This is a genomic window from Rhizobium sp. SG741 (genome assembly GCF_012275435.1).
Taxonomy (GTDB): domain Bacteria; phylum Pseudomonadota; class Alphaproteobacteria; order Rhizobiales; family Rhizobiaceae; genus Rhizobium; species Rhizobium lusitanum.
Genome location: NZ_JAAZQP010000009.1, coordinates 1 through 57,368 on the forward strand (window position 1 = coordinate 1; position 57,368 = coordinate 57,368).

The 57,368-nt window shown below is 58.8% G+C and carries 50 protein-coding genes and 4 pseudogenes (1 of these 54 running past the window's edge); 34 read left to right on the forward strand and 20 right to left on the reverse strand.

Annotation, left to right across the window (positions count from 1 at the left end):
- Positions 1-265 precede the first annotated feature (265 nt).
- From FHT29_RS21790 to FHT29_RS21820, 7 genes are all read left to right on the forward strand, one after another.
- Entirely contained in the window at positions 266-784 is a 519-nt protein-coding gene (locus FHT29_RS21790; RefSeq protein ID WP_246703088.1) for a hypothetical protein, read from the forward strand.
- Positions 785-1,202: 418 nt separating this feature from the next.
- Positions 1,203-1,817 carry a glutathione S-transferase gene (locus FHT29_RS21795; protein WP_037199415.1) on the forward strand — a complete coding sequence of 205 codons (615 nt, stop codon included), beginning with the start codon at positions 1,203-1,205 and terminating at the stop codon, positions 1,815-1,817.
- A 59-nt stretch (positions 1,818-1,876) separates the two neighbouring features.
- Positions 1,877-3,943, forward strand: coding sequence for a pyridoxamine 5'-phosphate oxidase family protein (locus FHT29_RS21800; RefSeq protein WP_168600124.1), 2,067 nt, complete (start codon positions 1,877-1,879; stop codon positions 3,941-3,943).
- A gap of 127 nt (positions 3,944-4,070) precedes the next feature.
- Positions 4,071-4,619 (forward strand): peroxidase-related enzyme, encoded by a 549-nt coding sequence (locus FHT29_RS21805; protein WP_047640739.1) that lies wholly within the window; start codon positions 4,071-4,073, stop codon positions 4,617-4,619.
- Between the two features lie 68 nt (positions 4,620-4,687).
- Positions 4,688-5,152, forward strand: coding sequence for a DUF1348 family protein (locus tag FHT29_RS21810; RefSeq protein WP_037199410.1), 465 nt, complete (start codon positions 4,688-4,690; stop codon positions 5,150-5,152).
- Positions 5,153-5,182: 30 nt separating this feature from the next.
- Entirely contained in the window at positions 5,183-5,500 is a 318-nt protein-coding gene (locus FHT29_RS21815; RefSeq protein WP_234903985.1) for a hypothetical protein, read from the forward strand.
- A 137-nt stretch (positions 5,501-5,637) separates the two neighbouring features.
- Positions 5,638-6,528: a LysR family transcriptional regulator gene (locus tag FHT29_RS21820; protein ID WP_037199408.1), complete on the forward strand. Its 891-nt coding sequence runs from the start codon at positions 5,638-5,640 to the stop codon at positions 6,526-6,528.
- A 15-nt stretch (positions 6,529-6,543) separates the two neighbouring features.
- Here FHT29_RS21820 and FHT29_RS21825 read toward each other — a convergent pair whose 3' ends face one another.
- Complete coding sequence (locus FHT29_RS21825) at positions 6,544-7,530, reverse strand: NADPH:quinone reductase (RefSeq protein ID WP_047640737.1); 987 nt, start codon at positions 7,528-7,530, stop codon at positions 6,544-6,546.
- A gap of 113 nt (positions 7,531-7,643) precedes the next feature.
- On the opposite strand from FHT29_RS21825, the gene FHT29_RS21830 reads away from it, so the two are divergent.
- The 3 genes and pseudogenes from FHT29_RS21830 to FHT29_RS21845 all read left to right on the forward strand — a co-directional run.
- Entirely contained in the window at positions 7,644-7,982 is a 339-nt protein-coding gene (locus FHT29_RS21830; RefSeq protein WP_047640736.1) for a helix-turn-helix domain-containing protein, read from the forward strand.
- Between the two features lie 144 nt (positions 7,983-8,126).
- Positions 8,127-9,104 (forward strand): alpha/beta hydrolase, encoded by a 978-nt coding sequence (locus FHT29_RS21835; protein WP_168600125.1) that lies wholly within the window; start codon positions 8,127-8,129, stop codon positions 9,102-9,104.
- 329 nt (positions 9,105-9,433) lie between these two features.
- A pseudogene (locus FHT29_RS21845) lies at positions 9,434-9,562 on the forward strand (FAD-dependent monooxygenase); the annotation flags it as partial.
- Positions 9,563-9,816: 254 nt separating this feature from the next.
- On the opposite strand, the gene FHT29_RS21850 reads toward FHT29_RS21845, so the two are convergent.
- Complete coding sequence (locus FHT29_RS21850) at positions 9,817-10,023, reverse strand: hypothetical protein (protein ID WP_081999673.1); 207 nt, start codon at positions 10,021-10,023, stop codon at positions 9,817-9,819.
- 394 nt (positions 10,024-10,417) lie between these two features.
- On the opposite strand from FHT29_RS21850, the gene FHT29_RS21855 reads away from it, so the two are divergent.
- The 4 genes and pseudogenes from FHT29_RS21855 (at position 10,418) to FHT29_RS21865 (ending at position 13,339) form a co-directional block, all read left to right on the forward strand.
- Positions 10,418-10,732: an HD domain-containing phosphohydrolase gene (locus tag FHT29_RS21855; RefSeq protein ID WP_052224408.1), complete on the forward strand. Its 315-nt coding sequence runs from the start codon at positions 10,418-10,420 to the stop codon at positions 10,730-10,732.
- 192 nt (positions 10,733-10,924) lie between these two features.
- Positions 10,925-12,718, forward strand: coding sequence for a PAS domain-containing methyl-accepting chemotaxis protein (locus FHT29_RS21860; RefSeq protein WP_037199392.1), 1,794 nt, complete (start codon positions 10,925-10,927; stop codon positions 12,716-12,718).
- Positions 12,719-12,835: 117 nt separating this feature from the next.
- Positions 12,836-12,922 (forward strand): annotated as a pseudogene (locus tag FHT29_RS34540) (IS6 family transposase); the annotation flags it as partial.
- 180 nt (positions 12,923-13,102) lie between these two features.
- Entirely contained in the window at positions 13,103-13,339 is a 237-nt protein-coding gene (locus FHT29_RS21865) for a hypothetical protein (RefSeq protein ID WP_037199530.1), read from the forward strand.
- A gap of 118 nt (positions 13,340-13,457) precedes the next feature.
- On the opposite strand, the gene FHT29_RS21870 is transcribed toward FHT29_RS21865, so the two are convergent.
- Positions 13,458-16,334, reverse strand: coding sequence for a winged helix-turn-helix domain-containing protein (locus FHT29_RS21870; RefSeq protein WP_168600126.1), 2,877 nt, complete (start codon positions 16,332-16,334; stop codon positions 13,458-13,460).
- 370 nt (positions 16,335-16,704) lie between these two features.
- Here FHT29_RS21870 and FHT29_RS21875 point away from each other — a divergent pair, with 370 nt between their 5' ends.
- From FHT29_RS21875 to FHT29_RS21915, 9 genes are all read left to right on the forward strand, one after another.
- Positions 16,705-17,982 (forward strand): epoxide hydrolase family protein, encoded by a 1,278-nt coding sequence (locus FHT29_RS21875; RefSeq protein WP_168600182.1) that lies wholly within the window; start codon positions 16,705-16,707, stop codon positions 17,980-17,982.
- A gap of 71 nt (positions 17,983-18,053) precedes the next feature.
- Positions 18,054-18,581 (forward strand): hypothetical protein, encoded by a 528-nt coding sequence (locus FHT29_RS21880; RefSeq protein WP_037199391.1) that lies wholly within the window; start codon positions 18,054-18,056, stop codon positions 18,579-18,581.
- A gap of 39 nt (positions 18,582-18,620) precedes the next feature.
- On the forward strand, positions 18,621-19,271 hold the full coding sequence (locus FHT29_RS21885) for an isochorismatase family cysteine hydrolase (protein ID WP_168600127.1): 651 nt from the start codon (positions 18,621-18,623) through the stop codon (positions 19,269-19,271).
- 124 nt (positions 19,272-19,395) lie between these two features.
- Positions 19,396-20,454 carry an alpha/beta hydrolase gene (locus FHT29_RS21890; RefSeq protein ID WP_246703072.1) on the forward strand — a complete coding sequence of 353 codons (1,059 nt, stop codon included), beginning with the start codon at positions 19,396-19,398 and terminating at the stop codon, positions 20,452-20,454.
- A 75-nt stretch (positions 20,455-20,529) separates the two neighbouring features.
- Positions 20,530-20,952, forward strand: coding sequence for an organic hydroperoxide resistance protein (locus tag FHT29_RS21895; protein WP_037199389.1), 423 nt, complete (start codon positions 20,530-20,532; stop codon positions 20,950-20,952).
- A 68-nt stretch (positions 20,953-21,020) separates the two neighbouring features.
- Positions 21,021-21,368, forward strand: a complete 348-nt coding sequence (locus tag FHT29_RS21900) for a hypothetical protein (RefSeq protein WP_113102521.1) — start codon at positions 21,021-21,023, stop codon at positions 21,366-21,368.
- A 57-nt stretch (positions 21,369-21,425) separates the two neighbouring features.
- Positions 21,426-21,749 carry an SDR family NAD(P)-dependent oxidoreductase gene (locus FHT29_RS21905; RefSeq protein WP_168600128.1) on the forward strand — a complete coding sequence of 108 codons (324 nt, stop codon included), beginning with the start codon at positions 21,426-21,428 and terminating at the stop codon, positions 21,747-21,749.
- Positions 21,750-21,814: 65 nt separating this feature from the next.
- Positions 21,815-23,461 carry an acetolactate synthase large subunit gene (locus tag FHT29_RS21910; RefSeq protein WP_037199386.1) on the forward strand — a complete coding sequence of 549 codons (1,647 nt, stop codon included), beginning with the start codon at positions 21,815-21,817 and terminating at the stop codon, positions 23,459-23,461.
- 1 nt (position 23,462) lies between these two features.
- A complete protein-coding gene (locus FHT29_RS21915) occupies positions 23,463-24,854 on the forward strand; it encodes an aldehyde dehydrogenase family protein (RefSeq protein WP_047560446.1) in 1,392 nt (463 codons plus the stop codon).
- A 207-nt stretch (positions 24,855-25,061) separates the two neighbouring features.
- Here FHT29_RS21915 and FHT29_RS21920 read toward each other — a convergent pair whose 3' ends face one another.
- Complete coding sequence (locus tag FHT29_RS21920) at positions 25,062-26,072, reverse strand: LacI family DNA-binding transcriptional regulator (RefSeq protein ID WP_047560449.1); 1,011 nt, start codon at positions 26,070-26,072, stop codon at positions 25,062-25,064.
- Positions 26,073-26,253: 181 nt separating this feature from the next.
- Between FHT29_RS21920 and FHT29_RS21925 the strand changes: the two genes are divergently transcribed.
- From FHT29_RS21925 to ugpC, 5 genes are all read left to right on the forward strand, one after another.
- Positions 26,254-27,501: a sugar ABC transporter substrate-binding protein gene (locus tag FHT29_RS21925; protein WP_047560454.1), complete on the forward strand. Its 1,248-nt coding sequence runs from the start codon at positions 26,254-26,256 to the stop codon at positions 27,499-27,501.
- 102 nt (positions 27,502-27,603) lie between these two features.
- Positions 27,604-28,515, forward strand: a complete 912-nt coding sequence (locus FHT29_RS21930) for a sugar ABC transporter permease (RefSeq protein WP_113108986.1) — start codon at positions 27,604-27,606, stop codon at positions 28,513-28,515.
- Complete coding sequence (locus tag FHT29_RS21935) at positions 28,515-29,384, forward strand: carbohydrate ABC transporter permease (protein ID WP_037199377.1); 870 nt, start codon at positions 28,515-28,517, stop codon at positions 29,382-29,384. The genes FHT29_RS21930 and FHT29_RS21935 overlap by 1 nt, the downstream gene beginning before the upstream one ends.
- Positions 29,385-29,412: 28 nt before the next feature.
- Positions 29,413-31,356, forward strand: coding sequence for a beta-L-arabinofuranosidase domain-containing protein (locus FHT29_RS21940; protein ID WP_047560459.1), 1,944 nt, complete (start codon positions 29,413-29,415; stop codon positions 31,354-31,356).
- Positions 31,357-31,365: 9 nt separating this feature from the next.
- Positions 31,366-32,466 carry a sn-glycerol-3-phosphate ABC transporter ATP-binding protein UgpC gene (ugpC, locus tag FHT29_RS21945; protein WP_047560461.1) on the forward strand — a complete coding sequence of 367 codons (1,101 nt, stop codon included), beginning with the start codon at positions 31,366-31,368 and terminating at the stop codon, positions 32,464-32,466.
- A gap of 237 nt (positions 32,467-32,703) precedes the next feature.
- On the opposite strand, the pseudogene rpsU reads toward ugpC, so the two are convergent.
- A pseudogene (gene rpsU / locus FHT29_RS21950) lies at positions 32,704-32,940 on the reverse strand (30S ribosomal protein S21); the annotation flags it as partial.
- A gap of 247 nt (positions 32,941-33,187) precedes the next feature.
- Between rpsU and FHT29_RS21955 the strand changes: the two are divergent.
- Positions 33,188-34,282 carry a GSU2403 family nucleotidyltransferase fold protein gene (locus FHT29_RS21955; RefSeq protein WP_047560535.1) on the forward strand — a complete coding sequence of 365 codons (1,095 nt, stop codon included), beginning with the start codon at positions 33,188-33,190 and terminating at the stop codon, positions 34,280-34,282.
- Between the two features lie 225 nt (positions 34,283-34,507).
- On the opposite strand, the gene FHT29_RS21960 is transcribed toward FHT29_RS21955, so the two are convergent.
- Positions 34,508-34,891 (reverse strand): VOC family protein, encoded by a 384-nt coding sequence (locus FHT29_RS21960; RefSeq protein ID WP_047560464.1) that lies wholly within the window; start codon positions 34,889-34,891, stop codon positions 34,508-34,510.
- Positions 34,892-35,325: 434 nt separating this feature from the next.
- On the opposite strand from FHT29_RS21960, the gene FHT29_RS21965 reads away from it, so the two are divergent.
- On the forward strand, positions 35,326-37,491 hold the full coding sequence (locus FHT29_RS21965) for an acyltransferase family protein (protein WP_168600129.1): 2,166 nt from the start codon (positions 35,326-35,328) through the stop codon (positions 37,489-37,491).
- A gap of 195 nt (positions 37,492-37,686) precedes the next feature.
- Here the strand turns inward: FHT29_RS21965 and FHT29_RS21970 are convergent, their stop codons facing one another.
- The 8 genes from FHT29_RS21970 to FHT29_RS22005 all read right to left on the reverse strand — a co-directional run bounded on the left by FHT29_RS21970 (position 37,687) and on the right by FHT29_RS22005 (position 48,443).
- Positions 37,687-38,469, reverse strand: coding sequence for an ABC transporter permease (locus FHT29_RS21970; RefSeq protein ID WP_037201338.1), 783 nt, complete (start codon positions 38,467-38,469; stop codon positions 37,687-37,689).
- Positions 38,469-39,326 carry an ABC transporter permease gene (locus FHT29_RS21975; protein ID WP_047560467.1) on the reverse strand — a complete coding sequence of 286 codons (858 nt, stop codon included), beginning with the start codon at positions 39,324-39,326 and terminating at the stop codon, positions 38,469-38,471. Before FHT29_RS21975 ends, FHT29_RS21970 begins: the two co-directional genes overlap by 1 nt.
- Positions 39,323-40,387, reverse strand: coding sequence for an ABC transporter ATP-binding protein (locus tag FHT29_RS21980; protein ID WP_047560470.1), 1,065 nt, complete (start codon positions 40,385-40,387; stop codon positions 39,323-39,325). The genes FHT29_RS21975 and FHT29_RS21980 overlap by 4 nt, the downstream gene beginning before the upstream one ends.
- 114 nt (positions 40,388-40,501) lie before the next feature.
- Positions 40,502-41,437 carry an ABC transporter substrate-binding protein gene (locus tag FHT29_RS21985; protein ID WP_348644875.1) on the reverse strand — a complete coding sequence of 312 codons (936 nt, stop codon included), beginning with the start codon at positions 41,435-41,437 and terminating at the stop codon, positions 40,502-40,504.
- A 169-nt stretch (positions 41,438-41,606) separates the two neighbouring features.
- A complete protein-coding gene (locus tag FHT29_RS21990) occupies positions 41,607-42,572 on the reverse strand; it encodes a 2-oxoglutarate and iron-dependent oxygenase domain-containing protein (protein WP_047560544.1) in 966 nt (321 codons plus the stop codon).
- A 76-nt stretch (positions 42,573-42,648) separates the two neighbouring features.
- Complete coding sequence (locus FHT29_RS21995) at positions 42,649-43,470, reverse strand: enoyl-CoA hydratase/isomerase family protein (protein WP_047560473.1); 822 nt, start codon at positions 43,468-43,470, stop codon at positions 42,649-42,651.
- On the reverse strand, positions 43,467-46,985 hold the full coding sequence (locus tag FHT29_RS22000; RefSeq protein WP_047560477.1) for an indolepyruvate ferredoxin oxidoreductase family protein: 3,519 nt from the start codon (positions 46,983-46,985) through the stop codon (positions 43,467-43,469). The genes FHT29_RS21995 and FHT29_RS22000 overlap by 4 nt, the downstream gene beginning before the upstream one ends.
- Positions 46,986-48,443, reverse strand: coding sequence for an FAD-binding oxidoreductase (locus tag FHT29_RS22005; protein ID WP_047560480.1), 1,458 nt, complete (start codon positions 48,441-48,443; stop codon positions 46,986-46,988).
- A gap of 132 nt (positions 48,444-48,575) precedes the next feature.
- On the opposite strand from FHT29_RS22005, the gene FHT29_RS22010 reads away from it, so the two are divergent.
- Both FHT29_RS22010 and FHT29_RS22015 read left to right on the forward strand, forming a co-directional pair.
- Entirely contained in the window at positions 48,576-49,331 is a 756-nt protein-coding gene (locus tag FHT29_RS22010; RefSeq protein WP_113102530.1) for a FadR/GntR family transcriptional regulator, read from the forward strand.
- Positions 49,332-49,379: 48 nt separating this feature from the next.
- Entirely contained in the window at positions 49,380-50,372 is a 993-nt protein-coding gene (locus FHT29_RS22015) for an MDR family oxidoreductase (protein WP_047560487.1), read from the forward strand.
- A 178-nt stretch (positions 50,373-50,550) separates the two neighbouring features.
- Here FHT29_RS22015 and FHT29_RS35075 read toward each other — a convergent pair.
- A pseudogene (locus FHT29_RS35075) lies at positions 50,551-50,697 on the reverse strand (IS3 family transposase); the annotation flags it as partial.
- A gap of 155 nt (positions 50,698-50,852) precedes the next feature.
- Positions 50,853-52,001, reverse strand: coding sequence for a GGDEF domain-containing protein (locus FHT29_RS22020; protein WP_244655217.1), 1,149 nt, complete (start codon positions 51,999-52,001; stop codon positions 50,853-50,855).
- A gap of 415 nt (positions 52,002-52,416) precedes the next feature.
- Between FHT29_RS22020 and FHT29_RS22025 the strand changes: the two genes are divergently transcribed.
- Complete coding sequence (locus FHT29_RS22025) at positions 52,417-52,923, forward strand: Hsp20/alpha crystallin family protein (protein ID WP_168600130.1); 507 nt, start codon at positions 52,417-52,419, stop codon at positions 52,921-52,923.
- 98 nt (positions 52,924-53,021) lie between these two features.
- On the opposite strand, the gene FHT29_RS22030 is transcribed toward FHT29_RS22025, so the two are convergent.
- From FHT29_RS22030 to FHT29_RS22045, 4 genes are all read right to left on the reverse strand, one after another.
- A complete protein-coding gene (locus FHT29_RS22030) occupies positions 53,022-53,669 on the reverse strand; it encodes a BON domain-containing protein (RefSeq protein ID WP_168600131.1) in 648 nt (215 codons plus the stop codon).
- A gap of 478 nt (positions 53,670-54,147) precedes the next feature.
- Positions 54,148-54,585 carry a DUF3775 domain-containing protein gene (locus FHT29_RS22035; RefSeq protein WP_037200580.1) on the reverse strand — a complete coding sequence of 146 codons (438 nt, stop codon included), beginning with the start codon at positions 54,583-54,585 and terminating at the stop codon, positions 54,148-54,150.
- Positions 54,586-54,661: 76 nt separating this feature from the next.
- The gene (locus FHT29_RS22040; protein WP_047557548.1) at positions 54,662-55,312 is read right to left on the reverse strand and encodes a BON domain-containing protein; all 651 of its coding nucleotides are present in this window, start codon (positions 55,310-55,312) and stop codon (positions 54,662-54,664) included.
- Positions 55,313-55,412: 100 nt separating this feature from the next.
- Positions 55,413-56,225: a 3'(2'),5'-bisphosphate nucleotidase CysQ gene (locus FHT29_RS22045; RefSeq protein WP_047557545.1), complete on the reverse strand. Its 813-nt coding sequence runs from the start codon at positions 56,223-56,225 to the stop codon at positions 55,413-55,415.
- Positions 56,226-56,365: 140 nt separating this feature from the next.
- Here FHT29_RS22045 and FHT29_RS22050 point away from each other — a divergent pair, with 140 nt between their 5' ends.
- Positions 56,366-57,368: the 5' portion of a bifunctional aminoglycoside phosphotransferase/ATP-binding protein gene (locus FHT29_RS22050; protein ID WP_047557542.1), read on the forward strand. It continues 554 nt past the right edge of the window; 1,003 of the gene's 1,557 nt are visible here — the first part of the coding sequence; the start codon lies at positions 56,366-56,368; the stop codon falls past the right edge of the window.

Below are 57,368 nucleotides of genomic sequence, written 5' to 3' on the forward strand. Positions count from 1 at the left end.
AGTCGGCGCTCTGCTACCCCGCTTCACTCCGGCGGAATGCGCAAACTACTTCAGGGCCGCTGGATATGACCCGGAATGAACAAGATCTGCTCTAGAGGCATTGGTTTAGCAGAGGACTGCCGACTCAAAGGATTAGTTACTTCAAAGGATTAGTCACTCGCAGGCGGTGCCGAAGGTTCTAATCCCACCAACTGCGCTGGATGCCGAGTGACGCCTCCCAGTCGCGCTTTCATCGATGGGTGCGGACAGGACCAGCGGACTCGGGATGATCACGGCCTTGTCGCTTCTGGAGCAGGGCTTTCGCAACTTGACGTCTCCGGTCACCTTTGTGCGCGCTGGCGGATTCTTCGAAAACTTCCTTTATGGCTTGCACGTCGCCCAGGGCGGAACGCTACCGGTGTACTACAATCCGACAGACCGGAAATCGACCATGGTCGCGACGACCGACATCGGCGCGGAGGTCGCAACGCTTTTGACCGTGCCAGCCTGGTCAGGACAGCGCGTCATCGAGCTTGGTTCGATGGTCAGCGCGGATGAAGTCGCAGAGCAATTGGGTGAAGTCCTGAAACTCGACGTGAAAGCCTTTGCAATTCCGCGTGCTGGGTGGGCGGAAGCGTTCGAGCAATTGGGTATCCCGAAGGGCCGCACCGGACCCGCCGAAGAAATGTTTGAGGCCGTGAATGCAGGATGGATGGACCTCGGAGCCGAGGGGATAGAGCACGTAGCGGGTACGACGTCCGCGCGCGAAGTCTTCGAGGCTGCACAGAACGCCACCAAGGCGTAAGTCCGGGACGGATCAGGCATGAGCGGGAGACAGCCCGGCGCAGGTCTTCCCTCAGGAACCCGCCGCCATTGCCGCACGGAATGGAGACGCGGCGGCATCCATTCGTTTCGTCGTCGCGCAGATCCGTGATCTTCTGCTGACCGCGCCAGTCTTCGTGCTTCAGCATGACGATGCTCGGATGGGCAGTGGAGATAGGGCGGTTGCCGCCCATTTTGGATGCGGACCTGGTGCTGCTTACCACCGACCCGACGGCTCCCGTCGACTCTGCGCGAATGACAGCCGCGCAGTCGCCGGTGATTATTGCGTCAGCCGTAATTATGAACTGCGAAACGCGGCCGTTCTCATCGGCAACCGGTTGAGGCACCTTCGAGATGCGGATTGGGAGTGAACCCGTCCAACAATTTCGCAGGAGCGCATCATGAAACTTTATCACCATCCCTTGTCGGGACATTCGCACCGGGCTTGCCTCTTCGTCTCGCTGCTTGGATTGCCGCACGAACTCGTCGAGGTCGATCTGAAGGCCGGCGCGCACAAGAAGCCGGAATTCCTGAAGCTGAACCCGTTCGGCCAGGTGCCGGTGCTCGTAGACGGCGATGTTGTCATCTCGGACAGCAATGCCATTCTGGTCTATCTCGCCAAAAAGGCATCCCGCACCGATTGGCTTCCAGAGGACGCGCAGGGCTCTGCCGCCGTCCAGCGTTGGCTGTCGGTTTCCGCCGGCGAAGTCGCTTACGGTCCGGCAGCCGCACGGCTGATCACCGTCTTTGGCGCCAAGTTCAATCCTGAAGAAGTGATCGGTCGTGCCCACACGCTGCTCGGCAGGCTCGAAGGCCATCTGGCCGATCGCCAATGGCTGGTTGGTGCCGGTCCGACGATCGCGGATGTGGCGATCTACAGCTATGTGGCCAGGGCGCCTGAAGGCAATGTCGATCTTTCAGCCTATCCGGCGGTCGACGCTTATCTGCGCCGTGTCGAAGCCCTGCCGGGCTTCGTCCCCTTCGTTCAAACGCCGGTTGGCCTTGCGGCTGCTTGAAGGCGAGATCCGGGCGTGCAACGGCGCGCGCCCGGTGCTTCTTTTTTGGGAGACGGAACATGGGCGATATGTTGAAGACACTGCCGGTCTGGCACGAAGGTGAGACCTTCATTCAGGAGAAGGTTGGCGTCGCTGAGCGTATGGCCGCCGTCGGTCAGCGCGTTATCCGTGATTTCATGCCGGAACAACACCGCGACTTCTATGCTCAGCTGCCCTTTATCGTATTGGGCAGCGTCGATGGAAGCGGCGATGCGTGGGCAACTTTCCTCGAAGGGCGCCCCGGCTTTATGTCATCTCCTTCATCAACCATTCTGGAGATCGCGGCCCGAAGCGATGCCAGCGATCCTGCAAGCGAAGGCGTTTCGGACGGACAGCCGATCGGCTTGCTCGGCATGGAAATGCACACACGGCGTCGCAACCGCATGAACGGGATCGTCTACCGCTCACCGGAGGGCGTCTGTGTCGATGTCGACCAGAGTTTTGGAAACTGCCCACGCTATATCCAGCTGCGTGAATTCGAATTCGTGCGTGAGCCAGGCCAGCCATACGCAGGCTCGGTCGAGCACCTGCCGGCACTGGATGCTGAAGCGCGGTCGATGGTTACAGCGGCAGATGCGTTTTTCGTGGCGTCCTATGTCGATCGCGAAGATCGCCGTCAGGTCGATGTGTCCCACCGGGGTGGCAAGGCTGGCTTCGTTCGCATTGCCGCGGATGGGACACTGACAATTCCGGATTTCGATGGCAATCTCTTTTTTTCTACGCTCGGCAACATCCTGCTAAATGGCAAGGCCGGGCTTCTCTTCGTCGATTATGCAAATGGCGACATGCTGCAGATGTCGGGCGACGCCGAAGTAATCCTCGACTCGCCGGAGATCGCCGCCTTCCAGGGCGCTGAACGACTATGGACCTTCAAGGCCCGCCGGATCGTTCGCCGGCGCAACGCACTCGCGCTGCGCTGGACCTTCAGGGAAAATGGATGGTCGGCCAATTCGCTGATGACCGGCGACTGGGCGCAGGCCGCCGACCGGCTGCGTGCGGCGGAGCTTGCCACCCAGTGGCGTATCCTGACCGTAACGAAGATCGTCGACGAAAGCGCCTCGATCCGCTCGTTTCATCTGCAGCCGGGCGACGGGGCGGGGCTATTGCCGCACGTGGCTGGCCAGCATCTGCCGATCCGTCTTGGAATTCCAGGCGCCGACAAGCCGGTTATCCGAACCTATACCCTGTCTGCGGCTCCATCCGATGGCATCTACCGCATCAGCGTCAAGCGCGAGGGACTGGTGTCCCAGTATCTGCACGACATCATCCGCGTCGGCGATACGATCGAAGCGCGGGCGCCGGCCGGCGATTTCACCATCGATGCCCGCGCGACCCGCCCGGCCGTACTGCTCGCCGGTGGCGTCGGGATCACACCCATGCTCGCCATGCTGCGCCACGTCGTTTACGAGGGGTTGCGCAAGCAGCGCATCAGGCCTGTCATTCTTTTTCATGCGGCCCGGTCTAGGCGGGAGCGCCCGTTCGACCGGGAACTCGCCGAGCTTGTCAATGCGGCGCAGGGTGCCGTCAAGCTGATCCGGGTCTTGAGCGACGCAAACGGTGCTGAAGAATTCGCTGACTACGATGCGATCGGGCACATCGACATGGTGCTCCTGTCCCGCCACTTGCCGTTCAACGATTATGATTTCTACGTCTGCGGGCCACCACAGTTCACCCAGGCGCTCTATGACGGGCTGCGAGGCTACAATATCGCCGATGGCCGGATTCACGCAGAGGCGTTCGGCCCGTCCTCCTTGAAACGAACCCTCGACGCCGGAGTGGCTGTTCCCGCGCGCCGGCCACCATCTACCAGGCCAGTGCCCGTCGCCTTCATGGGATCGATGAAGGAAGCGCGCTGGACGCCTGAAGCCGGCACGCTGCTGGAGCTGGCGGAATCCCGCGGCCTGAACCCGGAATTCAGCTGCCGGGAGGGCACGTGCGGAACATGCCGCACAAGGCTCACCAAGGGCGCGGTGACCTACGTCAAGGAACCGACGGCAGCGATTAGCGAAGGCGAAGTGCTGCTGTGCTGCGCCGTTCCGGCACAGCAGGAGACTGATGAAGAAAACCGCATCCAGCTCGAACTCTGACACGCCGCATTGATGCGCTTGACGCAAGAGTATCTTCCGCCTTTTCGACGTTCACCACAAGGCAATACCAGAGCATCCTCATTATGAGGAAGGGACAGCCTTTCGCAACCAAATCAAGGAGATAGAAATGTCACATATTCCCACACCCGCCACGATCAATGATGCACCGGAAGCGTCCCGTCCTATACTTGAAACCATCCAGAAGCAGATCGGCTCCGTGCCGAATATCTTCCGTCTGGTCTCAAACAGCACGGCCGCTTTGAACGGCCTGACGGGCCTTCAGAGCGCATTGGCGAAGGGCAAGCTTGCCCCAGCCACCCGCGAGCGGATTGCGCTCACCATGGCCGAGGCCAATGGCTGCGATTACTGCCTGTCCGCACACACCTACACCGCCACAAAATTCGCCAAGCTCGATGAAAACGAGATTGACGCGAACCGCCGTGGCACCTCGAATGACCCGAAGGCTGCTGCCGCCGTCGAATTCGCCCGCGCGGTGGTTGATGCCCGTGGCTCCGTGGCTCCGGTCGAAGTCGAAAAAGTCCGCGCTGCCGGCTACAGCGATGCGGAAATCCTGGAAATTATCGCGCACGTCGCGCTGAACACTTTCACCAACTATGTCAACGAAGCGCTCGGTACCGAGATCGATTTTCCACGTATTGACCGCCTGGCGGCATGACCCGCGTACGGGGGGTCGCCCGCCTGCGACCACCCTGCCATCGTTACCCACGAACAAGGAGTTCAATCATGTCTCGTCCACCACTTCCTCCATTCAATGAACAGACTGCCATCGAGAAGGTTCGCCTTGCCGAAGACGGCTGGAACAGCCGCGATCCCGCCAAGGTGGCGCAGGCCTACACCGTCGATACGCGCTGGCGCAATCGCGCCGAGTTCGTTACCAGCCGCGCCGAGGCTGAAGCCTTCCTGACGCGCAAGTGGAACCGGGAGCTCGACTATCGTCTGATCAAGGAGATTTGGGCCTTCCAAGGCAACCGTATCGCCGTTCGCTATGCTTACGAGTACCGTGACGACAGTGGCCAGTGGTTTCGGGCCTACGGCAACGAGAACTGGGAGTTCGCAGAGGACGGGCTGATGCGCGCGCGCCATGCAAGCATCAATGAGCATCCAATTGCGGAAGCCGAGCGCAAGTTCCGCTGGCCGCTCGGTCGCCGGCCGGACGATCACCCGGGCCTCAGCGACTTCGGCTTCTAACGCCGGGTCCAGATCAAGGAGGCCGCCACCATGGCAGGGTTCAAGCTTGATGTGCGGGCACGGCTGTCGATCGAGCTCGCGCTTACCGCCGGACGCGGCGATCCCATTTTTGTCCAACAGCAGGAAAAAGACGCCAAGGCGCTCGGCATGACTGGGGCTGAAATCGATATGGCCCGCAAGGGCTCGAGCTTCGATTTTCAGCTCTCCAGAGCGATAGCCGTGGCGCTCGAACCAACCGCCAAGCACCGCGAGCGGGCCTCGAAAGCCGGTATCGACGCCCAAACCTACGCCGACATCGAAAAACTGGTGGTGTCGTATAGGGGCCGATCTCTGTTGCGATCCGCATAGCAACCGCCAAGCTTTCGTGACATTTCCAGTCATGTCATTGGTATCAATCTCGAAATGGTCTTGCTCGATCTGTTTCGGGATTGATACATTTCCGGCCGACGGTCGCGTGAGAGCAACGAGCAATCTTTGAGGGGCGAATGGATCGATGGCAGGCAATGCGGATTTTCGCCAAAGTTGCGGAGACCGGAAGTTTTGCGGATACCGCGCGCCACATGCACATGAGTGCACCGGCGGTCACCCGCGCGGTCGCAGCGCTTGAAGATCTCATTGGCGCCCGCCTGTTCGTTCGCACCACACGCTCCGTCAAGATGACCGAGGCAGGCACACGGTATTTCGAGGATTGCCGCCGAATATTGGCGGATATCGCCGAAGCGGAGGCTGCTGCGGGTGGCTCCTATGCCACTCCAACCGGTACGCTGGCCATCACCGCCTCGGCATTGTTCGGGCAGATGTATGTGCTGCCCATCGTAACCGAGTTCCTGAATGCCTATCCGGCCATCCACGCCAGGACCCTGTTCATCGATCGCCCCGTTAACATGGTCGAAGAAGGGGTGGACGTCGCGGTTCGCATCGGCCACCTACGGGATTCTGGTTTCTCCGCGATCAAGGTCGGCGCGGTACGGCATGTGATTTGTGGTTCCCCGAGTTATTTCGAGAGCCACGGCGTTCCAACCACGCCGGCCGACCTCAAGAATCATCGCGTTGCCGCCTCCACAAGCGCCTGGGCCTCGCCTGAATGGCGTTTCGCAAACGATCAGCGGGTGACCATCGACCCGCTTCTACAATGCAACACCAACGACGCCGTCATCACGGCCGCCCGTTCAGGCTGGGGACTAACCCGAGTCCTGCACTACCAGATCGGCCCGGCTCTCATGGCGGGGGAATTGCAGATCGTGCTCAGCGACTATGAAGAGCCGCCAATGCCCATCCACATTCTCCATCCGGAAGGACGGCATGCGCCCGCCAAGGTTCGGGCTTTCGTCGATATGGCAGCCAAACGCCTACGAGAAAACCGGTTATTGAACTGAGCTGGGAATGATCGATCACAGCTCGATCAAGATTTTCCCGATGGTTTTGCCGTTTTCCTGGGCTTCATGCGCGTCCACAATCTGGTCCAGCGGCAGTTTCATGGCAATCGTCGGTCTGTAAGCGCCGGACGCTGCGCAGGCGGCGATTTCATCAGCCGCCTTTTGCAAGCTCACCTCGGGCATGGTGTAGAAATAAACGAAGCGAAAGGCCAAGCCGCCGCGCAACGCCGGAATAAACGGGATCGAGAGCCTCGCCCCCGCATCTTCGGTCGCGTAGGCCGAGGCAATGCCATCTCGAGCGAGGCACGCGACCGCAATGTCGATATTGGCCACGAGATCGACATCGACGATGCGCTCGACGCCCTGGCCGTTGGTTGCCGCTTTGACTTTTTCGGCGATGTTTTCCTCATGCCGGTTGATGACCAGGTCAGCACCTGCGGCGCCGGCGACCTCGGCCTGCTCGTCGCGCCCGACCGTCGCGGCCACCCAGGCGCCTGCCCATTTGGCAAGAAGAATGGCTGCGTTACCGACGGCGCCCGCACCTCCCTGGACCAACACGCGCTTGCCTCGAAGATCACCATCCGCGAACAGGCAGCGATGCGCGGTCATGGCAGCGACGCCAAGACACGCACCGGTGTCGAATGAGACAGAATCCGCAAGCCTTACCACATGAGCGGCGGGCACAACCACGTATTCGGCGGCAGATCCGAATGCCTTGCCGGTCTGTGCTTTGTACACCCACACCCGTTCACCGATGAGGGTGTTCGGCACGCCTGGCCCGACCTTGTCGATTGTTCCCGCGGCATCCTGATGGGGGACGATACGGGCAAAGGGCATTGGCGCTCCGGTAAAGCCGGTGCGGTTTTTTACATCCGACGGATTGAGACCGGATACTGCTACCTTGACCCGCACTTCGCCGCACTGTGGTTCGGGATCGGGCAGAAAGCCGATTTGCAGGACGTCCCGGGCTGAACCCTGCCGGTCGTAAAATGCAGCTCTCATGGGCAGATTCCTCTCGTTCGATATGCCGTCCACCTACCGAGGCTGATCATCGTGTTGCAAGTAGGCAATATTTTTGCCTATAGGTATAAAAAGTACACTCTTGGATCTTCGTTATGGATGTCATCGATCGATGTGCGGTGGAAATCACCGTCGATGTGCTCGGTGGAAAGTGGAAGCCGATGATTATCTTCCGGCTCCTGGATGGCCCCCGCCGGTTTGGCGAACTGCGGCGCCTAGTGGGAGATCCCAGCCAACGCTCTCTGACAATCCAGCTTCGACAACTTGAAGCGGATGGGATTGTCGAGCGCACGGTCTTCGCGGAGGTCCCGCCTAGAGTGGAGTATGCCCTGTCCGAGTTCGGCAAAACGCTAACACCCGTCATGTTGGCCATGCGGGACTGGGGGCGGTCGTTCAGGGGAAAAATTGGCTCGGATGCAGCAACTGGCCAGTAGGTCCAAGTTTTCGTGAACTGAAGTGATTGTTACATCCACCGCAATTATCACTTCCGCATTGAACGGATTATCGTTTTCGCGACGCTGGATATGTTGGTCTCCAAGCCAGTCGGTGCTGGCGCACAAACCCGAAGGAGACCCGCCATGAAACGTCTGATCTTGACCCTGCTGCTCGCGACCGCAAGCTTCGCTCCCCTGTCCATGGCCGCAGCGGCAACAGCTGAAACGCCAACAGCCATCCAGCAAGCTGCGGTTACCGTCCACTACCGCACCGTTGCGGTCGACGGTGTGAACATCTTTTATCGTGAGGCGGGTCCGAAGGACGGTCCGGTGCTCTTACTGCTGCATGGTTTCCCGACGTCTTCACACATGTTCCGCAATCTGATCCCGCTGCTTGCCGATCGTTATCGGGTTATCGCTCCGGACTATCCGGGCTTCGGCGAGAGCGACGCTCCGGACCACACAAAATTCGCCTACACATTCGGTCACTATGCCGATCTCGTCGATGGATTGCTCGACAAGCTCGGTGCGAAAAAATACGCCTTGTATGTCATGGACTACGGCGCCCCGGTCGGCTACCGCCTCGCCCTGAAACATCCCGATCGCGTCAGCGCCCTCGTCGTGCAGAACGGAAATGCCTATGAGGAAGGTCTCACGGCATTCTGGGACCCGATCAAGAAATATTGGGCCGATGGCTCTAAGAACAGTCGCGAGGCGCTTTCTGGCCTTGTAACCCTGGAAACAACAAAGTTCCAGTACACGGACGGCATGAGCGATCTGAGCCGCATCAGCCCCGACAACTGGGTTCACGATCAAGCACTGCTCGACCGTCCCGGCAACAAGGATATCCAACTCGATCTTTTCTATGACTACCGCACGAACGTGCCGCTCTACCCGCAGTTCCAGGCCTTCTTCCGCGAACGCAAGCCGCCGACCCTTATTGTCTGGGGCAAGAATGACAAGATCTTTCCGGCAGACGGCGCGCATCCCTATCTTCGTGATCTTCCGGACGCTGAGATGCACCTTCTGGATACCGGGCATTTTGCGCTGGAAGATAAGCTGGATGTCATGGCGCCGATGATCCACGACTTCCTCGACCGCAAGGTCCTCGGAGATAACTGAATATCAGGCCGCGCAGCCCTGTAGCTCCGCGGCCTTCTGTCTTCAGGCAAGCGGGGCGCGGGGTTCGAGAAAAGCCTCCAGCCTGAAGACGCCGAATTCCCGTCCGAAGCCGATTGCTTGAAGCCGCCGAAGGGTGCCAGGGGTCATGCGGCGCGCCGTTGATAAACACACGGCCACCCTGCTGGTGCCATGAGCAGGTCCTCCTTCCTCCGTGATTAGTGCCAGCCTAATCACTGCAAAACGAAAACGTAATTTTCTATACCGGGCACGTGCACTACAGCTGCCAGGAGAACAAGCAAACTAGCCCTGATGGGGAAAAGGACAGTGCCATGCCAGTTGAAGTCGTGGACACGCTCGTTGTCGGTGCCGGCCAGGCCGGTGTTGCCATGAGTGAACATCTGAGCAAGGCCGGTGTTTCACATTTGGTGCTCGAGCGCCGCCGCATAGCCGAGCGTTGGCCATTGCTCAAGCGGAGCTCCCATGTTGCGCCGATTAATCGCGCCTGCCGAAGATCGAGCTTTGCACGTCTGTACATGTGACGCTTGATGAGTTTCAGGCGGATTATCTGACCTTCGGTTTGCCTATTCGACCAAGGGGAGATGATAGCGTTTCGGACTCGGCATGCTCGGGGGGAGGAGATCCGTTTCTTTGCCATCCCTGGACCGAATCCTGATTTACCCCATCTTGGGAATTCCTGGGCCGACCAACTCGGCTAGCCGTCATTCAGGTTCTTGGGCGGAGGACGCTTGGTGCGTCCACGGTGAATTGGAAAATACAGCACCACAACCGATATCACCAGAACCAGCAACAGCAGAACGACGAACTGAACGATCGTGTAACCGAGCTGATCGCGCGGCACGAACCAACCGGCGACAATACCGGCACCCAACATAAGTATGCGAACGAGCCACCCGATCATGATGTGTCCTCTTCAAGTCATATGACACGTAAATATACCGCGGGTCGTTCATCTCGCCTTGCGCGAGATCAAACCCATGTGTCGGCCGCCGATCCGATCTTGCCGGACCATATCTGGGGCATGATCACGGGGACGCCCTATGCCGCGACCGCGACAGCTCTGACTCCGGTTACCGCCTATTGCCTGAAGGAAGGGCGTGAGCGATGCCATCGCGTCACGGCCGATCTCATCAACAGCCTTGAGCTGCCGGCCCGCAGGGGCAGGAGATGCAGCGAAGGGAGGTGGCAGCGCGTCAAAGCGATCACTTCGACGAGCCGGAAATGTTTCTGTCGAAGCTCCGCAGCTTCCAGCGGAAGATATCGGAAAGCCCCGACAACGAGGACCATCGGCGCTAATGCGCCGGGACGAATTGGAACGCGGTACCCTTACGCTCGGCAAATCCGACGCCGTGAGTGCGTTGATGGTCACGTTCGGTCGCAGCCTTGCGATGGGTGAGGATGCAATACGGTTGTTAGGCTTGGGTGGCCTTGTTCATGATCTTGGCAAGACGGCCTTGTCCGTCGATCTTTCGCGAAAGCCCGGCCAACTAACGGTGCAAGAACTTGCTATCATCCGAACCCACCCCAAACGAGGCTATGAGATAGCCGCGCAGATCGATGACATGCCCGAGGCAGTTCTCGATATTTGTCTGTATCATCAGACCTTTTGAAAACGTTCGTGTCGCGGATGATAATCAATGGCGCCATCGACTGAATTATTAGGCCGCCAGAGTGCGTAACGTTTCGAAGCTCTGCTCGATCCGATGAACACCGAAATTACAATTAAACATCAATTAATGGGACAGTGCGAATATTCACCTGCGGCTCGGCTCTAACCGCATTCATCCAACGGAGGATTGGACGTGAATATTCTAAGTCGTGGTGCCAACGCTCTTGCAGCACTTGCTGCTCTGTCAAAGTCGCAAGCCATGATCGAGTTCGATCTGACGGGCCGAATTCTGACCGCGAACGAAAACTTCTGCCGTGCACTTGGCTATGATCTCACAGAGATTGTCGGCAAACATCATAGCATGTTCGTAGAGCGGAGCTATGCGCAATCCCCAGACTACAAGACTTTCTGGGCCAAGTTGGCCGCCGGCAATTTTGATCAACGACAATACAAGCGCGTTGGCAAAGGAGGCAAAGAAGTCTGGATCGAGGCGTCTTATAATCCAGTCTTTCGCCGAGGCAAACCTATCAAGGTCATCAAGATCGCGACCGACATCACAGCTCAGAAGCTGAAAACGGCTGAAGATGCCGGAAAGATAGAGGCCTTGTCGCGAGCGCAGGCCATCATCGAGTTCACGCCGACCGGTGATGTGCTGACTGCCAATGACAATTTCTTGTCAGCACTCGGTTATACACTTGCAGAGATACAGGGCAGGCACCACTCAATGTTCTGTGAACCGGCCTACACGGGAACCAGCGATTATCGACAATTTTGGGCCAGGCTCAGCGCCGGCGAGTTCGTTGCCGACGAATTCATGCGGATCGGCAAAGGCGGTCGCAAGGTTTTTATTCAAGCATCCTATAATCCGATCTTCGATCTCAATGGGAAGGTTTTCAAGGTCGTTAAATTTGCAACGGATGTCACCGGCCGCGTCGAGAATGTCGAAGCACTGGCGAATTGCCTGACCAACCTGGCGGACGGTGATCTATCGCAAAGGATTGAGAAGCCATTTATCGCTTCGCTAGAGCGGTTGCGGACGGATTTCAATGAAGCCTCCGAAAAACTGAAGCGGGCCATGTCAACTGTAGCAGACAATGCACAGGCCATTTCATCCGGTTCAAATCAGGTCCAAGCTGCCGCCGACGACCTCGCCAAGCGTACTGAGCAACAGGCTGCGTCCATCGAGCAGACGGCTGCCGCACTGGAAGAGATTACCACGACAGTAAAAGATTCGAGCCATCGGGCCGAAGAGGCTGGTCGGTTGGTCACCCGGACGCGCGAGCATGCTGAGCATTCCGGCGCGGTGGTGCGTGACGCCATTGGCGCTATGGATCAAATCGAGGCTTCATCGCGCGAAATCTCAAACATCATCGGGGTCATCGATGAGATCGCCTTTCAAACAAACCTTCTCGCCCTTAATGCTGGAGTTGAGGCAGCGCGCGCAGGTGAGGCCGGCAAGGGTTTTGCAGTCGTGGCTCAGGAGGTTCGCGAGCTGGCACAACGGTCTGCGACGGCCGCTAAGGAGATAAAGGCTTTGATCACAGCATCCGGCGGCCATGTCCAGAGCGGTGTTTCGCTCGTGACCAAAGCGGGATCCGCTCTGCAAGAGATCGCTACCCAGGTACATGCGATCGACACCAATGTGGTCGCTATCGTAGAAGCCGCACGCGAACAGTCGACTGCGCTTGCGGAGATCAACCAAGCCGTAAACATGGTCGATCAAGGCACTCAGCAGAATGCAGCAATGGTCGAAGAACAGACCGCCGCAAGCCACAGCCTCGCACGCGAAGCCGCTGCGCTCTTTGAGCTTCTTGATCAATTCAAGTTCGATGATGTCATGGCTCGCACGGCGGTATCAACAAGACATGCAATCCAGTCTGCAGCGCCTCCTGCCCAAGGGCGCAAACTGCGCAATGCTCCAACTATTCTCGCGACATACGGATCCGCAGCTCTATCTGCAAAAGAAACGGAATGGGAGGAGTTTTAGGACATCGTGACGATGGCGCTAGCCTTCCCCTCGTTGGAGTGGAAGGCGGCCAATATGGCTTTGATTGCAAAAATCTCGCTGACGCTCGATGAGGGCTGGTAATTTTTAGCGAGATTTTTGAAGAGCGATTTCAAGTGGCGGCATTTTCGGGGTGAGATTATCCTTTGGTCGGTACGGTGGTACTGTCGCGATGGTGTAAGCCACAGCCGGGGCAAGATAACCAGCCAAGACAAAGATGTGAGTCCGACTTGCAACAACGCTCGGACAATTTGCGGTCCAATCAATTTGGTGCTGGATCTCCGTGATTCATCCAAGCTATTCACCAAGTAGCGGAGTGATTTGAAGACGCGCGTGGGCGCCTTGATCTCCGCAATGGGACACGTCATGACGGCGCAGACTATTGCTGCATGGGCAATACAGAACGGATTCAATTCGCTCGATTCGTGGAAGTATCGTCGCAGCGACGATGTGGGCACGATCACCATCGAGATAAAAAAGTTCTCGGTGGTGCTGATCGACGAGAGAGCCGGTTTGCGCCCACGTATTGTTTCAAAATTGTTCAAAGACTTATTTTCCCAGAGTCCAAACGGTGGGCTCGAGCGGTTTTTGTTCGATCGTTGAAAATCATATCGGCACGAGGATCCGATACCGATAGGTGCGATAATCGGTTGTTTTGCAGGCATGGCGGCAGGTTTTCGCAGGATGCGTATTTGCAATCATGCCCTTGCGATGCCCAAATTCACAGGAACTGATCATCTCCGCGGTGTGCAAGTCTCTCCAGCGCCTCTGCAGCCGCCTTGAGATCCGGCGTATCTCGGCCCTCCGTGAGACGCTCGAAGATCGGTCGCAACAACTCTGTCGCTTCCGTCGAACGACCCTGGCCAGCCCATAGTCTCGCCAGATCTGTCGCCGCTCGCACCTCCCAGGATCCCGCGCCCTGGTCTCGGCTCATCTGCAGGGATTGCGTGAGGTATGTCTCCCCAACCATGTTGCTCAACTCGGGCGCAGCCAGAAGAATGCTTCCCCGTAGCCTCAAAAGCTCGGGAAGATAGGAAAAGTACCCCTTGTCCTCGATCAATTGTGCCGTCTCTTCCGCCAGCGACCAAGCGTCGGTGTAGCGGCCGATCGAGACAAAGCCCGCAATCAAGACGAACTGGAACCGGATGGTGAACAGTTCGAAGCGTGCGACGTGGAGGTTTTCGAGTTGCCTTTGCAAGGCGGCTGCGCCGACCTCTACGTCTCCTCGTCGGATCGCGATTTCGGCTCGGAACGCATGTCCCATCGGCAGGTATGGTCCGAAAGAAAGTGTTTCCGCCCTCGTTATAAACGGCACCAGATGCTCTTCCGCAAGGTCAAGATCGCCGATCCACAGGAGTGTTGCGATCGAACTGAGCGAGATCGCGAAGGACACCGGATGGCGAATCGTTTCAGCATCCTTGAACGCCTGGCGAATAACGGCACGGGCCTGATCGCGATACCCTTGAAGCCAGAGCGTCGTCGACCATCCTATGCCAGCCCAGGTGTAGTGGTCGAACCCATAATGGATCTGCTTGCTCGCAGGCGATCTTCCGGGTTCGAGAACCGGGGCCAGCGTCGTGCGTGCCTCCCCGAGGCGACCGACCAAGCAGTACGACAGACCGAGGAGGGTATGCGACAGAGCAGTCGCCGCGGGATCGCCGAGACTGCCAGCGATCTCGAAACAACGCTCTGCATACTGCAGGCATCGTCGGAACTCTCCGCTGCGGAGATGGAAGAAGTAGAGTGGCCCAAGGAGGCGGGCAGCATTGAGGTAGTCGCCCCGCGCCTGCGCGATCTCAAGGCTTCTGTTGAGAGCCGCGGCCGACATGTCGTTGTGCCCTTGCGTGAACATCAAAGACACCCCGAACGACGCCTGAAGCTGCATCTCCTCGTTGCCACCGCGTGTCGTCTCGTCGATCGACTGCAGCGCGCGCTCCGTCCAACGGTGGCACTCGGGCAGCAGACCCATCGCCCGGAACACAGGTGCGACCGCCGCGACCAGTCCGACGCCCATGGACGCGTCGCCTGTCTCGCCAAAACACCATTCTAGGGCCGCGCGAACGTTGTTGATCGCGTTGAAATGCGGCGCGCGTTCCGTGGCGGTCGAGAGCGATGACCACTCGCTGCCGTTTTGTTCGAACCACACTCTGCAGTAGGCCGCATGACGGCTCGACAGGTCCGTACGCTCGTCATCGTCCTTGCCGCGGTCCAACACGTATGCTCGGGTCGTGTCCAGGAGGCGGTAGCGCATCATCGCTCCGAGCGGACGCGCTGCCACCATCGACTTCTCGACAAGGCTGTCGATCGCCGCGAAGACTGACGCACGGTCGAGCGTCTCGCTCGCCACCACCTCCAAGGCGGCATCGAGCGGGAAGTTACCGACGAACACGGCCAGGCGCCGCAAGACCGTTCGCTCGAGATCGGATAAGAGGCCATAGCTCCAATCCAGCGTCGCCTGAAGGGTTTGCTGACGCGGTGGCGCGCTTCGAAGTCCCTGCCACAACAGCGTGAGCTGCTGATCCAGCAGCGCCGCGGTCTGTTCCAGCCCGTAGGTCTCGACACGCCTGGCGGCAAGTTCGATGGCAAGTGCGACACCATCGAGCTTGCGGCAGATCTCGCAGACGATGGCTGCCTGCGCGCCATTCACATCCAGTTGAGCTCCGCCGGCCACCGCACGTTCGACAAACAACTGTGTCGCGGGGAAGTCTTGAAGCGCCGCCACCGAAATCTCCGGAACGTCCGGCGGACATGCCAGGGCATCCAACCGGTAGACACGCTCGCCCTCGATGCGCAGGGTTTCCCGGCTTGTCGCCAGGATATGCACCTGCGGTGCGGAATTCAGGATCGACATCACGGTCGTTGCGATTGCCTCGACAAGATGTTCGCAGGTGTCGAGGACTAGCAGGATGTGCTTGTCCTTCAAGAAGCGGACGAGTTCAGGTGTAGCGTCGTCGGCCTGGATCGACAACCCAAGCAAAGTGGCAACTGTGGTTGCCGCGAGCCGAGCATCTCCGATCGCGCCAAAGTCGACAAACAGAACATGTCCGTCGAACTGATCCGCGACGTGATGTGCGGCCGCGATTGCAAGGGTAGTCTTGCCGACACCGCCATGGCCGACGATCGTAACCAAACGGGAATCGGCGAGCTGAGCGGCCAGCTTCAAAACATCGACATCGCGGCCGACCATGCGCCCGAGAAGCGGGGGAAGGTTGGCGTGTGGGAATAGGTCAATCGAAGCGGACGCACTTCCCCGGTCGACGGATATTCTCGAGATCGGAGCGACGAAGCAATATCCCCGTCCAGGTACCGTCGTGATATATCGTGCTCCGTCTTCGCCGTCTCCGAGTGCCTTGCGAAGGCCCGTCATGTGGAAACGGAGGCTGCCTTCCTCGACAACAGCATCCGGCCAGACCTGAAGCATCAAGTCTTTTTTGCTGATGATTTCGTTGGGGGCGGAGACGAGCGCAATAAGGATGTCGAGCGCGCGTCCGCCCAGGTCTGTCGGGGTGCCGTTCCTGGACAGCAGCCTCTCGTTAACGGCCAGCGTAAACGGACCGAAGCGATATGCCTGATTGTCTGCAACCACCTCAATCGCCATGGTGTCTTCCCGAGAGACCCAATGAACTGGCCAAACCTTAGTTGAAGTCCATCTCATCCGCCATCGCAAACTCGGAGAGATTTGCGCCAAGGCTGCTCTCTTTGATTGCATATCCTTTGTGTAAAACAACTAATTGAGGGTCAAAACCTGGTGAGTGCCCACGACGATGCGAACACTGTTAGATCCAAATGGCGCTGACAGTGCAACGCCACTCGCAAAAGCTAACGCTTCCTCATACCCCATAACGGGCGTTTTCCGCTCTCTCCTCGTAGGTTCTGACGCAGCACGGAGGTGCAGCCAGACCTTTCCGATTTTGAGGAGATTCGACATGCATACGAAAGCTTTCGAAGAGATTGATCAGGACCGCCGCATGCTTCTAGGTGCAGCAACGCTGGGGGTCGCTACCGTGGGCGCAATGAGCCTGCTGCCGTCGCGTCTGGCCGCAGCCCCGGCGGCCGACGCTATCCGGCCGTTCCATGTCAAGTTCAAGGACGATCAGCTCGCTGACCTTCGCCACCGCGTCGCGGCGACCCGCTGGCCAGACCAGGAAACGGTTTCGGACGACACGCAGGGCGTCCGATTGAACACCATCAAGAAGCTTGCCAAGCACTGGCAGGGCTATAACTGGCGCACCGTCGAAACCCGGCTCAACAGCTTCCCGCAGTTCGTCACCGAGATCGACGGCCTCGACATCCATTTCATCCATGTCCGCTCCAAGCATGAGAACGCGCTACCGATTATCATCACGCATGGTTGGCCGGGTTCGATCATAGAGCAGATGAAAATCATCAAGCCGCTCACCGATCCGACGGCCTATGGTGGCACTGAAGACGACGCGTTCCATGTCGTCATCCCCTCACTACCGGGCTACGGCTTCTCCGCCAAGCCTAAGGAGGTTGGCTGGAACCCACCCCGCATCGCCAAGGCTTGGGCCGTGTTGATGCAACGCCTCGGCTACACGAAATACGTCGCCCAGGGCGGCGACTGGGGCAATGCGGTCACCGAACTGATGGCGGTACAGGAGCCGCCGGGACTGCTTGGCATCCATACCAACATGGCGGCGACCGTGCCCGCCGACATAGCCAAGGCGCTCGCGGCCGGCAGTCCGGCACCTGCAGGTCTTTCAGACGACGAGAAACGCGCCTACGGCCAGCTCGACGATTTCTACAAGAACGGGCTCGGCTATGCGGTCGAGATGAACAATCGCCCGCAGACGCTCTACGGCATCGTGGATTCGCCGGTCGGGCTCGCCGCCTGGATGCTCGATCACGACATCCGCAGCTACCAGATGATCGCACGGTCCTTCGACGGCGCGAAGGAGGGGCTGACACCGGACGACGTTCTTGACAACGTCACCCTCTACTGGCTGACCAACACCGCGATCTCGTCGGCGCGTCTCTATTGGGACAACGCCCATTTCCCGTCGGGAGGATTCTTCGATCCTCGCGGCATCAAGATCCCGGTCGCCGTAAGCGCGTTCCCGGACGAAATCTACCAGGCGCCGCAGAGCTGGGCCGAGAAGGCTTATCCGAAGCTCATTCACTACAACCGGCCGCCGAAAGGTGGACATTTCGCTGCCTGGGAGCAGCCGGAGCTGATGACGCCCGAACTGCGGGCGTCGTTCAAGTCGCTGCGCGACGAGACGTGACGAATTCAATGGCGCGGCGCCCCGCGCCATCGTCCCCCCGTATTACCCCATTCCATCAAGGAGAAACGGACATGAGCGAGAACCAAATCGTCGATTCAAGCTTCAGCGCCATCATCAACGCACCGATCGAGAAGATCGACATTCCGAAGTGGTGCTTTTCTCTTCCCGAGAAGGAATATCAGGGCTGCTCGCCCGCCCATATCGCCGCCGGCTTCACGACCGCACCCGACGGCAAGCGCATGTCGATCAACGTCGAGACGATCGGCGGTAGCCTGATGGTCCAGCACTATGTCGAAACACTCGGCGAGAAAGATCATCTGATCCTCGATTCCGACTCCGACGTGTTCACGCCTACGGGCCGCGTCACCATCCACGTGACCTGGGAACTGAGCGTCAGGGAGATCGAGAAGGGGAGATGCGAATTCACCAATCGGGTGCAGTCGTTCGCCACCAAGGAGATGCTTGCATCCCTCGACCGGCAGGGAATTCCTTTCGAAATCTTCCGTACGCAGCGTCAACCGATGTCGATCGCGCACAACAAGGGTGAAACGCCCCTGTTTGCCGCCAGCATCGAGCGCGCCGCGCTCAGGAGCAACTGATTCATCGACAGCGATCCCCACGCCGCAACGGAGAGTTCAATGGCCCAACTGTCCTACGATCCTGACGTTACCGCCCTCCTGGTCGTCGATCCGTACAACGACTTCATTTCCGAAGGAGGCAAGATCTGGCCGCGCATCAAGGATGTGGCCGAGGCAAACAATTGCGTTCCGCACATGAAGCAGATTCTTGAGGCGGCACGGGAAAACAAACTTCGCGTCTTTTTTGCAATGCATCACCGCTACCGCGAGGGTGACTACGAGACCTGGAAATACATCGCTCCAATCCAGAAACTGGCGTGGAACCGCCGGACCTTCGAATTCGGAACATGGGGCGGCGAGTATAGGGCCGAGTTTGTTCCCGGGCCGGGTGAGACTGTCGCCTCGGAACACTGGTGCTCCAGCGGCTTCGCCAACACGGATCTCGACAATCAGCTCAAGAGGCAGGGTATTCACAGGCTCATCGTGATCGGCCTCATTGCTCATACATGCATCGAGGCGACGGTCCGCTTCGCGGCCGAACTCGGCTACGACGTAACCGTCGTCAAGGATGCCGTCGCCGACTACTCGGACGAGATGATGCATGCCGCGCTCGAAATCAACATGCCGAACTACGCCAGCGCGATCGTGGGCACCGAGGAGATCCTCGTGGCGCTGTCGTCCGTCCGAAGCGCTGCGTCCGCCGCGCAGTAGACGGTACCAACGGCAGATCAAGGGCGGCGGGCGTTTCTTTCCTCCCCAAAACGCCCGCCGCCCTCGGCATCCGCCGCCGGCGCGTCTTTGCCGCCGCGACAACCCTGTAGCAAGGAGCACAGCCATGGACATGTCTTTTAGTACCCGCAGCGTCGACCTTCTCCGCCGTCGCCTCATCGGTACCGCCGCGATGGCGACGGCCACCTTACCGCTTGCGGCTCTGTTGGCTTCCAAGGTCCAGGCATCGAATGCGGTGACCTCAACAAGCAAACCGCAATCGGAGCCGTCATTCGCGAACCCGAAACAGATCCGCGCCGGGTTGCTGGATATTTCCTATATCGAAACCGGTCCTTCCGACGGTCTGCCGATCCTGCTTCTGCACGGCTGGCCCTACGACATCCATTCCTTCGAAGAAGTCGCGCCGTTTCTCGCTTCCAAGGGCTACCGGGTGATTATCCCGAGTCTCCGGGGATACGGTGGAACGCGGTTCATATCGGATGAAGTGGTGCGTAACGGCCAGCCTTCGGCGCTCGCCCTCGATGTCATCGCCCTCATGGACGCCCTGAAAATAGAAAAAGCAGTCCTCGCGGGCTTCGACTGGGGCGCAAGAACCGCCAACATCATATCTGTTCTGTGGCCGCAGCGCGTCCAGGCAATGGTCTCCGTCAGTGGCTACCTGATCGGAAGCCAGGAGGCGGGCAAGACGCCGCTGCCGCCGAAAGCCGAGCTCGCCTGGTGGTATCAATTCTACTTCGCCACGGAACGCGGACGGCTCGGATACGACAAGTACCGGAAGGAATTCGCCAAGCTGATCTGGCAGCTAGCCTCGCCGCAATGGAAGTTCGAGGACGCGACGTTTTCTCGCAGCGCTGCCTCCTTCGACAATCCGGACCATGTTGCCGTCGTCATCCATAATTATCGGTGGCGGCTCGGGATCGCGGACGGCGAGCCTCAATACGCTGAGTTCGAAAGGCAGCTCGCCGCGTTTCCAGTGGTCACGGTTCCGACCATCACCATGGAAGGCGATGCAAACGGAGCGCCCCATCCCGAACCCCCGTCCTACCGAAACAAGTTCACCGGGAAATACTCGCATCGGCTCATCAGGGGCGGCGTAGGACACAACCTGCCGCAGGAAGCCCCGAAGGAATTTGCCCAGGCGGTCCTCGATGTCATCCAGACCTGAAGAGACAAAAGAACCTGCCCGTAGGGGCCGGAGTGAAGCAGTCATCGTCCAACACACAAGATCAAGGAGCATGTCATGAGCGAAGGTTCAAAAGTCCTGTACACGGCAAAGACGCATGTCAGCGGCGGCCGCGAGAATGGCGTCGCGCGCAGTTCCGACGGCCGCCTCGACGTCAGGCTGGGAGTGCCTGGCACGGCGCGCATCGGCACGAACCCAGAGCAGTTGTTCGCCGCCGGCTGGTCGGCCTGCTTCGAAAGCGCCATCGGATTGATCGTCCAGAAGAAACGCATCAAGCTCGACGGCGATGTTGCGATCGACGCCGAAGTCGACCTCAACCTCTCCGACGCCGACGGCTATTCGCTGACAGCCCGTCTCAACGTCAGCATACCAGGCGTGGAGCACGATGTCGCACAGGCCCTGATCGAAGAAGCGCATCAGATCTGCCCTTACTCTAAGGCGACGCGCGGCAATATCGACGTTTCGATCCGGCTGGTGTGAACCGCCGTAGTTATCACCCACCCTTAATCAGGGACACCCTCCCTTGGATCTTAACATGGAGAATTTCGATGTTTACGATTACCAGTCCAGACCAACTTCGTGCTCGCCGGGCTGCGGCTGCCGTCATCGCCTTCACAACCCTCGCGGCGTTTTCAGACTGCGCCTTCGCGCTTGAGAGAACCTCCGCCAACTCGCTTCGTTGCAACGGTGCGATGGAAGCCATCCGCCGTGACGGCGCGATCATCGTCAGTCGCCCGGCGGACAGAGTGAGCGGCCTCACCGTCTATGACCGCTATGTCGGTGGCACGGCCTCCTGCAATGCGGACGAGATTGCTGTCCTGCAAGAAATCAAGACTGTCGACGTGTCGATGTGCGCCTTCTTCATCTGCAAGCACGCGCCCATGGGCAATCATTAGGCACCAACCGATGTCTTAAGCCCCTTCGGAAATGTTCTGTTGAAAGGAGCAACTGCGATGACATCCGCAATGGGCACGGCGCTCATAACTGGCGCATCTTCCGGCATGGGCGCAGTCTATGCCGACAGGCTTGCGCGACGAGGATATGACCTCATCCGCGGCGCGCGTGGCCGGGAATCCTTGAAGAGCGTAGCGGATGCTATCGCCGCCGCGACGGGTCGGGCCACAACCCCGGTCCGCGCGGATCTCGGCAATCCTGAGGACTTTCGACGGGTCGAATCCATCCTCCGCATGGAAAGCTACCGTCAATCAAACATACCTCATCTGCAATATATGCACCAACGTGCGGTTGGATCGGATCGGGAAGACGCCTATGTTTGACTATGGATCGGTTCGATTTCGATCGTTCCCATTGATCGACCCGGCAATCAACAGAGGCATCCGTCATGACCAAAGGCTCTGATCTCCTCGTCGCCGCCCTCGAAAACGAGGGCGTGGACCGCATCTTCGGTATTCCCGGCGAAGAGAACCTCGACGTCGTCGAGTCAATCCGCAAATCCTCGATCCAGCTTGTGTTGACTCGGCACGAGCAGGCGGCCGCGTTCATGGCCGCGACCTATGGCCGGTTGACCGGCAAGCCGGGGGTCTGCCTGACGACGCTCGGGCCTGGCGCCTTGAACCTTTCAACGGGTGCGGCATACGCGCTTCTCGGAGCCATGCCGATGGTGATGATCACCGGACAGAAGGGGATACTTTCGTCCCGGCAGGCCCGGTTCCAGGTGGTCGACGTCGTGGCATCTATGAAGCCGCTCACCAAGCTTACCAGGCAGATCGTCTCGCCGCAGACAATCCCGACAATGGTCAGGGAAGCGTTCCGGATTGCACAGGAGGAACGGCCGGGGCCGGTTCATCTGGAGCTTCCGGAAGACATCGCCGCTGAGGAATGTGAGCCGGTCGCTCTGGTCGCTCCGCATCAGCTGGAACTGCCGATCGCAAGTGATGCGGCCCTCGATCGCGCCGCAGCGCTCATCACGGCGGCGAAACGCCCGCTGCTCATGCTTGGGGCCGCAGCCTCGCGCCCTCGCTCGACGTCGGACATCGCGCAGTTCGTCATTCGCACCGGCATCCCGTTCTTCACGACCCAGATGGGGAAGGGAACGGTTCCGGGCGGAACCGAGCTCTACATGGGCACTGCCGCATTGTCGGAACGGGATTATGTCCACGAGGCGATCGAACAGGCAGATCTCATCATCACTATCGGCCATGATACGATCGAGAAGCCACCCTTCATCATGGGCAGGGGCGGGCCGAGCGTCGTCCACGTTGGCTATCAGCCCGCGACCGTCGAGCAGGTCTACTTCCCGCAATCGGAGGTCATCGGCGACATCGGCCCATCGCTGAAGGCGCTGGCGGATCGCCTCGACGGCAAGTTGCCGAATGCTCAGGCCCTTCTTCATCTGAGGGAACGCATCCTCGAGCGCATCGCGGTTCGGGCGACGGAGGATCGCTTTACGCCGCAGCGGCTGGTCCACGACATCCGGGAGGTCATGCCGCATGACGGCATCCTCGCACTCGACAACGGGATGTACAAAATCTGGTTTGCACGAAACTATCGGACGCGCATGGCGAACACGCTGCTGCTCGACAATGCTCTTGCAACAATGGGTGCAGGGCTGCCATCGGCCATGGTCGCCTCGATGCTTTATCCCGAACGGCGTGTCATGGCAGTCTGCGGGGACGGAGGCTTCATGATGAACTCGCAGGAGATCGAAACGGCCGTGCGGCTGAAACTGAACCTCGTCATTCTCGTCATCGAGGACAATGCCTACGGCATGATCCGCTGGAAACAGGCGGTGGACGAATTCCCGGATTTCGGGATGACGTTCGGCAATCCGGATTTCGTCAAATACGCAGAGTCCTATGGTGCCAAGGGAACAAGGGTCAGCGACATCAGCCAGTTCAAGCAAACTCTCGAAAATGCCTTTTCCGGCGGTGGCGTTCACCTCGTAAATATCCCTGTCGACTACTCGGAAAACGAGCGCGTGTTGGTCAAGGAGCTGCGCGAACGGCTTCCTGCCATTCTGGAGAACTGACATGACGCTTAAGCTGAAAGTTTATCAGGCATTCGACCGGGAACTGATCGCAGAAATTCCGGCGGACGATGCCGCAGCTCTCGAGCGCAAGCTTGACGTCGCCGCGCGGGCCTTTGCCGATCGCAACGGCTGGCTACCGGCACATCGCAGGATCGCGATCTTGAGAAGGGTGTCTGAGCTTCTCTCAGAGAACCGCGACCGGTTTGCGGTCATGATCGCCCGCGAAGGCGGCAAGCCGCTCACGGATGCGATCATCGAGGTGACGCGTGGGATCGATGGTCTGGTCAATGCGGCCGACGAGCTTCGCAATTTTGGCGGCAGGGAGATCCCGATGGGCCTCACTGCCGCCAGCACGAACCGATGGGCCTTCACCACCAAGGAACCGATCGGGGTCGTGGCGGCAATCTCGGCGTTCAACCATCCCCTCAATCTCATCATCCACCAGATTGCGCCTGCGGTGGCCGTGGGTTGCCCGGTCATCGTCAAACCGGCGGCAACCACTCCGATTTCCTGCATCGAGATCGTCAAGCTGTTCTGGGAAGCGGGACTGGACGAGCGCTGGTGCCAAACGTTGATCACTGAGGACAATGCGCTTGCCGAGCGCTTTGCCACGGATCAGCGTGTCGCCTTCATGAGCTTCATCGGCTCGGCGAAGGTCGGCTGGTATCTGAAGAGCAAGCTGCCTCCAGGCACGCGATGCGCGCTGGAACATGGCGGAGCGGCTCCGGTTATTGTCGACCGCAGCGCAAGCATTGACGCAATCGTCGGGACGATCGTCAAAGGCGGATACTACCACGCGGGCCAGGTCTGCGTGTCGGTGCAACGCCTCTTCGTGCATGAAGACATCCTAGCGACCTTCACGGATGCACTGGCCGCCAGGGTAGCAAGTCTCCGTGTCGGTGACCCCACACTAAGGGAGACAGAGGTCGGGCCGCTGATCCTGCCGCGTGAGACGGAGCGTGTTTCAAACTGGATCAAGGAAGCGACCGATGCGGGCGCGAGGCAATTCGGAGGCGGACGGCTGTCCGAGACCACGCTTCTGCCTTCCGTCCTGCTTAATCCGCCAGCGGACGCCAAAGTGTCGCGACTTGAAGTCTTCGGACCGCTCACCTGCGTTTACGGCTATAGCGACGTTGACGAGGCGATCCGCATATCGAACTCGCTGCCATACGCGTTCCAGGCGAGTGTTTTTTCTTCCGACATAACAATCGCCCTCAAGGCCGCAAGGCATCTGGACGCGTCGGCTGTGCTTGTGAACGATCACACCGCTTTCCGAACCGACTGGATGCCCTTTGCCGGGCGCAGGCAGTCGGGATATGGCGTCGGGGGTATTCCCTGGACTATGGAAGAGATGGCCGACGACAAGATGGTTGTGTTCAACGGCGTCAGTTGATTGCCGGTCGTTCGCGGGACGTTTTAGTGTGCATCTTCGTGCCGAATGTTATCTGAGGGCTTGGACCTAACGTGAGAATCACGGTTCGAAGTCCGCGTTGGGAACGAGAGTGGCCATCAGTGCGAACCTCACAAGACCCTCAGTGCAGCATTCGATTTCCAGTCGCTGCAAGCTGATGAGCTGTTGACTGTTTGACCAGTGGCAGGCTTAGCCAGCCTGGCCACCGCAAGATTGGCGTACAACCAGCCGGCATGACAATCGAGTGATGCCTGTCGGAACGGTTTCGCCTTGTGCCAGACGGAGGATGGCAAGGCCTGCGCGGCGACCGATCTCTTTCAATTCCATATCCACCGTTGTCAGAGGCGGTCTGGTTTGCCGGGAGATCACCTCCCAGTTGTCGAAGCCGACGACGGCGACGTCCTTCGGAACGGTGATGCCGATGTCGCGGAGGGCATCGATGACCCCGCGGGCGATTTCGTCATTGCCGCAGAAAATGGCATCGGGCTTTTCTCCGGGCCGGGAAAAGACGGCGTCGATTGCCTCGTGACCCCATTCCTCACTCCAATCCCCATAGTGCACTTCCGCACCCTTGCCGAAGCTCTCGCAGTAGGCTTCCGCGCGGATGCGCACTGAGAGATAATCTTCCGGCCCGGTAATGTGCAGGATCCGTGAGCGGCCCAGTCCTTTCAGATGCTCAACGGCCAGGCGGGCGCCCTGAGCATCGTCCGGGAAAAAGCTGATATTTTCGGGTGGTCCTTCGGCAAAGGCATAGACGACAGGAATTGCCAATTTGGCCAGTTCAGCCGGCGGCTTGAGATCAAGGCGCGTGGCGGTGAAGATGATACCGTCCACCTGTCGATCGAGGAGGGTCTCCAGATGCAGGCGTGCGAGGCGCGGGTCGTTGTTGGTGGCGCAGAGGAAGACGGAGAGGCCGTGATCGACGAGTACTTCCGACACACCGGCGGCCATGGGCAACGTCAGCCTTCCATAGGTATCATTGGTGAGCATGCCGATCGCATGACTGCGCTTGCTCAGAAGCCCGCGGGCGAGCGCATTGGGCCGAAAACCGATTTCCTTGGCTACACGTATAACGCGTTCCCGCGTTTCGGCATTGGTGCGGCCGGTTCCGTTCAGGGCATTCGAAGCTGTCGAAATGCTGACCCCGGCTGCCTGGGCCACGTCATGGATCGTCCGCCGTCGTGTGTCCTTTTCAACCAAAGGCCGGTTCCTTTACCGAATATGATAAAACCTTTTAGCAGAAATAATCGTGATGATAAAAGGTTTTATCAGATTCCTTTCTAAATGCTGCGTACATACTGTCGACATACCAAAAAATGTCGACTAACGTTTTGGACACGCCACTGGGAGGCTGCTGGCGGCAAGAAAAAGGGGAACATCTATGTTCAAGTTAAAGTTGACGCTTTCTGCGCTTTCGCTTCTGGCCAGCGCGACGCTCGCCAATGCTACCGACATCACCCTTTGGGTACGCACCTCGTCCGGCGCCGTGCTTCAGGGGCTGGCTGACAAGTACAACGCATCGCATTCCGACAAGATCAACGTGACCCAAATCACGGCTGAGCAGATGGTTCCGAAGCTCGGCGCCGCTATTGCCGGCGGCGCGGCTCCTGACAGCGCCGTGCTCGACCTGATCTACCTTCCGACCTTTGCCGCGGCTGATGGTCTGGAGGATATCACCGACTTTGTGAAAGGCCTGCCATATTCCCAGGCGATGAGCCCGTCCCATATCCGGCTTGCCACCTATGACGGCAAGATCTACGGCGTGCCGGCACTGCCGGATGCGTCGATCATCGCCTACAACACCGATCTCTTCAAAAAGGCCGGTCTCGACCCCAACAAGGCGCCGGCATCGCTGGAGGAAATCGCCACTGACGCCAAGAAGATCACGGCGCTCGGCAACGAGACCTATGGCTTTTATTTCGTGGCCAATTCGGGAAGCTGGCTGATCTATGACTTCCTGCCGCATCTCTGGGCCGCAAATGCCGACGTCCTGAGCGATGACGGGCGTGCAGCAACCGTCGATACACCGGCGCTGCGCGAGACGATCGCGGCTTACCGCGATATGTGGAAGGCGGGTGCGATCCATCCCACATCCCGTTCCGGCAACGGCAACAATGCCGTCGAAGCGTTCGCTTCGGGCAAGGTCGGGATCCTGATGACCGGCTCCTACATCGTTAACCTGCTGACCAGCAAATATCCGGATGTAAAGTTCAACGTCGCGCCGATCCCGGGGCCGAAGGGCGGTGAATCGAGCTTCGCGGGTGGTGACACGCTTGCGCTCATCAAGGGCATCAGCCCGGAAAAGAAGAAGGTCGCGCTCGACTTCGTCAATTTCTATATGCAACCCGAGCAGCAGGTCTACATTACCCAGGAATCGGGCATGCCGTCGCGCACCGATCTCGCCGCCGAAGCCTATGCGAAATTCGACAAGCGCAATCTCGTCGCCTACGACATTCTCGCCAAGGCACGCACGCCTTACACCTTCTCCTCGGATGAGCTTTTCGTCAGCCGCACCGGTCCCTTCCTCAACCTGATTCAAGGCACGATTTTCGGCGACGATGTCGATGCAACGATCGCCAAGACACAGGCCGATTTTACCCGCATTCTCAAGCGGACCAATCCGAACTGAGTGGTGTCGCCCGCGATTTCGGCAGGGCGTTCGAACACGCCCTGCCTTTCTGACCGAACATGTCGATAGTCAACCAAGGGGGAAACAGCCGTGAGATCGTCGATGCGTCACAATGAGACGCGAGCCATCTCCAGCGGAGAACCCGAACCGAAGGGATGGCTTGGTCTCGCGTTCATCCTGCCGGGTCTTCTGTTCATCGTCGTACTTTTCCTCGTCCCCCTGGTGATGACGATCTGGATGAGCTTCTACAACTGGCCGCTTCTTGGCCGGACCAAATTCATCGGCCTTGCCAATTATGCCGAGCTTATGGGCGACGTCCAACTCTGGCATTCCCTGGGTTTCACGCTGCTCTATACCGTGCTGGTGACTGCTGCGATCTTCCTGGTGGCTTTCCCGCTCGCGCTGCTTGTTGACCGGCCGCTTCGCATTGCCGGCTTCTTCCGCACGATCTACTTCATGCCCGTCGTCATCGGGTTCGGGGCCGCATCGACATTGTGGATGTGGCTGCTCAATCCAGACAGCGGCGTCTTCGCGCAGCTGCTGCGGGGAGTGGGGCTTATCGACAGCGCCCCGAGGCCGCTGCAAAGCTTCTGGCCGGCACTTGGTGTCGTCATTCTGATGGTCGTCTGGAAGACGGCGGGTTTCACCATGATCATCCTGCTGACAGGTCTGCAGAGCATATCTGATGATGTGATCGAGGCCGCCAAGATCGACGGTGCCAATGTCTGGAGCCGGTTCCGCCGGATCACGTTGCCGCTGATGCGAAATTCGGTGGTGCTGGCGCTCGTGCTGAACGTGACCTCGTCGATGCTGGCCTTCGACCAGTTCTTCATCATCACCCAGGGCGGGCCGGAGAACAGCACGATCTCGGCGGTGTTCTCGATTTATCTCGCGTCGTTCTCGTCATATCGCCTGGGTTACGGTTCGGCGATCTCGTTCGCGCTTCTCGTCGTCCTCGTAGCGATCAGCACGATACAGTTCGTCTTTCTTCGCCAGCGTCCGGAGGAAGGCTAATGCACCGGCTAAACTACAAGCTTGCGCCCAAGCCTGCGGGCGAGCGGCTCGGCTATCTCGCCTTCATTCTCGTGGCTCTTGTCTTTGCCGTCTTTTTTGTGATGCCGATCGTGTGGTCCTTCGCGAATTCCTTCAAGCCTGCGGCCGAGGCGCTTGCCAATCCGGCGGCGCTATTCTCGAAGACCTTCTCGCTGGAGAACTACCGCCGCCTCGAGCATGTCGGAGCCGGATGGTACGTCTATGCCGGCAATTCGGTGCTGATCGCCACCGGAACGGTGTTGTTGACGGTGCTGATATCGGTTCCGGCGGGGTACGGCTTTTCGAAATTCCGCTTTCCGGGGCAATCCGCGCTCTTCGTGCTGATCATGGCGACGATGATGATCCCGTTCCAATCGATCCTCACGCCGCTCTTCCTGATCCTGAAGGCCTTGCGGCTGCAGAACAATCTCTTTGGACTGGTGCTGATCTATGTGACGTTCCAGCTGCCCTTTTCCGTTTTCATGATGCGCAATGCCTTCGATGCGGTGCCGAAGGCGTTGATCGAGGCGGCGCGGATCGACGGCGCTTCGCAGGCGACGATTTTGCGGCGGATCATGTTGCCGATCGCATTGCCCGGGGTTGCGACGATCGCCATGTTTGCCTTCCTGAACTCATGGAACGAGTTCCTGGCGGCGCTGATTTTTCTTTCCGATCAGAACAAGTTCACCCTGCCGATCATGCTGGTCAATGTTTCCTCGGGCATTTACGGCATCATCGATTGGGGCGCGCTGCAGGCCGGCATTGCCGTGACAATGGTCCCCTGCATCCTGCTCTTTCTTCTCTTGCAACGATACTACGTGCGCGGCCTGACGGCTGGCGCCGTGAAATGACAGCGGTCGTTCCGCTGAAGGAGTTGTCATGTCCAGTTCACCTCGCGTTCAACCGGCACCGCTCACAGGCCTCAAGCGTTATCTGCCTGCCGATCATTCCAGCGTCGTCTTCGATGGCGGCTTCTGGCAGGGCTGGAGCGAAACGGTGCGCAACGTCACCATTCCCACCCAGCACAAGCGGCTGGAGGAAGAGGGCTTCCTGGAAGTGCTCGATTTTGACAGGCCCGCCGGACCGCTCGTCCGCCCGATCCAGCCGAGTGGCCTGTCGATGCAGCACTTTTTCGATTCCGACTTTGGCAAATGGATCGAGGCTGCTAGCTACACGCTGAAGGCCCATCCCAACGCCGAGATTGAGGCGAAGATCGACGATATCGTTGCCAAGCTCGAACAAGGTCAGATGGCGGATGGCTATCTCAACAGCTGGTTCATTCGCCGCGAACCGGAAAAGCGCTGGACCAATCTGCGTGACCTGCATGAAATGTATTCGATGGGCCATCTGCTCGAAGGAGCCGTCGCTTACTATGAAGCAACAGGGAAGGGCCGCTTCCTCGATGTCATGATCCGCGCCGTCGACCATATCATTGACACCTTCGGCCGGGAGCCCGGCAAGCTGAGAGGTTATGACGCCCACGAAGAAATCGAGCTCGCGCTCGTCAAGCTCTACCGCGTCACGCGCGACCCCCGGCATCTGAAGCTTGCGACCTATTTCGTCGACGAACGCGGCCAGATGCCGTCCTATTACGACGAGGAGGCGCGCAACCGCGGCGAAGATCCGCAAGATTATGTCTACAAGACATATGCCTATAGCCAGGCTCACTTGCCGGTGCGCGAGCAGCAACAGGTGGTCGGCCATGCGGTCCGCGCCATGTATCTTTTCTCGGCGATGGTGGATCTGGCTGTCGAAAACGGCGATCCGGTACTGAAAGAAGCCTGCGAGCGCCTCTACGACAATCTCGTCGGCCGGCAGCTCTATGTGACCGGCGGCCTGGGTCCGTCCGCATCCAACGAGGGTTTTACCCGTGAGTTCGATCTGCCGAACGAAACGGCCTATGCCGAGACATGCGCCGCGGTCGCACTGGGCTTCTGGAGCCACCGCATGGCCCAGATCGATCTCAACAGCAAATTCACCGACAGGTTGGAAACCGTGCTGTTCAACGGAGCCCTGTCTGGCATCTCCCGCGACGGCGAGCACTATTTCTATGAAAATGTGCTGGAAAGCCACGGGCAGCACCGCCGCTGGAAATGGCATTATTGCCCCTGCTGCCCGACGAATATCGCCCGCTTCATCACGTCACTCGGGCAGTATTTCTATTCCACCAAGGATAGTGAACTCGCCGTTCATCTCTATGGCACCAATTCCGCTGAGCTGATGATCGGAGACACCTTCGTTCGTCTCAAGCAGGAGACGCAATATCCCTGGGACGGCGACATCAGGCTGCAGCTCGCGCTCGAACAGCCGAGCCACTTCACCTTGCATCTGCGCATCCCCGGATGGTGCCGGAGCGCTGAGATCCTCGTCAATGGCATGGCCGTCGATCTCGGCGCATGCGTGACGAACGGTTATGCGGCGATCACAAGGGAATGGCGGAACGGCGACGAAGTCCGCATCAGCCTGTCGATGCCGGTCGACCGCATCTACGCCCACCCGGCCGTCTCGGAAGATGGCGGACGCGTCGCCTTGCGGCGCGGCCCGGTCGTCTATTGCGTCGAGGAGACCGATCTTGGCGGCGAGCCGCAGCGGCTTCGCCTGCCGGCAACGTCGGAGATTTCGGTTCGCTACGACGCAGGACTTCTCGGTGGTGCTGCAGTTCTCGAGGGCACGGCGCTCGAGGCCGAAGATGCCGGTTGGGAGAATGCGCTTTATCGCACCGCACCGCCCGCATTGAAGAAGAGGCCGTTCAAGGCGATCCCCTACCATCTCTGGGCCAATCGCGAGGCCGGAGCGATGGCGATCTGGCTGCAGGAATCATAGGAGAAAACGATGGCACGACTGGAACTGAAAAGCGTCGTCAAATCCTACGGCATCTATGAAGCCGTCCGGGGCATCAGCCTTGAAATCGAGGATAATGAATTCGTGGTTTTCGTGGGGCCGTCAGGCTGCGGAAAATCGACCACGTTGCGCATGATCGCGGGTCTCGAACATATTACGGCGGGCGATATCGTCATTGGCGACCAGGTCGTGAATCGCCTGGGGCCTGGAAAGCGCGATATCGCCATGGTGTTCCAGAACTATGCGCTCTATCCGCACATGACGGTGCGTGAAAATATCTCTTTTTGCCTGGAGCAGCAGAAGCTGGCGAAAGGCGAGATCGATGCGCGTATCGCCCGCGCTGCCGAAACGCTGCATATCGGCGAACTCCTGAGCAGGCGTCCGGGCCAGCTTTCCGGTGGCCAGCGCCAGCGCGTCGCGATGGGGCGGGCGATCGTGCGCAATCCTAAGGTCTTCCTCTTCGACGAGCCGTTGTCGAACCTCGATGCGAAGCTCCGCGTTCAGATGCGTACGGAGATCAAGCGACTGCACCAGGTACTCCCAACCACGACGGTCTATGTCACTCACGACCAGGTCGAAGCCATGACCATGGCCGACCGCGTTGTGGTGATGAATGGCGGCGCCATCGAACAGGCGGGGCCGCCGCAGGAACTCTATCACCGCCCGGTCAGCCAGTTCGTCGCCGGCTTCATCGGCTCGCCGTCGATGAATTTCCTTCCGGCGCATTTGGTTTCGAGCCGCGGGGGAGTTGCCGTCGCTCTGGCGGACGGCGCCGAGCTTCTGGTTCCCGATGCGCGCGTCAACGAGTATGCGCGCCATGCTGGAAAATCAGTCATTTTCGGTATACGGCCAGAATCGATTAGCCATCGTCAACAGCGCCCAGGCTTTGCAGACGTTGAGGCGAGGATCGATCTGGTAGAGCCTCTCGGTCCGGAGACTATGGTCTATTTTTCCATCGGCGACGCCAACCTGTGCGCCCGCATCGATCCGGAAAGCGGACCTAAGCCTCAGACGGCGATGCCACTGTCGTTCAATATGAACCAGATGCACTTGTTTGACGTGTCGACAGGCGCGACTCTCTCGCTTGGATAGACGTGATCGAACGTCACGGGCGTTGTCGCGTGCCGCTACCTGCTTGAAAGTGGGTAGTAGGGGGAACTTGTGCTGCGATACGGTCGGCGTTCGATCGGTATCGCAAACCGCAGGACTATCGTTGTGCATTCCAGCGATGCCCAAAATTGAAATCGTCATGGATCGGCTCCTATTCCGTCAATGACGGCGCATCATACTCGATGTTTTCTGAAGCGCTGGCCATCCATAACCGACACTCTAGCGAGCAGAGGCGCTCAGCTTTTTGGGGCTCGAAATACCGCTTTCCCGCTCATGCTTTTTGCGAGCGAGTTTGCGGACACGCCTGATACCCTCAGCCTTTTCGCGAGCACGTTTTTCGGAGGGCTTTTCAAAACGCTCCCGAAGTCGGGCCTCGTGGAAAACGCCCTCGCGCTGCAACTTCTTTTTCAAAAAACGGAGCGCTTGCTCAACGTTGTTGTCACGTACTAGAACTTCTGACGCGCCTCGTTAGATCGATGCGCATTGATGATCAAGGCTTGGAAGACCGTTTGCCAAGATTCTCTGTCGCTACTGATTTCATGCGCATGATCGCGAATGGGGTTAGAGGTAAGCTCCGAAGGCGATTACTGGGTCGTTAGTTCCTATCCTTTCAAGGAGATAGAGCTCGCATCCTATCTTGCGAGCTATCCTCTCGATCGTTATACTGTTTTTGAAAAAAAGTATAACGCTCGGAGTCGAGCTAATGAAGTCCATCGACCTCATGTACCAGACGATGCTCGCCGAGCTCGGTCAGCGCTCGCTCGACGCCGCATGGACAGCCGATTTCCCCCCGGTGGGTAGGTTCACCCCGGCGAACATCAAAGGGCGCAAATATTGGTACTTCGACATCCCGGACGGACACGGCGGCACGAAACGTCGTTACGTCGGTCCTGCTGAAGATCCGGTTATCGCGCAGCGCGTAGCTGATCATAAGCGGGACAAGGATGACCTACGCGCTCGCAGACGCTTGGTAAATACCCTGACACGCGACGGTGGTATGATCGCCCCTGACGCCATGTCGGGCGACATCGTTGAGGCTCTTGCCGATGGCGGTCTCTTTCGACTCCGGGGTGTTCTCATCGGGACGGTGGCCTTTCAGTGCTATTCGGGACTACTTGGCGTCCGCCTTCCCATGGCCGCGATCCTGACCGGCGATGCTGACATCGCTCAGGATTATGCCATCAGTCGGGAGGTTGAAGATAGTCTGCCGCCGATCCTTGAGCTGCTGCAGGGCGTCGACGCCAGCTTCCGCCCAGTTCCACATCGATCGGGATCCGTGGCCTCGTCGGCCTTTCAGAATGCCGAGGGCTACAGGGTTGAGTTCCTGACATCGAATCGTGGTTCGGATGAGTACGTCGACCAGCCGGCAACGATGCCTGCCCGTGGCGGCGCCAGCGCGGATCCGCTACGCTTTCTCGACTTCCTCATAAGGGAGCCCGTCAGGACAATGCTGCTCCACCGAAGCGGTGTCCCAGTCGTCGTCCCTGACCCATCCCGGTATGCGGTCCACAAGCTCATCGTCGCCAGCCGCAGAAACACTGACGGGCAGGGGCCAGCGAAGCGAGAGAAGGACGTTCGTCAAGCTGCACTGCTCTTTGAAGCCCTACAGCAGACAAGGCGATCTGCTGACTTGGCGCTCGTCTACAACGAAGCATGGGAGCGGGGGCCTGCGTGGCAAGAAGGTATTCGAACAGGGGCGGGAATGCTGCCGGCACAAGATGCCGAGCGGTTCAAGATGGTCCTGATCGAGGGCGCAAAAAGAAACCGCGAAGAAGTTGAACTTCCGTTTGGAGAATAGACGTGGTCAGCGGTTCGCGTCCATTTAAGACCGCCACGTCAGGGTTGAAAATTGGAATCGCCAACCGAACAATCAGCTTTAAGCGAGCGCTTATGCACACCTCTCTGTTCAATTCGATCGACCAGAGCTGTCAACCATGGGCGAGTGCCGGACATCTAGCATATGCCAAGCCCGCCGTCGGTTTATCCAATGAGATGATTCTTTTGGGGCCAACCCGTCCAGATGCTACGGGTTGGAGGGGCGAATTCGCCATGGCGGATTGATCCGATTTTGTCCTGCAAAATACAGAAGTATGCGGTTTCCGCCAGGGTCAAACAACTCTGCTTCGCGCCACAACCAGCTTTGATCTTGGGGCGGCGACGAAAAGGTTATGCCCGCGGCAACGAGGTTTTCGTACTGAGTATCAACGTCATCGCATTCGAAATAGATCGTGGTGCCATTGCCAGCCGCTTCGCCCTTATGTAGCGAAAAAGTGCTGTCGCCGTCAGGGCAAATAAATCGAACATAGTTGGGTCTCGTATCCACGATGGGAACAAGACCGAGTGCGCAGTAGAAACGCCATCCTTCATCCAGATCGGGCATAGTCACAGTGACTTGGTTAAGGTTCATCGCAATCTCCAGACGCGCGAGAAGCTATTTCCAAATGGGTGCTAATAGCAACCTATACAAAGAATATTGAAGGGTAGAGATCCTGGCCTAGAGGGCAACGGGTCCCGCCAAGCGAAGTTATATGCCCGCCCCCCTTTTGCCCCACAACCAGGATAACAGTGGCATATCCGCTGTCGCTTGTGATTACGGATTTCAATGAAGCACCAAGCCAACAACTTTTATCGCCTTCCGGGCTCCCTCGCGCACCAAAAGAGTGTGATACACAACAGGGCTAAGGTCCAGAATGAAAGACCGGCACCCATAGCTAGACTTTGGGCCTCCGATGACGCCAGGGTTCAAGGTCCGCGCCAGAACGTATCCTGCCCCTGTCGGCGCCATAGGGAGGCAATCTTGCTTTCCTGGCTAAACCCAGTTGAACGTCGAGGTCGATCAGAATGCCGAGCTTGAGGCCGCGAAGCTCAAATCTTCAGTTTTACGTCAGCCAATGGGACTATTTGCCTAAAAGAGACACGTTGCGGCTGTGTGCGCATCGCGGTGCATTTGGAGAGTTGAAATTGAATCTTGTTCTTCGGCGCTCGTTGCCTCTAGCACCAACGCACGGACATGGGTCAAGCGGTCTTGACTATCGCCGGGATGTCGATGGTCTCCGGGCTCTGGCTATTATTCCGGTGGTTCTGTACCACGCGGGCGTACCCGGCTTCGGCGGCGGTTTCGTCGGCGTCGACGTATTTTTCGTCATCTCTGGTTTCCTGATGGCATCGCTGATTTCCAGCGAGATCGCAAAGGGCGAGTTCAGTCTCGTTCGATTCTATGAGCGCCGTATCCGCCGGATTTTCCCGGCATTGTTTACTGTCCTGGCCACTTCCTCGATCGCGGCTTGGTTTCTGCTGATGCCAGCCGAATTTGTCTACTTCGCCCGCAGTTTGAAGGCGGCCGCCCTGTTCACCTCGAATATCCAGTTCGAAAAGGAAAGCGGATATTTCGACATCGGCGCGCAGATGAAGCCGCTGCTGCACACCTGGTCTCTTGCTGTCGAAGAGCAGTTCTACATCCTGTTTCCCTTGCTGTTGCTGCTGATCAACCGATTTGCGCGACGGCGTGCTAGGCTCATCGTGACAGGCTTGCTGGCCGTATCGTTGGTCGCTTGCACTTGGATGCTATTTCGGTCGCAGGCCGAGGCATTCTATCTCCTTCAGTTTCGCGCCTGGGAGCTCCTCCTTGGGGCGCTGCTGGCCCTCAATGCAATACCGGTGCCGCAGCAGTCGGCGCTGCGGGCAGGGCTGGGCCTGGGTGGCATCCTCCTGGTAGCCATTGCCATATTCGGCTTCAGCGACCAGACGCTGTTTCCCGGCCCGGCGGCGCTGCTGCCTTGCCTCGGCGCGGCCTTGATTATCCATGGCCGAGACGAGACGGGGCCTGCGGGCAGATTCCTGCAATCCCGACCATTGGTTTTTGTGGGGCTGATCTCCTACTCCCTTTATCTCTGGCACTGGCCGATCATCGTATTCAGCCGGGAGGTCGCGGGACGCCAGCTTTCCCTGCTGCAGGGCAGTTTGATCGTTATCGCATCGCTCGTTCTCGCCACCATCTCTTGGCGTTTCGTGGAGCAGCCGTTCCGTGGACGCGCCAGCTTTGTGAAGCGCATACCCATGTTCGCAAGCGCCGCGGGGGTCCTGATCGCTTCAGTCGGATTCGGAGACTATGTTGCTCATCATCGCGGTGTGCCGGATCGGCTGCCCGCGGATGCCCGGACGGTGTACGCTTCCACGTACGATCAAAGCCGATTCAGCCTACCGCCGTGTTTTGCCGACTCCGATAAATCCGGGCCCTCTGTGGCAGATATTTATGCAGGCAAGCTCTGTCCGCTCGGTTTCGAAGGCTCTGCCAAACCATCATTTGTCGTCTGGGGCGATTCCCATTCCGGCGCGATGGCGCCGGCCATCGATGCGGCTGCGAAACTGGTTGGCATCACCGGCCTCTTTGCAGGACATTCGTCGTGCCCTCCTTTGCCGGGTGTTCAGCTCACACCTCGGGGCGATACCAGGCTCTGCGGCGACTTCAATGGAGCAGTGCACGATCTGATTGCGGCACAACATATTCCCCTGGTTTTCCTGGTGGCCTACTGGCCCAAATATGTCCACGATGCCGAGTTGCCGAACGAGGGACCTTACTTCGACCCGTCGGTGCCGCCTCCGTTGGACGACCGATCAGCATCCGTCGTCGAAACGCTGGATCGCCTAGTGGCGGAGCTGACCAAGCAGGGAACGAGGGTCGTGCTGGTCTCGGATGTTCCGGAGATGGGGCGGTACATGCCTGAGGCCGTCACCAAGGCGATAATGCGAGGCACATCGACGGACGTCGCGCCGCCGTTGGACTATATCGAGAAGCGGCAGGCGCTTTCGCACGCGATCCTGACACGTCTGGCGGCACGATATGGAGCTGCGCTCATCGACCCTCTTCCCTCTCTCTGTAGCAATGGTCGTTGCGATGCGGTGCGAAACGGTCTGCCGCTCTATAAGGATGCCGACCACCTGACGGCAACGTTTGCAGCAACCCTCAGTCCGCTTTACGTCCCCGTCCTCTCGGAAGCTCGTCGATAGCGGAGAATGATCTGCGCTGGTCGTTGATGACCGGTCAACGATGGTCGTCATCCCGTAGGCTGAAAGTGTCAGATGAGACCAATCATCGACCACGGAAAACGCGACCGCGCCGGCCTTCGGGTTGCCACGACCCTCGCTGAGTCAGCGGCGAATTCGTTCGTCGCCAAGCGGAGGGTGAAAAAGCAGCAAAATACCCTAGAATCGGTGGATGCGCAGTCCCAGTACTTTCTCCGACAGGACGACGATGAACAAGGTCAGCACGATGGATACCGTTGAAACTGCTGCTGCCTCCGGTGTGAAGTTTGTGCGTAGATAATCGTAGAGCTGGATTGGAAGCGTGGCGGTGCCGACATTCTTCAGCATGAAGGATATCGTGAACGTGTCGAAGGATATGATGAAGGCGAACAGGCATCCGCCAATCACGCCTGGCTTGATCAGCGGCAGCATGATGCGGCGAAACCGCGTCAGTGGTCCCGCGCCAAGGCTCTTGGCCGCCAGGCTCCAGGACGGTTCGTAGGACTCCATAGCCGCCGAAACGTTGATGAAGACGAAGGGAAGGGTAATGAGGCAATGGCCGATGATCATCGCTGCGATCGTCCGTGTGCCCATGCCGATCGAATAGACGAAGAACAACAGCGAGATGGCCGTCAGCACTTCCGGCAGCAGCAGCGGCAGGAGCATGGCGAGGCGGATGCTTTCCTTCCAGCGTCCGGCGTGCTGGACATAGAAGATCGCCGCCATTGTGCCGATGATCGAGGAGATCACTGTCGAGACCGCGGCCACCCAGAGCGATGTCTTGATGGCGTTGAGGAAGACCTCGTTGTGAAAGAACACCACATACCAACGAAATGAAAGTCCCTGTGGCGGGAACGTCAGGAAGGCACCAGCATTGAAAGAGGCGCCGACGACCACGAGGATCGGCAGCAGCAGAAAGGCATAGATCAGCAGGCAATAGCCGGTGAGGAGGTGCCTTGCCATCAATTCGCCTTCCATTTCATGCGGGTGAGCCTGGCAAACAGCATCACCACCATCGCCCCGGTTAGAGACAGCATCAGTGCCATGGCCGAGCCGAAGGGCCATTGAAACGTATCGATAAGGGCGTCGACCACGCTGACCGCCATCGTCTTTACGCGCAGGCCGCCGATCAAGGAAGGAGTGACGTAGGCGCTGAGCGACAGGACAAAGACCAGTATGCAGCCGGCCTGTATGCCGGGCATCGCCAGCGGCAGAACAATTCTTCGAAAGGCGGTGATGCGTCCGGCACCAAGCGACCGGGCGGCCGCTTCGATTGAAGGGTCTATCCCCTGCAGCGCGCTCATGAGCGGCAGGATCATAAAGGGCAGGAAGACGTGCACCAGCGCGATCACGATCCCAAGGGAGTTATACATCAGGGCAAGCGGGCGATCGATCAGGCCGAAGCCGATCAGCGTGCGGTTTATCATGCCGTTATTGCCGAGTAGGATCGTCCAGCCATAACTGCGGATGACGATGCCGACGAGAAGCGGTGAGAGCACGAGGCCATAGGCCAGGCCGCGAAAACGCATTTGGGTCTTCGCAAGCTGCCAGGCGACGGGGAAGCCGAGGACAAAGCAGACAAAGGTGGTGATGAAGCCGATCACCAACGTGTTTGCGGTCTGCTCCAGATAAAAGCTGTCGGCAAAGAGCCTGAGATAGTTTGAGAGGGTGAAGCCGGGCGCATAGGGCGTCCCGCTCCCCGGATTGCGCAGGCTCATGACCACGATGTTGATGTACGGCAATACCAGGAAGACACCGAGCAGCAGAACAGCTGGGGCGATCAGGGCAAAGGGCTTCAGAGATTTCGCTCGAAGGCTCATGCGGCAGCTCCGAGCGCCCAGAAGCGATCGCCATCGACCTTGACGGTGACACGGTCGCCCGGAGAGAAACGGCTGCGAGGGAAGGTCTGGACATTGATGGTGTCACCACTGTCGAGCGTCAGCAGATAGTCGATCAGGCTGCCTGAATAGTAGCTCGCAGTGACGGTAGCCGGTACGCCTGCCTGCCCCGCACTTTCGGGAAACAGCTCGACGGCCTCGGGCCGCAGCACCAGTGTCACGGCCTCATCGGGCGACCTCGGAGCATTGAAGATCCTGACCGTACCGAATGCTGTATCGATGACCGAAATATTGTTGGCGTCGGTGGAGAGCAGCCGACCGGACAGGATGTTGACCTGCCCCACGAATTGCGCGACTTCGAGGCTGGCCGGCCGATCGTAGATATCGGCTGGTGCGCCATACTGGGCGATCTGTCCGCCAAACATGACCACGACACGATCCGACATGGTCATCGCCTCGGCCTGATCGTGGGTCACGTAAACAGTGGTGATGCCAACACGCTTCTGAAGATCGCGGATAAAGATGCGCATCTCCTCGCGCAGCTTTGCGTCGAGGTTGGCTAGCGGCTCGTCGAGAAGGAGAATTCGGGGCTCGATCACCAGCGCTCGAGCAAGGGCAACGCGTTGTTGCTGTCCGCCGGAAAGCTGGCGCGGATAGCGGTCGGCATATCCGGAGAGCTGTACCATGTCGAGAACACGCGCCGTGCGCTCAGCGATCTCGCGCTTCGGTCTGCGGCGCATCTCCAGTCCGAACGCCAGGTTCTGCGCGACGGTCATATGCGGAAACAGGGCGTAGTTCTGGAAGACCATGCCAATGTCGCGTTTTTCGGCAGGCACATGCACGACGTCCTGCCCATCGAAACGGATCGCGCCCGATGTGGCGTCCTCGAAGCCGGCTATCATTTTCAGCGTAGTTGTCTTGCCGCAGCCGGAAGGGCCAAGAAGGGAGATAAACTCACCCTTTGCGATTTTCACGGAGATGCCGTTGACCGCAAGAGATGCCCCATAGTGCTTGGTCAGCGCTTCGATGCTCACCTCTGTCATGATCGATCTTCCAAATTCTGTCGGCGGCGACCGCGTCCATGCCACCATGTCGGGAGAGGGGCCGGACCGCCTAGAGGCGGGCCGGCACATAGCGAGGGGATCGTCAGGGCGCGCCTAGCGCATGACCTTTGCCCAGGTCTCCGAGAACTCGGCCTGCTTTTGGTTCATGAAGTTCCAGTCCCATGTCAGGATCTTGTCCATGGCCTCGCCCGAGATCGGCACGTCCTTTTGCAGGTCGGCCGGGACCACCACCTTGGAATTGGTGGGGGAGACGAAGAACTGCTTCATGAGCGGTATCTGCCCCTCCGGAGAAAGCAGGAAGTCGGCATATTGGTAGGCGAGTTCCTTTTCCGGGGCATGGGCAAGGATATTCAGCGTCTGGTCGAACATCAGCATGCCCTCTTCGGGAACGACGACATCGATCGGCAGCCCCTGGGATCGCAAGCGCGCCACCTCGCCGAAGTCGAAGGGCGCAACGACGAATTCGCCGGCTGCAAGGCCCGTCGACAGATTGAAATCCGCCTGTATGACGGGGCCGAGCTTTTCCAGCGCCTTGAAGCCGGCGTCGATGTCGTATTGATCCTTGCCGAAGATTTTCGATGCCAGCATCAGCTCCATCTTGCCGGCAGTATTGGCGAAATTGTAGAGGCCAATGCGACCCTTGAACTCCGGGTTTTCCCAGAGATCCTTCCATCCCTTCGGCGGGGTTTTGACCATATCGGTTCGGTAGGCGATGCCGATCGGCGAGACCATGGCCACGGCACCCCAGCCATCCGTCTTCTTCGCAAGAGGGTAGAGATCGTTGTAGTTCGACAGTTTCGTCAGATCGAGCTTCTCGAAGAAGCCTTCCTTGCGCAGGCTGGAGGCGAAGGCCTCGTTGGTCATCAGGATAGAATAGGGCGGGTTTTGAGCGCCCGCCGCCCGCAGGTTGGCGCTCCAGACACGGCCGTTGCCGGCATCGAGTGTCACTGCGGCACCGCTCTTTGCCGTGAATGCGGGTGCCAGCGTCGAGCGCCAGAATTGTTCCCAGGCACCCCCGAGCGTCGGCACCACGAGTGTCTTGCTTTGCGCGCGCAGGAAGGCTGATCATGCTTGCTGCGGCAAGGCTGCCCATTCCGGCAAGAAGCTGCCGCCTGTTCATGTTCATCATTTCGGTTCCCCTTGTCATGGCTATGTTTCGGTCGCTGCTGCGCGCTAGGCGATGTTTCGCTTCTTGCGCTCAGGATTTGCTGAAGGCCTGGCTTGTCTTCAGCGCGATATAGTCTCCGTAGGTAATCGGCGTGTACTTTGCCGGCGCCTTTGCCGCAAAGGGCGGCAGGCATTCGATGAGCGTCTCTTTCGACGGATTGACAAAGAAGGGAATGGACTGACGCCGTGTCGTTCCCTTGAAGTCGCCGGGTGGATTGGCAACCCGATGCGGCGTCGAGAGCCATTCGTCATTGGTCCAGCGCATGAAGGCATCGGCGATATTCACGACATAGGCGCCTTCGACGTTCGGCGCATCCAGCCATTCGCCATCGCGCCTGCGGACCTGAAGTCCTCCCGGCGATGCCTCCGAGCGCAGAATGGTCATGAAGCCGTAATCGGTATGGACGCCCGCGCGCAACTGGCCGGGCAGCGGGCTTTCCTGTTGTTCCGGATAGTTGATGACGCGGAGTGCCGAAAGGTGGTCGGTAAAGGCTGGCTCGAAATAATCCGGCGCAAGCCCGATCGCCTGGCAGAATGCGCGCCGCAGATGTCTAGCGAGCGCCTCCATCTCGGCAAAATAGGCGCTGAATGCGGCCTGTAATCCTTGTGGAACCGTGGGCCAGACGTCACCCGGAAGGCGTGGCCCGAAATTCAGGCTTTCCTTGTAGTCACCCGGCGTCTTGATCCCAAGCGTGGCGCTCAGTGCCTCATCCGCGATGGGGGAGAAGGCGACGCCCCCCTTTATCGAGGTTCCCCGGCCTTGTTGCTTTTTCCACTCCTGCGGTTCGTCGAAGAAATCGCGGGCAAGATTGTAAAGCTGCGCGGTTGCCTCCGTGGACACACCATGTCCGGTGATCAGGAAGAAGCCGGTTTCGCGGCAGGCCGCCTCGATCGCCTTGACCACGGCATCGCTGCCGGCGGTCCGATGGATGAAAGGCGAGATATCTATGACCGGAATGCTGTCCATATCCTGCGTTGAGGACGGGGCCATCTGCATTGTCTGATCCTTTCCGGAGTTAAATACAGCCATGTTGTTGTGGCTGTGCATCGCCAAACCAGCGAGGAAGATGATGTCAGTCGAGCCCCTTGAAGGGTGCGTCGCGAAATTCGAGATATTCCTTCAGCGACATCTTCTGAAGATTGCGCATCCATTCCTGCCCGTCCTTGCTGACATGGAGGGCGGCGATGGCATGCACGTTGTAATCGAAGGATGTCATCAGGCCGGCGGCGATCTGCTGGTTGTTGATGGAGGACTTGGCGAACTTGATGGCCGGAACTGGCATGCGTGCCAGCTTGCGCGCCAGGTTCTCGGTCTTTTGCTTGAGCTGATCGGCAGGCACGATCTTGTTGATCAGGTGCATCCGCAGCGCTTCTTCCGCGTCCACCAGATCGCCCGTGTACATCAGCCAGCGCACGTCGCGGGTGGCCAGCAGCCATGGCATGAAGAGGGCAGGCGGACCGGAATTGTGACGGACTTCCGGCTCGCCGAACTTGGCGTTATCGGCAGCGATCGTCAGATCGCACGACATGACGAGTTCGAGCGCGCCGGCAAGCGCATAGCCGTTCACCGAGGCGATGACGGGGATCGGCGCCTTCCAGATATTCAGAAGCGCCTGGGCATTTTCCGACATGTCGGCATGCCAGTCCTCGATGCTGACATCATAGTCTGCGCCTTGCAGGTCATAACCGGAAGAAAACGCGCGGCCGGCACCGGTGATCACCAGTGCGTTGACGTCCTTGTCGGCGACGGCCAGCGCAACGGCGCGGTCGATCTCGCGCACGGTCGTCTTGTTCATCGCATTGAGCTTGTCCGGCCGATTGATGGTGATCGTCGCGAACTTGTCCTGTTCATCCTTGTCGTAGAGAATGGTCTCGAAGCTCTCGGCTATGCTCATATGCTTTTCCTTTTTACGCTGGTGTCAGCCGGTTGCGATGGCGTGCTCGATGCCTGCATCAACAGGGCCGCCTTATTCTTTTCGAAACGCTCTATCGATGCTGATTTGACAGGGCCAAACCCCCTGATCTGATCGGGGAGCTGGGCAAGCGCGATGGCGCGCTGCTGGTTTTCCGGTGATAGATTTGCTGCGAGGTCGTTGATCAACGCCGCATAATCGGCCGCCAGTTTTCGCTCCATGCGACGCTCATGCGTGTAGCCGAACGGATCAAGCGGCGTGCCGCGAAGGAAGCGCATTTTCTCCAGCACGGAAAACGCCGGCAAAGTGAGCTTGTGGCTGATGGCAATCTTTGCCGGGTTGCCCGTGCGCTTGTCGATCCTTCGGGAAAAGAACGGCGGCGCCAGATGATGCTTGATCTCGAAATCACCTTCGAACTGCGCCGCGATCTTGTCCTTGAAGCTCCGGTCGTTGTGCAGCCGGGCCACTTCATATTCGTCCTTATAGGCCATCAGCTTGAAGGCATTGCGCGCCACGGCCTCGGAAAAATCCTCTCCGAGCTTCAGTTGGGCCTCGGCAGTGCGGGCGGTCGTCACCAGCTTGCGGTATTTGTCGGCATAGGTGGCGCTTTGATAGTGCGTCAGGAACTCGATGCGCTTGGCGACAATCTCGTCCAGCGTCTGCCTGGCCGGCGCCTCGTCCGGATCGATTGCGGCGGCCTGTTTGACAGCCTCCGGATCCACCACCGAGCGACGGCCCCAGCCAAAGGCTGCGCGATTCATCGCAATGCCTGTGCCATTGAGTTCGATCGCCGCATCGATTGCCTCAAGACTGATTGGAACCAGTCCACGCTGCCAGGCGTGGCCGAGCAGGAACATGTTGGCCGCGATCGCATCGCCCATCAGGGCCGCCCCCAGTTTCGTCGCGGCGATAAGGCTGATGGCATTGTCCCCAGCCGCTCTGCGCAATGCCTTCACCGTCGCTTCCTGGCGAAAATCGATTGCGGTATTCTGCACAAACGAGGCGGTCGGCGCGAAATGATCGTCGAGAACGGCCTTGGTACGGCCGGCAGCGAATGTGGACAGGGCGTTCTGGGCCGCTGACACGACGATATCGAAGCCGAGGACCAGATCGCTTTCCCCCGCTCCGATCCGTACGGATGTGATCTGCTCTCGCGCCCTTGCGACCCGCAGGTGCGAGATGACGGCCCCATTTTTCTGGGCAAGGCCGGTTTGGTCGAGAGTCTGGACCGCAAGGCCGTCAATGTGCGCGGCCATCGACAGTATGGCGCTGACGGTAATGACGCCCGTCCCGCCGATGCCGGCGAGCAGCATGTTGTAGGGCCGGTCGGTGATCTTTCGGATGGCCGGAAGAGGGAGGTCGTCGAAGCTTGGCTTGCCTGCCTTGGCGTCCGGCTTGCGGATGGTCCCGCCCTCGATGGTGACGAAGCTTGGACAGAAGCCTTTTATGCAGGAGAGATCGGTGTTGCAGCTCGACTGGTTGATCCGCCGCTTGCGCCCGAACTCCGTTTCCTGCGGCTCGATGGAGATGCAGTTGGAAACAGCAGAACAGTCGCCGCAACCCTCGCAGACGAGCTCGTTGATGAAGGCGCGTTTGTCGGAGATGGCGAAAGCGCCCCGCTTGCGCCGGCGCCTCTTTTCGGCAGCACAAACCTGATCGTAGACGAGCACGGTAACGCCCGGCACCTCGCGCAGTTCACGCTGCACCGCATCCAGTTCGTCGCGGTGGTTGACCGTAACGCCGCGCGGCAGATTGCCTTGCCAGACATCGGGCCGCTCGGCGACGACAGCGACCCGAGCCGCTCCTTCGGCGAGCATCTGCCCGACAATGCCGGGAACGGAAACTTCTCCGTCATGTTTCTGACCGCCCGTCATGGCGACGGCATCGTTATAGAGGATCTTGTAGGTGGCGTTGACCTTGGCAGCAATCGCGGCGCGGATCGCAAGCAGCCCGGAATGGAAATAGGTGCCATCGCCCATGTTGACGAAGATATGCTTCTCGTCGGTGAATTGGGAAAGGCCAATCCACGACCCGCCTTCACCGCCCATCTGGGTAAAGGTCGAGGTGTTGCGCTCTTCCAGCCCGATTACCATCATATGACAGCCGATGCCGGTGGATGCCCGGCTTCCCTCGGGCAGGCGGGTGGAAATGCTGTGCGGACAGCCTGAGCAGAAATAAGGGTCGCGTTTCAGCGCCGGCGTTTCCGTGGCACTTGCCGCGAGGAGCGCCTCGATATCGCGCGATCTGGCCAGCAGATCGGTGTGAGCCTCACCGATAAGATAGACGATCGCTCTTGCGACCGCGACCGCATTGATCTCGCCGGCCGCGGACAAGAGCGGTCGACCATCCAGGCCGAATTTGCCGTAGACCCTTGGGCGCCGATCTGACGCGAGGTTGAAAAGCTGAGCCTTGATCTGGTCTTCGATGACCGCGCGCTTTTCCTCGACCACCAACAAGGTTTCGACATCGGAGGCGAACCGTTGCAGACCCTCTGGTTCGATCGGCCAGACCATGCCGATCTTGTAAAGCCGGATGCCGAGTTCGCCGGCCCGACGCTCGTCGATGCCAAGGCTTGCCAGCGCGCCCATGAGGTCGAGCCATGATTTCCCGGTCGAAACGATACCGAGCCTCGCTTTGCCGGCAGTGCTACCCCAGATCGCTCTGTCGATGCTGTTTTGACGGGCGAAGACGTGTATCGCCTCCATCTTGTTTTCCAGCCGCCGTTCCATCGCATGCGGGCCATCCGGCCATCGCAATGAGAGGTCTCTGTGACCATCGGGATAGATGATGGCGGGCCGATCGGGATCGAGTTCGACCGTCGCTGTGCATTCGACGATTTCAGTCTGGCATTTGAAGCCGACCCAGGCGCCGGAATAGCGACTGAGCGCCCAGCCAAACAATCCGTAGTCGATATATTCCCCCACGCCGGCCGGCGACAGGAGCGGCACCATCGCGGAGATCAGATTATGTTCGCTCTGGTGCGGTAGGGTCGACGAAACGGCACCGTGATCGTCTCCGACGAGCAGCAGAACGCCGCCATTCGGATTGGTGCCGACGGCGTTGGCGTGACGGATCACATCCATGCTGCGATCGACGCCAGGTCCCTTGCCGTACCACATGGCGAAGACGCCATCATACCGGGCGCCCGGAAACATCGCCGTCTGCTGCGTGCCCCAGACGGCGGTGGCGGCCATGTCTTCATTGAGGCCGGGCTGGAAGCGGATGTGATGGTCGTCGAGATACTTCTTCGCGCGCGCCATTTCGCGGTCGAAGCTGGCAAGCGGCGAGCCGCGATATCCGGAGACATAGCCGGCGGTGTTCAATCCGCGCGTAAGGTCACGCTGACGCTGGATCATCGGCAGGCGTACGAGCGCCTGCGTGCCGGAAACGAGGATGTTACCCCGATCGAGCACGTAGCGATCATCGAGGCTGGGCGTCTTCACGGCGGAGGCCGTGGGCCGATCTTTGGAGTGTGCGGCGACGGGCAGAGTGGACATTTATGCGCGCTCCCCCGGTGCCGTTGGTTCCATGTCGAAAACGCGGCCGGGATTGAGGATGTTATTGGGATCGAACGCGGATTTGAGACGGCGCATGGCAGCCATCTCGGCCGGGCTGCGAACCAGCGGCAGCCACTTCTTCTTTTCAAGGCCAATACCGTGTTCGGCCGATATCGATCCGCCTTCGCTGGCGACACAGGAAAAGGTCGCGTCCGCGACGCGGTCATAGTGGTGCGTACGAACGAGGAAATGCAGATTGCCGTCACCGAGATGACCGAAAATGTAGATGGAAGCGGCGGGATCGACATGCGCGATTTTGGCTGTGGCCCTGTCCAAGAACCGCTGCATTGCGGAAATGGGCAGGCTGACGTCGAAGCCTGCGACATGGTCCATGCTGAAAATGAATTCGCTCGCGGCATCGCGCAAATTCCAGATGGCATGGTAGTCGCGCAGCGAGCGGGAAACCGCGACATCGCTGACAATGCCTTCCTCGTAGCATTCCATCAGCGCAGCGGCAAAGCGATCCTCGTCGCCTGCTTCGTCCTGTCCCTGCATCTCGATGAGCGCATACATTCCGGCACCCGCCGGCACAGGCGGCGGCGCGGCGGTACGCTTGAGAACGCCGGCATAAACAGCCGGGAAGATGACTTCGAAAGCGGAGAGGGACGGTCCGAGCCTCTGGCGCAGACGCCGCAGAAGCGTGATTGCCGCACCGAGCGAGGGGAGGGCGCAAAATGCGTTTGCCAGTGACTGCGGCTTGGGATGAAGACGCATGCAGGCACGGGTTACGACGCCAAGTGTGCCCTCGCTGCCGATGAATATCTGGTTGAGATCGAAACCCGAATTGTTCTTCGAAAGGCCTTTGAGGCTGGTCAGCACGGAGCCGTCTGCCATCACGGCCTCCAGGCCGAGAACCTGGGCGCGATACATGCCATAGCGCAGGACGCGAATGCCGCCGGCATTGGTGGCGATGTTGCCGCCAATTGTGGAGGTGCCCCGAGCGCCGATATCCACGCCGAACATGAAGCCATTGATATCTGCGACCTCCTGAACGGCCTGCAGGGTCGCGCCGGCGTGGGCGATCACAGTGCCGGCATCCTCGTTGACAGGTTCGATTGCATTCATTCGTTCCAGCGACAGCGCTACCTCGCCGGCCATGGGCCGCGCGGCGCCCGCAAGGCCGGTCCGTCCGCCTTGCACGACGATAGGCTGGCCGAGGGCGTCGCATACGGAAAGAATGGCCGACACCGATGCGGTATCCCTTGGGCGAAACAGAACGGCCGGCCGCACGCCGCGCTCGTCCGTTGCGTCCGCGCAATAGGCGTCACCGACATCCGGACCCGTGACAACAGCGTTCTTGTCCAGCCTGTCGTGGAGGCGGGTCAACAATTCTGAGAGCCGCAAAGACGTCGCAGATAAGGGACGTGCGACGAGCGCCCGGTCGATCGATCCGCCCATTCTGTTCCCCTGGTTATCTGGATCGAGGGCAGGTTATCGCCTATCTGATATTTGTCAAACCTATATTTAAATACCTATAGCCTTTTCGACGAAGGCATGGCATCAATGTTTTCGAGCGAAGGATGGAGCTCTATGAATCTTAGATATGACGAAGTGGTAAGATCTGGTATCGCCAAGCAGGTCGCCGAGAATATCAAGTCCGCGATCCTGGACGGGCGCCTGAAGATCGACGAGCGCTTGCCGACGGAGGAGGATCTTGCCCGGAGTTTTGGAATTTCGCGCCCGACGGTGCGCGAGGCGTTGAAGCGTCTGGCGGCGCAGAACCTCATTCATTCGCGCCGCGGCCCCTTGGGCGGCAATTTCGTGATGCGACCCGATCCCGAGGGGCTGTCGAAGGCGATTACCGGTGCCGCGACACTTCTCGTCGGTATCGGTGCTTTCGATATCGATGAGATCATTGCCGCAAGGCTTGAGACGGAAACCATCTGCTGCCGGCTTGCCTGCGAAAACCGCAGCGAAGAGGGATTGCAGGCTATGGCCACTGAGATCGCCTTGCAGCGGGATCAGGATATCAGCGACGAAGATTTCTGCGCTTCCGATGTCCGGTTCCATCGCGCCCTGGTCGACTCGACCGGCAATGGCCCCTTGAAGCTGATGATGTACATCGTGATCGAATCCTTCATTCCGATCACGAACATGATTGTCTTCAGGGTGCGCGAGCGCCGCCAGGTCGTTGCCTTCCACCAGAGGATCCATGAGGCGCTCAGCAATCGCGATGTCGGTGAAGCAACGGCGGCGCTCACAAATCTCCTCGCCTATGTGCGGGACAGCTATAGCGCCGCGCTCGATGCGCGCGGCCGCCGGGCGAGCGAGCAGGCGCAGTCCTGAACCCAGTCGGCTCACATCCTCAGAAGCATTGAAGTTCAAGGGAATTCCATGTCAGATTCTTTTACGGCAATGGTGATCGATACGGTTGATGGCAAACAGCAGGCCGGCTTCCGACAACTGACCTTGGCCGATCTGCCCGACCATGACGTTCTGGTCGAAGTTGCGTTTTCCACCGTCAACTACAAGGACGGTCTCGCCCTTTCCGGCAAGGGAAGGATTGCGCGCCGCACGCCGATGGTTGGCGGTATCGATCTTGCCGGCGTTGTCGTCGAGTCGCGCTCGGATAAATGGGTTGCGGGCGACAAGGTTGTGCTGAACGGCTGGGGTCTTTCCGAGACCGAATGGGGCGGCTATTCCCGATACCAGCGGGTCAAGGCGGAATGGTTGATTGCGCTGCCGCAGGAGTTCTCCCTGGAGCAGGCGATGGCAATCGGAACGGCTGGCTATACCGCCGCCCTTTGCGTCAATGCCCTGGAGGATTGGGGAACGATCGGCGTCGACGATCGGGAAGTGCTGGTCACCGGAGCGGCGGGTGGCGTCGGCTCGGTGGCTGTGAGCCTGCTTGCCAGCAAGGGCTACAAGGTTACGGCTTCGACCGGCCGGCCCGAAACCCATGATTATCTCGCCTCGCTGGGAGCGTCCGGATTCGTCGAGCGCGCGGCGCTTAGCGAGAAGGGCGGCCCGCTGCAAAAAGAGCGCTGGGCGGGAGCAGTCGATTCCGTCGGCTCGACGACGCTTGCTAATGTGCTGTCCCAGACGGTCTACGGAGGGGCGGTGGCTGCTTGCGGTCTTGCCGGCGGCGCAGATCTGCCGGCGACGGTCTTGCCGCATATCTTGCGCAATGTGGCACTGCTCGGCATCGATTCCGTTATGGCGCCCGTTGCGAAACGTCTACGTGCCTGGCAGATCCTTGGCCAGCACCTAAACCCTTTACACCTGCAGGCATTAACGCGGATTGAGCCGATGTCCGCGTTGCCGAAAATAGCAGAAGATATCGTTGCGGGTCGCATCCGTGGTCGCGTAGTCGTAGAGATCGGCTGACGTTGCTGTCACATTGATTTCTCATCAATGTTGCTGCGATAGTTGGCAACATGAGCGAGGCAGCCCTGATTTACAAGAACCATCTGTTTTCGGTCGAGATCGTAGCGCGTGCCGTCTGGCTGTTGAATTCCGGCTTGATTTGACCCCTCGGGGATCCGGATAAAAACTTGGACTGGTTTTATATCGTTCGTCCGAACCTCTTTCGGCATGCGATGGGGTTGAGAGAGCCGAGGGATATTTTTATCCGCTTTTCGTTATACCAGCGGATACAGGAATCCACGACCTGAATGAACTGTTCAATAGTTGTGGTCTTCCAGTCCCGGGGTAGAACAGTTCCGTGAAGAAGGGGGGTTCTGCCGTAAGCAGAATTGCAAGCCATGTCTGGCATCAAACCTTCTATATGTCGGGGAGCGCTTGCCATATTCAAAGGCCGTCATTTCGGCCGCTTAGTAAGCGGCCGCGGCTGGTCGTGGTTCTGCATCATCCTAAGCGCCGACAATGCTCCGGAACGGAGTTGAGTTCGGCGTCACAAACACGGTTTCGGCCTGCGGCTTTGGCCAAATACAAGGCCCGGTCGGCTTCCCGGCAAAGATCCGAGAGCTCCGCATGTTCCTGCACAGCTCTTGCGATACCAATGCTCGTCGTCACAGTCATCTCGGCCCCAAGTGTGGGATAGCGAAGCTCAGCGACGGCTTGGCGAATCCGCTCGGCATGGAGTAACGCGTCTCCGGCTTTTGCAGGGAGAAAAACTATGAACTCCTCTCCCCCCTGACGTGCAAGCAATGCCGACTGTGGCAAGATCGATTTCATCGCCCGAGCCATCGTCGCGAGAACTTCGTCGCCTGCGGCATGCCCCCAGCGATCGTTCAACTGTTTGAAGTGATCGATATCTAGATAGAGAATGGCGTCGCCATGGCCGGGCTGACTGGGCGTGTTCGCGTTGAAAAAGCGACGGTTATAAAGACCCGTGAGAGCGTCGTGGTCGGCCAGGTGTTTAATCTTGATATGCTGGCGCTCGCTGATGAAAATCACGATTGCAATCGCAAGCACGAACTTGGAAAGGATCATCAGAAAAAAGCCGCTCGCCACATCGAGCAGAGGAAAGGCATTGAACGAGAACTCCAGACCCATGACCAATGAGAGAAGACTGGCTGCTGCAAGTATTGCTGCAATCAGTTTCCGAATTGGAAGCGGCTCGCGATGTGCATCGAGAAACACGACAACCGCCGTGGCGGCCATCGTCAAGCAACCGAGAAAAGTGAAGGTCGTCGCCCGATACGTGTTGTTCAGATGGAACGCTGTAATCAGTCCCGTTGCCAGCGTTAGTGCGGCGGGGATGAGTATATGTGTGGTGTTTATCTTTCGATCGGGGTTGCTGATCACGATAAATGCCAATCCCAGCATGCAGTAGCCCAGCACGGCAAGAACAATGTTGATGAGGCTGAGAGGCCCATAAAGCGCGGGATGAACTTCGGCATATCCTGCAAGTGTTGAACCTGTCGCTAGGATAATGAAGCTTGCTGCTAATAGTCCTACGCCGCGACTTTCGGCCGAGGTAAGCCGCAGATACCCTAAGGTCAACGCTCCGGCGATATAAGATGTCTTCTGTAAGAAGAGGACCGTCGGCATATCCAAGTGGTTGATCATTAAGCACCAAATTAATGTATGTCGCCGCGGCAATACTTTGAATAGTTGAAAAATTTGTGAAGGTTGACACCGCTCGGAACTTCTTCATTTTTTGCCGGCAATCGTTGACGTATGAGCTTGCCTGCGGAGAGGTTCAAGCCTTCAAGTTGAAGATAGGCATCGGTCCACGACCCCGATCACCTAACCAAAAACAAAGGGGGCGCCGATCGATTTCATGATCGGCAAGATGACGACCGCGATCGCCTCGGGACGCGCGACAGCGCGCCATTTTGATGCTGATCAATGAACAACGTCGCAACACTGTCTTTGATGATATCGCGTCTTACGAAGACGATTTGGAAAAGGGCCGGGGCAAGGTCGTCCTCCAATGGTCCTCGCAACGAAGAGGAGAAATGATATGGCCGATATGGCAAGGAAGCTCCCTGTGAGCACGGAGAAGAAGGCGGCACCCGCTATGGAGCGATGGGCGCCATTCGAGAGCCTGCGATCGGAAATTGATCGCGTCTTCAACGACTTCACCCCTGGCTTTTTCGATCGCACACTCGCACGTTTCCCGAATGCTTTCGTGCGTGGCATGCCGGCCATCGACTTCGTCGAGTCCGATAAGGCCTATGAGCTCACGGCAGAGCTTCCAGGTATCAATGCGAAGGACGTGGAACTGACGCTCGCGGACGGCATCCTGACGGTCAAAGGCGAAAAGCATGAAAGCAAGGAGGAAAAGGAGAAGGAATACTACCTCTCCGAACGGCGCTATGGTTCGTTCCAGCGCAGCCTCCAGCTTCCCGACGGCGTCGATGCCGAGAAGATCGATGCCTCCTTCGCAAATGGTGTTTTGAAGGTCGTTCTGCCGAAGACAGCCAACGCGCAGAAGAATGACCGGAAAATTGCGATCAAGGCAGGCTAACCCATCTGGCCTCAATCCCGTGTCCGTCGCGGCTCAGCTGTAGGTTATCAAGGGGGCCGGCGGCACAGGAAGGGAGGGGCTCGCCCCTCCCTTTGGCGTCAACCGACATGAAGGTGATTTTCAACGATGGCGACGCCCGGAACCGACCACGCGGCCTGCTCGGCCGCCTGCCGCTCATTCCAGGCATGTACGTCGCTTTCGAGGACGACCTTGGTGTCGGATACGCGAACTCTTATCCTATCCGCCTCGATCTCGGCATTCCGCTGAAGAGCTCGCTCTATCCGATCCTTGATGTCGGACGTGCCCACAAGTTGCCGGATGGTTAGAGCATTCGTCACACCTACAACGCCGCCGAGCTTTTTGACGGCATTTTCAGCCGCCATGCGCTGGAAGTGCCAGCGCACTTCGCCGGAGAGTGTTACCCATCCGTGCTGGACCTTGACATCAATGGCGCCGTCGGGCAGCGCAGTATCCCAGGAAATGATATCGAGTGCACGCGCCGCGATTTCATCATCGGCATGCCTTTTCTGCTCGGGCCAACGCACGTCGATCTCCTCAGCAATCGCCCGGACACCCTTCACGCGCCGGGCAACAGCTTCCGCCGCCGTTTTTTCGGCGTAGCTCTTTACATGGCCAGATAGTGTCACGACGCCATTCTCCACAGAGACGCCGATCGTGGCTGCGTCAATGCTTGGATCAAATTCCAGTTCGTCGAGGATGTCCCGACGTATCTTCAGATCACTCATGATTTCCTCCTTGAAGACAATCGATCGAGGCTCGCACCTCGAACCAAATCTCGGCATTCCGGCGTGTGACGTCATTGCGCTGGGTCAAAGTCGAGGTGGGTCATTTTGTGATCCTGTTCGGAATCCCGAGAGGGCGGCTGCGTTGCACGGATCCGATTCCAGTGGATGCTAAAATAAGGGTCGGCGTTGTTGCCACCCTCTGCCATGTCGATCGCTGCGGGATCGCGTCATGCATGTGCGGACGACCCTCCGGAGGCATTGCCGAAGCCATGGTGGGCAAAAGCTATGCCGTGCATGCACCGATTGCGTCATGCCGCCGAACAGGCGTTGTCTGAGCCGCGGATGGCCGTAGGCTCCCATTGCCTGAAATGCAATCGAGCGTGACCCCTCATAGTACGTGGCAAGCGAGCCGGCTCCAGCGATGAAGAGTTGTCGCGAGCCCGCGGCATAGTTGCGATTTGACTATTCCGCGCGATCGTTAGAGATGCTCGTTTTCCACGGCCTGACAGGATTCGCCAAACATCGACAGGGCTTCCTCGAGATAGTCACCGAGTAATGGAGTGCCCAGAAGATATGCAGCCGTACGGTTGTTATGCGCGTCCGCTGCTGCACGGCGTATGCTCGACCACTCGGACACGGTGCCATCACCGCGACCGAGCCAAACAAGAGTCACGAGATCGATTTGCTCGTCGACGCTGAGCGCCCATATGGCGCTACGAAGTTCCTCTTGAACTGGATCGTCGCTGCTGTCTTCCAGTATGTCGATCATACGGTCGTCCGTGGGATTGGAGGAGGAATCCTCGTCGCTCGGGGCTTCCTTGGCGTCGAACTGGCGAGCTTTGAGGATAAAGTAGCAGACTTTTTCAGGCGCTATTGTCATCGGCCAGGCAGGCCGATCCTCATCGATCTTCTTCATCGCGGTTCTCCGGGTGTTTATCATAGCATCGCGGCAGTCGCCGGGCAGCTGATGGATAAGCTGCCCGGCGATCGGCCTAGTAACCGACCAAGAGGCGGTCCTCGACGTTGTGGACGCCAGGAGCCGACCACGCGGCATGTTCCGCGGCCTGTCGCTCCGACCATGTCTTGACCTTGCCTTGCAGCGTGACCATGCCGTCGGCGACGTTGATATTGATACCCTTCGCCTCAATCTCGGCGTCGCGTCGGAACGCGTCTTCGATGCGCTTCTTGACATCAGCCGAGCTGACCCGTGGAGTCACTTCGATCATGTTGGAAACGCCAACGACACCGGAGAGATCGCGGATGGCGTCGGCGGCCGCCGTCTTTTGATATTGCCACTCAACTCGACCGTTCAGGGTAACCCAACCGTTCTGGACCTTGACCTGAACCGCATCCTTCGGAACGGTGACGTGCCAGCCAAGCGTATTGACTGCGCGTTTTGCAATTTCGTCATCTGCAGTCTTGTGCGTGCCCGCCGGCCGCACTTCGATGTCCTGTGCGATGGCCTTCACCCCCTTGATGCGGCGTGTTGCCCGCTCGGCGGCTTCCCTTTCGGCATAGGTGGAGACATGACCCGTGAGGGTAATAACGCCATTGTCCGCGGCGACGCCGATATTGGCTGCGTCAATGCTCGGTTCGAATTCCAGTTCATCGAGAATGAGTTGACGAAGTGTGATGTCGTCCATGAGATGATCTCCTCTGTTGATATCTCGAACGAGGGAAGACTAAGGGGCGGCGCAATCCTTGACATTGACCTAGCTCAAGGGACGTTTCCCGGGTCCATTATTAAAGGGATAGCTTTTGTGCGGTGTTGATGCGTTGCGCGAGCTGCGGTGTTCGAGCCGCAATGAAGCCGTCAATCCTGAGCGTGCGCCGCTTCTCGTCGAGTAGTGGCGATCCGTCGGTCCGCAGCACCGTGCCTCCGGCGGCTTCGACAAGCGCCAGCCCGGCAGCGCAATCCCATAGCATCGTTGGTGAGAGCCTGACGTAGGCGTCAGCCTCCGCTGCCGCGATCAAGGCGAACTTAAGAGAGGAGCCGAGTTTGCGGATCGTGCAGGCTTGCAACGTGCTAAGCAGGCCCTCTGTCTGACGGTCAAGGTGCGTACGGCTTACGAGCACGATTGGTCGTCGTGGGGTGACGATGCGGTTGAAAAGGTCGCGGCACTGCCCATCGGGAGCCTCTTCGAACACGTATCCATTGCCATAGGAAAAGAACAGCCTCTCGCGTGCGGGCGCATAGATCAAACCGGCGGTGGCGTGGCCATTCTCGACCAATGCGATATTAATGGTAAACTCATCCCGCCCGCGGACAAATTCCTTCGTTCCGTCGAGAGGATCGATGACAAAGGAAAGAGGTTTCAACGCTTGCGTTGCGGAGTTCTCGTCCTCCTCGCTGATAATTGGAATCGCTGCTGCCAAGGCTTTGCAGCCGGCACACAGAATCTCATGACTGGCAAGGTCGGCGCGTGTAACGGGGGAACCATCCGGCTTGAAGTTCGGTGCGACGCCAGTTTTTTGAAGAGAGCGTACCAACGCGCCAGCCCTTCGAATGACCGGTATCAGGGCTTCGACAAGTTGTTGTCGTGAAGTGAGATCCATTGACCGTGCCCTTGCGCGCCATGACTGCAGCATCTCCTTTAGCGCTACCCGTGTCTTTGCATCATTGACGCACATCAATGATGCAAAGAGCCAAATGAGGTCACATTGGCCCGTAGCGAAATAGCAAATGAGGCTGGTAAATGATTGTCGAAGACCAGTCCGAGGTCACATCCTTTTTGGAGCGTGTCTTGTCTCGGGAAGGCAGCCCGATGCAGAAGATGGAGACGCACATTTCCTGCATATTCCTGTCAGGCGATCGCGCCTACAAGATGAAACGGGCGGTCCTTTTGCCTTACGTGGACTTCTCCACCGTAGAAAAGAGGCAGGCCGCGTGCTTGAGGGAGGTAGAACTGAATGGCCCGACGGCCCCAGGAATCTATCTTGGCGTTCTGAGAATCACGCGGGCATCCGACGGAAGCCTAGCTCTCGACGGAGAGGGACAGGTCATCGACGCGGTGGTCGAGATGCGACGCTTTGACCAGTCGCAGCTGCTTGATCAGGTTGCCCAGTCGGGTGGTTTGACCTCTGCAATAATGACAGCACTTGCTGGTGCTATCGTGCAGTTCCATCATCAGGCGCCGGTCATTCACGACCGCGGCGGAGCGGCAAACGTGGAGGCAGTCCTTAAGATCAACGAGGCGGGCTTCGCGACAAGCCGCGCCTTCCCACAAAAGGACGTCGCGGAACTGACAGCGCTCTTCCGCCGCCGGCTCACTACTCTTGCTGCGTTGCTGGATAAACGAGAATTGGCTGGAAAGATCAGACGCTGCCACGGTGATCTGCACCTGCGCAATATCTTTCTGCTCAATGGCCACCCTTGTCTTTTCGATTGTATTGAATTCAACGATGAGATTGCGACAATCGATATCCTATATGATTTGGCGTTCCTGCTGATGGATCTCTGGCATCGTGGACATGCCGATTTTGCCAATCTCGTCATGAATCGATACCTGGACGAAACTGGTGAAGATGACGGTTTTGCCGCGCTGCCGTTTTTCATGGCGATGCGAGCCGCCGTGCGTGCCCATGTCATTGCCACGCAGGCGGAGGAGGCCGGCGCCCTGGCGCCGGTGCTCGTATCCCAGGCGCGATCGTATTTCGCGCTTGCTCACTCCCTGCTGCAGCCGCCTCAAGCGAATCTCA

Bases quoted from the DNA above. Each gene is read 5' to 3' on its own strand.
- FHT29_RS21855 (WP_052224408.1), top strand. From the start codon at position 10,418: ATGCGCCGGGACGAATTGGAACGCGGTACCCTTACGCTCGGCAAATCC.
- FHT29_RS21980 (WP_047560470.1), bottom strand. From the start codon at position 40,387: ATGACAGAGGTGAGCATCGAAGCGCTGACCAAGCACTATGGGGCATCT.
- FHT29_RS21890 (WP_246703072.1), top strand. From the start codon at position 19,396: ATGGACATGTCTTTTAGTACCCGCAGCGTCGACCTTCTCCGCCGTCGC.
- FHT29_RS21900 (WP_113102521.1), top strand. From the start codon at position 21,021: ATGTTTACGATTACCAGTCCAGACCAACTTCGTGCTCGCCGGGCTGCG.
- FHT29_RS21870 (WP_168600126.1), bottom strand. From the start codon at position 16,334: ATGGCGATTGAGGTGGTTGCAGACAATCAGGCATATCGCTTCGGTCCG.
- FHT29_RS21795 (WP_037199415.1), top strand. From the start codon at position 1,203: ATGAAACTTTATCACCATCCCTTGTCGGGACATTCGCACCGGGCTTGC.
- FHT29_RS21895 (WP_037199389.1), top strand. From the start codon at position 20,530: ATGAGCGAAGGTTCAAAAGTCCTGTACACGGCAAAGACGCATGTCAGC.
- FHT29_RS21865 (WP_037199530.1), top strand. From the start codon at position 13,103: ATGACGGCGCAGACTATTGCTGCATGGGCAATACAGAACGGATTCAAT.
- FHT29_RS21885 (WP_168600127.1), top strand. From the start codon at position 18,621: ATGGCCCAACTGTCCTACGATCCTGACGTTACCGCCCTCCTGGTCGTC.
- FHT29_RS22030 (WP_168600131.1), bottom strand. From the start codon at position 53,669: ATGAGTGATCTGAAGATACGTCGGGACATCCTCGACGAACTGGAATTT.
- FHT29_RS21875 (WP_168600182.1), top strand. From the start codon at position 16,705: ATGCTTCTAGGTGCAGCAACGCTGGGGGTCGCTACCGTGGGCGCAATG.
- FHT29_RS21940 (WP_047560459.1), top strand. From the start codon at position 29,413: ATGTCCAGTTCACCTCGCGTTCAACCGGCACCGCTCACAGGCCTCAAG.
- FHT29_RS22035 (WP_037200580.1), bottom strand. From the start codon at position 54,585: ATGAAGAAGATCGATGAGGATCGGCCTGCCTGGCCGATGACAATAGCG.
- FHT29_RS22020 (WP_244655217.1), bottom strand. From the start codon at position 52,001: ATGCCGACGGTCCTCTTCTTACAGAAGACATCTTATATCGCCGGAGCG.
- FHT29_RS21830 (WP_047640736.1), top strand. From the start codon at position 7,644: ATGGATGTCATCGATCGATGTGCGGTGGAAATCACCGTCGATGTGCTC.
- FHT29_RS21835 (WP_168600125.1), top strand. From the start codon at position 8,127: ATGAAACGTCTGATCTTGACCCTGCTGCTCGCGACCGCAAGCTTCGCT.
- FHT29_RS22010 (WP_113102530.1), top strand. From the start codon at position 48,576: ATGAATCTTAGATATGACGAAGTGGTAAGATCTGGTATCGCCAAGCAG.
- FHT29_RS22040 (WP_047557548.1), bottom strand. From the start codon at position 55,312: ATGGACGACATCACACTTCGTCAACTCATTCTCGATGAACTGGAATTC.
- FHT29_RS22045 (WP_047557545.1), bottom strand. From the start codon at position 56,225: ATGGATCTCACTTCACGACAACAACTTGTCGAAGCCCTGATACCGGTC.
- FHT29_RS21880 (WP_037199391.1), top strand. From the start codon at position 18,054: ATGAGCGAGAACCAAATCGTCGATTCAAGCTTCAGCGCCATCATCAAC.
- FHT29_RS21805 (WP_047640739.1), top strand. From the start codon at position 4,071: ATGTCACATATTCCCACACCCGCCACGATCAATGATGCACCGGAAGCG.
- ugpC (WP_047560461.1), top strand. From the start codon at position 31,366: ATGGCACGACTGGAACTGAAAAGCGTCGTCAAATCCTACGGCATCTAT.
- FHT29_RS22000 (WP_047560477.1), bottom strand. From the start codon at position 46,985: ATGTCCACTCTGCCCGTCGCCGCACACTCCAAAGATCGGCCCACGGCC.
- FHT29_RS22005 (WP_047560480.1), bottom strand. From the start codon at position 48,443: ATGGGCGGATCGATCGACCGGGCGCTCGTCGCACGTCCCTTATCTGCG.
- FHT29_RS21790 (WP_246703088.1), top strand. From the start codon at position 266: ATGATCACGGCCTTGTCGCTTCTGGAGCAGGGCTTTCGCAACTTGACG.
- FHT29_RS22015 (WP_047560487.1), top strand. From the start codon at position 49,380: ATGTCAGATTCTTTTACGGCAATGGTGATCGATACGGTTGATGGCAAA.
- FHT29_RS21905 (WP_168600128.1), top strand. From the start codon at position 21,426: ATGACATCCGCAATGGGCACGGCGCTCATAACTGGCGCATCTTCCGGC.
- FHT29_RS21935 (WP_037199377.1), top strand. From the start codon at position 28,515: ATGCACCGGCTAAACTACAAGCTTGCGCCCAAGCCTGCGGGCGAGCGG.
- FHT29_RS21975 (WP_047560467.1), bottom strand. From the start codon at position 39,326: ATGAGCCTTCGAGCGAAATCTCTGAAGCCCTTTGCCCTGATCGCCCCA.
- FHT29_RS21990 (WP_047560544.1), bottom strand. From the start codon at position 42,572: ATGCAGATGGCCCCGTCCTCAACGCAGGATATGGACAGCATTCCGGTC.
- FHT29_RS21810 (WP_037199410.1), top strand. From the start codon at position 4,688: ATGTCTCGTCCACCACTTCCTCCATTCAATGAACAGACTGCCATCGAG.
- FHT29_RS21955 (WP_047560535.1), top strand. From the start codon at position 33,188: ATGAAGTCCATCGACCTCATGTACCAGACGATGCTCGCCGAGCTCGGT.
- FHT29_RS21930 (WP_113108986.1), top strand. From the start codon at position 27,604: ATGCGTCACAATGAGACGCGAGCCATCTCCAGCGGAGAACCCGAACCG.
- FHT29_RS21925 (WP_047560454.1), top strand. From the start codon at position 26,254: ATGTTCAAGTTAAAGTTGACGCTTTCTGCGCTTTCGCTTCTGGCCAGC.
- FHT29_RS21800 (WP_168600124.1), top strand. From the start codon at position 1,877: ATGGGCGATATGTTGAAGACACTGCCGGTCTGGCACGAAGGTGAGACC.
- FHT29_RS21825 (WP_047640737.1), bottom strand. From the start codon at position 7,530: ATGAGAGCTGCATTTTACGACCGGCAGGGTTCAGCCCGGGACGTCCTG.
- FHT29_RS21995 (WP_047560473.1), bottom strand. From the start codon at position 43,470: ATGAGCATAGCCGAGAGCTTCGAGACCATTCTCTACGACAAGGATGAA.
- FHT29_RS21815 (WP_234903985.1), top strand. From the start codon at position 5,183: ATGGCAGGGTTCAAGCTTGATGTGCGGGCACGGCTGTCGATCGAGCTC.
- FHT29_RS21850 (WP_081999673.1), bottom strand. From the start codon at position 10,023: ATGATCGGGTGGCTCGTTCGCATACTTATGTTGGGTGCCGGTATTGTC.
- FHT29_RS21820 (WP_037199408.1), top strand. From the start codon at position 5,638: ATGGATCGATGGCAGGCAATGCGGATTTTCGCCAAAGTTGCGGAGACC.
- FHT29_RS21915 (WP_047560446.1), top strand. From the start codon at position 23,463: ATGACGCTTAAGCTGAAAGTTTATCAGGCATTCGACCGGGAACTGATC.
- FHT29_RS21960 (WP_047560464.1), bottom strand. From the start codon at position 34,891: ATGAACCTTAACCAAGTCACTGTGACTATGCCCGATCTGGATGAAGGA.
- FHT29_RS21910 (WP_037199386.1), top strand. From the start codon at position 21,815: ATGACCAAAGGCTCTGATCTCCTCGTCGCCGCCCTCGAAAACGAGGGC.
- FHT29_RS22025 (WP_168600130.1), top strand. From the start codon at position 52,417: ATGGCCGATATGGCAAGGAAGCTCCCTGTGAGCACGGAGAAGAAGGCG.
- FHT29_RS21970 (WP_037201338.1), bottom strand. From the start codon at position 38,469: ATGGCAAGGCACCTCCTCACCGGCTATTGCCTGCTGATCTATGCCTTT.
- FHT29_RS21965 (WP_168600129.1), top strand. From the start codon at position 35,326: ATGCCGAGCTTGAGGCCGCGAAGCTCAAATCTTCAGTTTTACGTCAGC.